39 protein-coding genes and 3 tRNA genes (1 of these 42 running past the window's edge) are annotated in these 57,671 nt (G+C 50.7%); 8 read left to right on the top strand and 34 right to left on the bottom strand.

The window, feature by feature from the left end; translation table 11 throughout:
* Positions 1–241 precede the first annotated feature (241 nt).
* The 3 genes from I6E49_RS04930 to priA form a co-directional block, all read right to left on the bottom strand.
* Complete coding sequence (locus I6E49_RS04930; RefSeq protein WP_235400769.1) at positions 242–1,804, bottom strand: ATP-binding protein; 1,563 nt, start codon at positions 1,802–1,804, stop codon at positions 242–244.
* A 527-nt stretch (positions 1,805–2,331) separates the two neighbouring features.
* A complete protein-coding gene (locus tag I6E49_RS04935) occupies positions 2,332–4,362 on the bottom strand; it encodes a M13 family metallopeptidase (protein WP_235400770.1) in 2,031 nt (676 codons plus the stop codon).
* A gap of 166 nt (positions 4,363–4,528) precedes the next feature.
* A complete protein-coding gene (gene priA, locus I6E49_RS04940) occupies positions 4,529–6,802 on the bottom strand; it encodes a replication restart helicase PriA (RefSeq protein WP_235400771.1) in 2,274 nt (757 codons plus the stop codon).
* A 146-nt stretch (positions 6,803–6,948) separates the two neighbouring features.
* Between priA and I6E49_RS04945 the strand changes: the two genes are divergently transcribed.
* On the top strand, positions 6,949–9,066 hold the full coding sequence (locus I6E49_RS04945) for a prolyl oligopeptidase family serine peptidase (RefSeq protein ID WP_235400772.1): 2,118 nt from the start codon (positions 6,949–6,951) through the stop codon (positions 9,064–9,066).
* A gap of 130 nt (positions 9,067–9,196) precedes the next feature.
* On the opposite strand, the gene asnS is transcribed toward I6E49_RS04945, so the two are convergent.
* From asnS to I6E49_RS05015, 14 genes are all read right to left on the bottom strand, one after another.
* Positions 9,197–10,624 carry an asparagine--tRNA ligase gene (asnS, locus tag I6E49_RS04950; protein WP_235400773.1) on the bottom strand — a complete coding sequence of 476 codons (1,428 nt, stop codon included), beginning with the start codon at positions 10,622–10,624 and terminating at the stop codon, positions 9,197–9,199.
* Between the two features lie 140 nt (positions 10,625–10,764).
* The gene (locus I6E49_RS04955) at positions 10,765–12,258 is read right to left on the bottom strand and encodes a pseudouridine synthase (protein WP_235400774.1); all 1,494 of its coding nucleotides are present in this window, start codon (positions 12,256–12,258) and stop codon (positions 10,765–10,767) included.
* A 194-nt stretch (positions 12,259–12,452) separates the two neighbouring features.
* On the bottom strand, positions 12,453–13,799 hold the full coding sequence (gene purB, locus I6E49_RS04960; RefSeq protein ID WP_235400776.1) for an adenylosuccinate lyase: 1,347 nt from the start codon (positions 13,797–13,799) through the stop codon (positions 12,453–12,455).
* A 172-nt stretch (positions 13,800–13,971) separates the two neighbouring features.
* Positions 13,972–14,046 (bottom strand) — tRNA-Val (locus I6E49_RS04965).
* Positions 14,047–14,327: 281 nt separating this feature from the next.
* On the bottom strand, positions 14,328–14,807 hold the full coding sequence (ispF, locus tag I6E49_RS04970) for a 2-C-methyl-D-erythritol 2,4-cyclodiphosphate synthase (RefSeq protein ID WP_235400778.1): 480 nt from the start codon (positions 14,805–14,807) through the stop codon (positions 14,328–14,330).
* 247 nt (positions 14,808–15,054) lie between these two features.
* Positions 15,055–16,233: a type IX secretion system outer membrane channel protein PorV gene (porV, locus tag I6E49_RS04975; RefSeq protein WP_235400780.1), complete on the bottom strand. Its 1,179-nt coding sequence runs from the start codon at positions 16,231–16,233 to the stop codon at positions 15,055–15,057.
* Positions 16,234–16,285: 52 nt separating this feature from the next.
* Positions 16,286–19,909: a type IX secretion system sortase PorU gene (porU, locus tag I6E49_RS04980; RefSeq protein ID WP_235400782.1), complete on the bottom strand. Its 3,624-nt coding sequence runs from the start codon at positions 19,907–19,909 to the stop codon at positions 16,286–16,288.
* Positions 19,910–19,924: 15 nt separating this feature from the next.
* On the bottom strand, positions 19,925–20,542 hold the full coding sequence (locus I6E49_RS04985; RefSeq protein ID WP_235400784.1) for a fumarylacetoacetate hydrolase family protein: 618 nt from the start codon (positions 20,540–20,542) through the stop codon (positions 19,925–19,927).
* A 130-nt stretch (positions 20,543–20,672) separates the two neighbouring features.
* Positions 20,673–21,668, bottom strand: a complete 996-nt coding sequence (gene tsf / locus I6E49_RS04990; protein ID WP_235400786.1) for a translation elongation factor Ts — start codon at positions 21,666–21,668, stop codon at positions 20,673–20,675.
* Positions 21,669–21,812: 144 nt separating this feature from the next.
* Positions 21,813–22,601 carry a 30S ribosomal protein S2 gene (rpsB, locus tag I6E49_RS04995; RefSeq protein WP_235392073.1) on the bottom strand — a complete coding sequence of 263 codons (789 nt, stop codon included), beginning with the start codon at positions 22,599–22,601 and terminating at the stop codon, positions 21,813–21,815.
* Positions 22,602–22,890: 289 nt separating this feature from the next.
* Complete coding sequence (rpsI, locus tag I6E49_RS05000; RefSeq protein WP_235400788.1) at positions 22,891–23,277, bottom strand: 30S ribosomal protein S9; 387 nt, start codon at positions 23,275–23,277, stop codon at positions 22,891–22,893.
* A gap of 10 nt (positions 23,278–23,287) precedes the next feature.
* The gene (gene rplM / locus I6E49_RS05005) at positions 23,288–23,749 is read right to left on the bottom strand and encodes a 50S ribosomal protein L13 (RefSeq protein WP_235400790.1); all 462 of its coding nucleotides are present in this window, start codon (positions 23,747–23,749) and stop codon (positions 23,288–23,290) included.
* A 474-nt stretch (positions 23,750–24,223) separates the two neighbouring features.
* Positions 24,224–24,850: a YhcH/YjgK/YiaL family protein gene (locus I6E49_RS05010; RefSeq protein ID WP_235400792.1), complete on the bottom strand. Its 627-nt coding sequence runs from the start codon at positions 24,848–24,850 to the stop codon at positions 24,224–24,226.
* Positions 24,851–24,943: 93 nt separating this feature from the next.
* Positions 24,944–25,025: transfer RNA gene (locus I6E49_RS05015), tRNA-Tyr, on the bottom strand.
* A 163-nt stretch (positions 25,026–25,188) separates the two neighbouring features.
* On the opposite strand from I6E49_RS05015, the gene I6E49_RS05020 reads away from it, so the two are divergent.
* Positions 25,189–28,494: a glycoside hydrolase family 2 TIM barrel-domain containing protein gene (locus tag I6E49_RS05020; RefSeq protein ID WP_235400793.1), complete on the top strand. Its 3,306-nt coding sequence runs from the start codon at positions 25,189–25,191 to the stop codon at positions 28,492–28,494.
* 734 nt (positions 28,495–29,228) lie between these two features.
* Here I6E49_RS05020 and I6E49_RS05025 read toward each other — a convergent pair.
* Positions 29,229–29,399, bottom strand: coding sequence for a 4Fe-4S binding protein (locus tag I6E49_RS05025; protein ID WP_007897308.1), 171 nt, complete (start codon positions 29,397–29,399; stop codon positions 29,229–29,231).
* A gap of 202 nt (positions 29,400–29,601) precedes the next feature.
* Here I6E49_RS05025 and I6E49_RS05030 point away from each other — a divergent pair, with 202 nt between their 5' ends.
* Positions 29,602–30,357, top strand: a complete 756-nt coding sequence (locus I6E49_RS05030; protein ID WP_235400794.1) for a porin family protein — start codon at positions 29,602–29,604, stop codon at positions 30,355–30,357.
* A gap of 8 nt (positions 30,358–30,365) precedes the next feature.
* Here the strand turns inward: I6E49_RS05030 and I6E49_RS05035 are convergent, their stop codons facing one another.
* The 9 genes from I6E49_RS05035 to I6E49_RS05075 form a co-directional block, all read right to left on the bottom strand.
* Positions 30,366–30,833 carry a gliding motility lipoprotein GldH gene (locus tag I6E49_RS05035; protein WP_235400795.1) on the bottom strand — a complete coding sequence of 156 codons (468 nt, stop codon included), beginning with the start codon at positions 30,831–30,833 and terminating at the stop codon, positions 30,366–30,368.
* A 148-nt stretch (positions 30,834–30,981) separates the two neighbouring features.
* A complete protein-coding gene (locus I6E49_RS05040) occupies positions 30,982–32,358 on the bottom strand; it encodes a PSP1 domain-containing protein (RefSeq protein WP_235400796.1) in 1,377 nt (458 codons plus the stop codon).
* Entirely contained in the window at positions 32,359–33,456 is a 1,098-nt protein-coding gene (locus tag I6E49_RS05045; RefSeq protein ID WP_235400797.1) for a DNA polymerase III subunit, read from the bottom strand.
* Positions 33,457–33,684: 228 nt separating this feature from the next.
* Positions 33,685–34,641, bottom strand: coding sequence for a methylenetetrahydrofolate reductase [NAD(P)H] (gene metF / locus I6E49_RS05050; RefSeq protein ID WP_235400798.1), 957 nt, complete (start codon positions 34,639–34,641; stop codon positions 33,685–33,687).
* Between the two features lie 49 nt (positions 34,642–34,690).
* On the bottom strand, positions 34,691–35,899 hold the full coding sequence (locus I6E49_RS05055; protein ID WP_235400800.1) for a sugar MFS transporter: 1,209 nt from the start codon (positions 35,897–35,899) through the stop codon (positions 34,691–34,693).
* 325 nt (positions 35,900–36,224) lie between these two features.
* Positions 36,225–38,402 (bottom strand): DNA helicase RecQ, encoded by a 2,178-nt coding sequence (gene recQ, locus I6E49_RS05060; RefSeq protein WP_235400802.1) that lies wholly within the window; start codon positions 38,400–38,402, stop codon positions 36,225–36,227.
* Positions 38,403–38,582: 180 nt separating this feature from the next.
* Positions 38,583–39,809: an ATP-dependent Clp protease ATP-binding subunit ClpX gene (gene clpX / locus I6E49_RS05065; protein WP_235400804.1), complete on the bottom strand. Its 1,227-nt coding sequence runs from the start codon at positions 39,807–39,809 to the stop codon at positions 38,583–38,585.
* A gap of 9 nt (positions 39,810–39,818) precedes the next feature.
* Positions 39,819–40,526: an ATP-dependent Clp endopeptidase proteolytic subunit ClpP gene (gene clpP / locus I6E49_RS05070; RefSeq protein ID WP_235400806.1), complete on the bottom strand. Its 708-nt coding sequence runs from the start codon at positions 40,524–40,526 to the stop codon at positions 39,819–39,821.
* A 309-nt stretch (positions 40,527–40,835) separates the two neighbouring features.
* On the bottom strand, positions 40,836–41,183 hold the full coding sequence (locus I6E49_RS05075; RefSeq protein ID WP_235400807.1) for a MerR family transcriptional regulator: 348 nt from the start codon (positions 41,181–41,183) through the stop codon (positions 40,836–40,838).
* Positions 41,184–41,278: 95 nt separating this feature from the next.
* On the opposite strand from I6E49_RS05075, the gene alaS reads away from it, so the two are divergent.
* Positions 41,279–43,900 (top strand): alanine--tRNA ligase, encoded by a 2,622-nt coding sequence (gene alaS / locus I6E49_RS05080; protein WP_235400809.1) that lies wholly within the window; start codon positions 41,279–41,281, stop codon positions 43,898–43,900.
* 83 nt (positions 43,901–43,983) lie between these two features.
* Here alaS and I6E49_RS05085 read toward each other — a convergent pair whose 3' ends face one another.
* A complete protein-coding gene (locus I6E49_RS05085) occupies positions 43,984–44,955 on the bottom strand; it encodes a hypothetical protein (protein WP_235400811.1) in 972 nt (323 codons plus the stop codon).
* A gap of 639 nt (positions 44,956–45,594) precedes the next feature.
* Between I6E49_RS05085 and I6E49_RS05090 the strand changes: the two genes are divergently transcribed.
* Positions 45,595–45,735, top strand: a complete 141-nt coding sequence (locus I6E49_RS05090) for a hypothetical protein (RefSeq protein WP_235400813.1) — start codon at positions 45,595–45,597, stop codon at positions 45,733–45,735.
* A 311-nt stretch (positions 45,736–46,046) separates the two neighbouring features.
* Here the strand turns inward: I6E49_RS05090 and I6E49_RS05095 are convergent, their stop codons facing one another.
* Both I6E49_RS05095 and I6E49_RS05100 read right to left on the bottom strand, forming a co-directional pair.
* Entirely contained in the window at positions 46,047–47,099 is a 1,053-nt protein-coding gene (locus I6E49_RS05095) for a DUF4831 family protein (RefSeq protein ID WP_235400815.1), read from the bottom strand.
* 48 nt (positions 47,100–47,147) lie between these two features.
* Positions 47,148–48,659 (bottom strand): NAD(P)H-hydrate dehydratase, encoded by a 1,512-nt coding sequence (locus I6E49_RS05100; RefSeq protein WP_235400817.1) that lies wholly within the window; start codon positions 48,657–48,659, stop codon positions 47,148–47,150.
* A gap of 454 nt (positions 48,660–49,113) precedes the next feature.
* Between I6E49_RS05100 and I6E49_RS05105 the strand changes: the two genes are divergently transcribed.
* Positions 49,114–51,159, top strand: a complete 2,046-nt coding sequence (locus I6E49_RS05105) for a tetratricopeptide repeat-containing sensor histidine kinase (protein WP_235400819.1) — start codon at positions 49,114–49,116, stop codon at positions 51,157–51,159.
* A gap of 62 nt (positions 51,160–51,221) precedes the next feature.
* Positions 51,222–52,007, top strand: a complete 786-nt coding sequence (locus tag I6E49_RS05110; protein WP_235400820.1) for a LytR/AlgR family response regulator transcription factor — start codon at positions 51,222–51,224, stop codon at positions 52,005–52,007.
* 57 nt (positions 52,008–52,064) lie between these two features.
* Here the strand turns inward: I6E49_RS05110 and I6E49_RS05115 are convergent, their stop codons facing one another.
* The 4 genes from I6E49_RS05115 to I6E49_RS05130 form a co-directional block, all read right to left on the bottom strand.
* Positions 52,065–52,895 carry a CvfB family protein gene (locus tag I6E49_RS05115; RefSeq protein WP_235400821.1) on the bottom strand — a complete coding sequence of 277 codons (831 nt, stop codon included), beginning with the start codon at positions 52,893–52,895 and terminating at the stop codon, positions 52,065–52,067.
* 347 nt (positions 52,896–53,242) lie between these two features.
* Positions 53,243–53,929 (bottom strand): ABC transporter ATP-binding protein, encoded by a 687-nt coding sequence (locus tag I6E49_RS05120; protein ID WP_235400822.1) that lies wholly within the window; start codon positions 53,927–53,929, stop codon positions 53,243–53,245.
* A gap of 150 nt (positions 53,930–54,079) precedes the next feature.
* A complete protein-coding gene (locus I6E49_RS05125; protein WP_235400823.1) occupies positions 54,080–56,200 on the bottom strand; it encodes a cation:proton antiporter in 2,121 nt (706 codons plus the stop codon).
* Between the two features lie 160 nt (positions 56,201–56,360).
* Positions 56,361–56,435: transfer RNA gene (locus tag I6E49_RS05130), tRNA-Val, on the bottom strand.
* A 350-nt stretch (positions 56,436–56,785) separates the two neighbouring features.
* On the opposite strand from I6E49_RS05130, the gene I6E49_RS05135 reads away from it, so the two are divergent.
* Positions 56,786–57,671 carry the 5' portion of a PorP/SprF family type IX secretion system membrane protein gene (locus tag I6E49_RS05135; protein WP_235400825.1) on the top strand. 62 nt of this gene lie beyond the right edge of the window, so only the first 886 of its 948 coding nucleotides appear in the window; the start codon lies at positions 56,786–56,788; the stop codon falls past the right edge of the window.

A 57,671-nucleotide genomic window follows, 5' to 3' on the forward strand; every position in this document is an offset into this window, starting at 1 on the left:
GTGACATACGGAAATACTCAAAGCCTTTTTTATACAATAAATTCAACCTCAAAGTCTAAATCCGAAACTTGAGAATATAAAAAAAAACAGACAAAAAAATAAATCGCAAGAAAAAAACAGTCTGCCTTTATTTACTGTAGATTGAGAGGGTATAGTATGGATGCTATACCCTCCTATAAATAGTAATATTTCTCATATTTTTGGCTTTTGACTTTACCCTCATCTTACTATAAAAACGACATCACTCCACTCTCCATTCCGTAATGTTTCTTTCATCTTTTATATCAAACCCTATCCCGACTTTAATAATCTTCTTGCCGCTCATGGCGAAAGCGTCGGCATAATGGTTTGCGTTGATTTGGGCAAGAGCCTCATCGGCTGTCTTGCCGAATTTCAGTTCCATGATGTAGACGTGGTCCTCAGTCTCCATTGTTATGTCCGTACGACCCTTAGCCGTTCGCTGCTCCACAAGGATACGATAATCTGTAAGAAGGGCGAATATGATGTAGAGCATCTGCTGATAATGTCCCTCGTATTTGGTGTTCTCGCAATATGGAACAGTAGCAAGGAAGGTCTGAAGCAGATTTAATGCTCCGTCAATATCGCCATTCTTTATCAAAACAGACATTTGGGCTATGGCTACCTTTCCCTTCTGTGAACTTCGCGACAGGTAGTTGGGCAGCAGACTCTTAAACAACCCTATGCGTATTTCCTTGTTAGGAATACCCAATTCATAGAGATTGGTTGCTTTGTCATAGTCCTTGATAGTAATATATCCACTCTGATAAAGCAGAGGTACTATCGATTCCATCGTTTCTGTGGGAGCGTCAAAGTCGGATACGTCAGCCATCTCTCTTTCGCCTATCTCTATTGGAGTAGTGCCAAACTTGCGCATCATCTCTATAAGGAACGTCGGGGTGCCGGAGCCGAACCAGTAGGAACCTATACTCTGCTTTGAGAAACAATTCAGCAGACTGTAAGGATTGAATATGTCGGGCGACGGCCATGTGAAATGATAACCGTCGTAGTTGTATTTCAGCATTTCGATTGTTTTCTCACGAGTCAACTCCAATTTGTCTGCAAGCATATCAATGTCTGCCGACATCTCGCTGAGCAACTCTTCTTCTGTAATTCCACAAATCCCGGCATATTCCTCATCCATGCTTATATTGTTGATGTTGTTCAGCTCGCTGAAGATGCTGAGTTGCGAGAATTTTGTAATACCCGTCATGAACACGAAGCGCAACATCGGCTCACACTGCTTCAACGGACTGTAGAAGTTGCGCATAAGATACCGCAAACCTTCGAGCTTCTCGTCCTGATGAACCACATCAAGCAACGGAGCGTCATACTCGTCGATAAGCACAACCACTTGCTTGCCCGTCTTATTATAGACGGAAGAGATGAGATTTGCAAGGCGCACATTGGCATCCACAGCGTCACACTCGATGCCGAACCTGCGTTCGTTTTCTTTAAGAATATAGTCAAGATACCTGTTCAGCTGGTCTTCTTCTTGATGCTTGCCACCCGAAAGGTCGAAATGAAGCACGGGATATTCCGTCCACTCCTTTTCCAACCCATCCATTGCCAATCCCTTGAAGAGTTCCTTGCGACCCTCAAAATAGCTCTGCAATGTAGAGACAAGAAGCGATTTGCCGAATCTGCGCGGACGACTAAGGAAGAAGAATTTGCCGTCAGAATTCGCCATACGATAAACATAGACAGTCTTGTCTATATAAAGATTGTCATTAGTGCGGATCTCCGAGAAAGTCTGTATGCCTAAAGGATATAATTTTCGTGCCATGCTCGTGATTGTTTTCTATTACGATGCGAATATACAAAAAATATCTGATAATACAAAACGAAGCGAATAAGGCAAACAATATTTGCATTTCTAACCGCTCAAAACTGCGTGCTGAACGCACAAAGAATTCTTTGGCTCGAAATTCTCGAGTTTTGAAGAGGTTTAGTTATATTGCTTATATACAGAGAGTTATGACGACGGACGAGAAAATCAATAAAAATCACAAACGCAAAAAAGCTCCTTTTCGCTGCAAAAGGACAACTTTTGCGCTCTAACTGAACTACATTTACGTTGCAACTGTAGTCCATTTGCCTTCCAACTGTAGTCCATTTGCAATGCAAAGAAGCCCTGAATGGAAAGTGAAGGGTGTAAAACACGGCAAAAAGCATAAAAAAACCGATTCTGAAATCTCCAGAATCGGTTTTTTATTTGTAACACTTTTTTACTACATGTACGATATTTGCATATAAGCCATACCCCCACTCCCTCACCCAAAGGGAGGGGAGTGATATGCTATGCTCCTGCTATTACCAGATCTGTGCACGCTTGTTCTTCGGAACGAAGAGTTTGTCGCTCTTCTTCACGTTGAATGCCTTGTACCAGGCATCAATCTGCGGAAGGGCAGCGTTTACGCGAGCCTCAGCAGGTGAGTGAGGGTCGGTGTTGATCTGACGGTCGATGAATTCAGGACGTGCATTGCCTGCCCAGACGGTAGCCCATGAAAGGAAGAAACGCTGCTCGGGTGTGAATCCGTCAATGGTCTTGGCTGCTGAAGGATTGGCCTTGAACTCATTCTCCATTGCACGGAATGCGATGTTCAGTCCACCGTTGTCACCGATGTTCTCGCCAAGTGTAAGCTTGCCGTTGATGAACTTGCCGGGCAGAGCCTCAACCTTTGAGAAGTAGTCTACCAATACCTTTGTGCGTGCATCGAAGTTCTTCTTGTCGGCTTCGGTCCACCAGTTCTTCTGGTTGCCGTACTTGTCGAACTGTGAGCCCTGGTCGTCAAATCCGTGCGACATCTCATGGCCGATTACGCCACCAATGCCACCATAGTTGACAGCCTCATCGACGTTGGGGTCGAAGAACGGCGGCTGCAGGATGGCTGCCGGGAAGCAGATTTCGTTGGTAGTTGGGTTGTAATAAGCGTTGACAGTCTGCGGAGTCATGTGCCATTCGGTCTTGTCTACCGGCTTGTTCACCTTGCGTGAGATGTAGTCGCGTGTCATAAACTCAGACACGTTCTGCATGTTCTCGAGGAGCGAGAGCGACTCGTCGATGTTCAGGTTGGTGTAATCCTTCCATGTGTCAGGGTAGCCTATCTTCACAATGAAGTTGGCGAGCTTGTCCTGAGCCTGCGCCTTTGTAGCCGGCGACATCCATGTTGCCTCGCTGATGCGCTGCGACAGAGCTGTCTGAAGGTTCTTTACGAGCTTGAGCATCTTCTCCTTGCTCGATGCAGGGAAGTATTTCTCGACATAGAGCTTGCCTATTGCCTCGCCCAGCACACCGCTTACGAGTGATGTGGCACGCTTCCAGCGCGGACGATCCTGCTGAACACCCGACATTACGCGGCTCAACTCGAAGTCGGCCTTGCGGAAATTGTCGTCGAGATAGCCCGAAACGCTTGATATGGCGTGTGCTTCGGCATAAGCCTTGAGGTCGTCGAGCGGCTCGTCGGCAAGTATCTTCTCCACCTCGTGTATCGGTTCAATCTGGCTGACGTCTACGTGCGAGAATGCGGGGAAGCCCTGCATGAGGAATATGTTGCCCCAGTCGATGCCCGGGAATTCCTTCACCATTGCGGCATAGGTCATCTTGTGGTAGTTGCCCAGAACGTCGCGCAGCTCCACTTTGCCCTTGCTTGCCTTGGCTATGCGTGTCTCTATGCGCATAGTTGCGTCGGCCTTGCGCTGGGCATCGGGCTCGGTGTTGCCTGCAAGATAGAGCACCATCTTCAGATAATTGGCATAAGCGGCACGTACGGCTTTAATCTGTGCGTCGTCAGAGAGATAGTAGTCGCGGTCGCCCAAGCCGAGTCCGCCCTGTCCAACACTAACAAGGTTGTTGGCGGCATCCTTCATATCGGCACCTACACCTACTCCGAACATTGTACAACCCACTCCACGCATGTCGAGCTGAGCCGTTACTATCTGATATTCGCGACGGTCCTGAATGCTGTTGATGGTCTTAAGGATTGGCTTAAGAGGCTCGGCAGCCTCACGGTTGCGACGCACGCTGTCCATAGCGAGATTGTAGAGCGAACCGATTTTCTGTCCGAGCGAGCCCTTGGTCTGTGGCTTTGACGAATACTCCTGTATAAGGTCGAAGATGCGTTTCTGGTTCAATTCGTCGAGATCTATGAACGAACCGTTGCGCGCATGTTCTGCATCCAGCGGATGAGCCTTGCGCCAACCGCCGATAGCATACTCATAAAAGTCGTTGCCGGGCTTCACTGACGTGTTCATATAGGCAGGATTGATGCCCTTAGATGTCTGCGCTCCTGCCGACATTGCGGCTGCGAGCGAAGCTGCTAAGATTAATGTTCTTGCTTTCATTTTGTATTTTTATTTAATTGAGTTATTCTTTTTGTGTCACTCATATCACTTAATCGGTGACCCAACTCACTTGTTTAGAGTGCAAAAATAATGAATTTACTACACATTAAGGCACTTTGTTAGGAATAGTTAACCTATTCCGACCGTTGCACAACCTATACGAATGCTACAGCGGATCAACGTCGAAGAACACGCTCATGGCTGCATAGCGCTTGTCCTGAAGCAATGCCGTGCGCGATGCCGACATGCAACGGCGCGCCATAGCGAGGTCGATGCCAAGCTCAAGCTTCACTACTATCTTGCGTATTGACTCAGTCTTGACACGCGCCACAGCGGGTTTGTCGGGGCCGAGCACCCGTTCGCCAAACTGCTGGCGCAATCGTGACGCCATTTCTATAGCTGCCGACTCTACCACCGGTTCGTTGCGAAAGCGCAGATATACATATACAAGATGGTAGAAGGGCGGATAGTGGAACATGCGACGCTCGTCCATCAAGTCGGAGGCGAACGTCTTGAAGTCGCCGCTCACCACCTGTTGTATCACGGGCAGGTCGGGGCTCTTGGTCTGAAGTATAACAAGTCCGCGCTCGCCACGTCGTCCGGCACGTCCGCTCACCTGCGTCAGCATCATATAGGCGTGTTCGTAGGCACGGAAGTCGGGATAGTTGAGCATGGTGTCGGCATTGAGTATGCCCACAACCGTCACGCCCGAGAAGTCGAGTCCTTTCGAAATCATCTGCGTTCCGATGAGTATGTCGGTACGACCCGACGAGAAGTCGCCTATGATACGCTGATAGGCACCTGCCGAACGTGTAGTGTCAAGGTCCATGCGTGCTATGCGTGCATCGGGAAACAGCTCGCGCACGCGGTCTTCTATCTTCTCTGTGCCGTAGCCACGACCAAGAAGTTCGGTGCTCTCGCAGTTGGGACACTGATGAGGCACGGCGTATGTGTAGCCGCAATAGTGGCACGTGAGCACGTTCATGGAGCGGTGATAGGTGAGCGACACGTCACAGTTCTTGCACTTGGGCACCCATCCACACACCTTACACTCAACCATCGGAGCGAAACCGCGGCGGTTCTGGAACAGAATCACTTGCTTGTGCTGCTTCAAGGCGGCACGCATGGCGTCCAAAAGTTCGGGCGAGAAGGGTCCGCGCATCATCTTGCGGCGGTAAAGGTCCTTGATGTCAACCACATGTATGTCGGGCAGAGCCACGTCCTTGTATCGTGTTGTCAGGCTGACGTAGCCATACTTGCCCGTGAGCGCATTGTTGTAGCTCTCCATTGAGGGCGTGGCTGTGCCCAACAGCACCTTGGCTCCATCGTACATGCGTGCCAGCATGATGGCAGCCGAACGTGCATGATAGCGCGGAGCGGGGTCTTGCTGCTTGAAGGATGTCTCGTGTTCCTCGTCGACAATGACCAGTCCGAGACGGCTGAAGGGCAGAAACACAGCCGAACGTGCACCGAGTATCACGTCGTATGGCTCGTCTGATAGTTGCTTCTTCCATATCTCTACACGCTCGGCATCGCTATATCGCGAATGGTAGATGCCCAGTCGCGAACCGAACACACGCTGCAATCGGCGTGTCATCTGTACGGTGAGGGCTATCTCGGGCAAGAGATAGAGCACCTGGCGGCCCCCTTCGATGGCTTTCTGAATGAGATGGATGTATATTTCGGTCTTGCCACTCGACGTGACGCCGTGCAGCAGCACCACATTCTTGCTCATAAACTGAACGCCAATCTTGTTCATGGCGTCCTGCTGTGCCTCACTAAGCGGCTGGATGTTCTCGGGTGAGTATTCTCCCCCACCCCCTATGCGTCCCACCTCACGATGATACACCTCAAGAAAGCGGCGCGACGTGAGCTGGCGCAATATGGCATCGGAGGCGTTGGCGGCATTCTGCAGTTCGTCGCAAGCCACCTCCTGTATGTGCTCAGGAGGCGTTTCGCCGTCAATCTGATCCCAGTGCGACAGTTCAAGATACTTGCAGAAGGTCTGCTGCTGCTTCAGCGCACGGGTCAATGCGGTCATGGCGATGTGCAGCGAATGCTCTGTGCGCAGATTGGCAGGCAACGTGACGCAGCGAACGGTTTTCGGTCGGTATCCGTCTTCGGCCTTTAGTCCGGCTGGCAGCGCTGCCTTGAACACGTCGCCAAGCGCACACATATAATAGGTGGAAATCCATTGCCACAACCGGAGTTGGCGTTCGGGCAGCACGGGACTATCGTCTACCACCTGAAGAATGTCGCGCGTGTCAAATTCGGGTTTGTCATTATGTGTACGAGCAGCCATGGCTGTGTACGTCTTGGAGCGTCCGAGGGGCACGACAACACGCACGCCCATGCGCACCTGTGGCGCAAGCGTGTCGGGTACTGAATATGTGAAGGTGCCATCAAGGGGCAATGGTAATATAACTTCGACGTACAACATGGCGTGATAATACTTTAATTAAAAGTGAATGCAAAAGTAGACAAAAATTCAATAATCTCCCAATAAATCGCTAACTTTGCACAATATGATACAAACGAAACAAGTACATTAACGAATAACTTCTAACAAAACAAAAGCGTAACACTATGAACAGAAAACTGATTTTATCGATTGCAGCTACAGCTATGCTGTCGTCGGTCGACGCAGTGGCGCAAATAGCCTATCCGAAGGCTCATAAGGACAACACTGTTGACGTGTACTTCGGCGAGAAAGTGGCTGACCCCTACCGCTGGCTCGAGGACGACATGAGCGCACAGACTGCCGAATGGGTGGACGCCGAGAATGCCGTGACACGCAAATATCTCGACAACATCCCCATGCGCAAGAACATCCTGAAACGACTTAAGGAAACTGCCAACTACGAGAAGATTGGCATTCCGTTCAAACGCCAAGGCAAATGGTATGTATATCGAAACAACGGACTCCAGAACCAGAGCGTGCTCTACCAGATGGACAGCCCTACTGCCGACGCAAGCAAGCAGCGCGTATGGCTCGACCCCAACGCTCTCAGTACAGACGGAACTGTGGCTCTGAAGGGTATATACTTCTCGCACAACGGCAGATACATGGCTTACGTCATCTCGCGCAGCGGATCGGACTGGGAGGAGATATACGTAAAGGACTGCCAGACGGGTCGCGACATCGACGACCATATCGTTTGGGCTAAGTTCACAGGTGCCACTTGGCTTGGCGACGGATTCTACTACAGTGCCTACGACGCTCCGGAGAAGGGACGAGAGACTTCTGCCAAGAACTCTGTTCAGAAGATTTACTATCACAAGATTGGCACTCCGCAGAGCGAAGACCAGCTGTTCTTCATGAATCCTACGCAACCTCTGCGCTTCTACAACGTCGATATCGACCACGACGAAAAGGTGATGACGCTGAACGAAGGGGGTATGGACAACGGCAACAATCTGTACGTTCGCGACCTGACCAAACCCAACTCGCAGTTTATACAGATGTGTTCTGACACCCGATTCAGATACTCTACCGTGGAGACTGTGGGCAAGAAAATGTACATCCTGACTAATGCCGGTGCGCCTAAGTATCGTCTGATGGTGGCTGACGTTGACCGTCCGGGATACAATGATTGGAAGGAATTGGTGCCGGAGGGCGAAAGCGTGCTCATCGACGTTACGTTTGCTGACGACAGAATGATTCTGCAGTACTCCAAGGACAACTGCAACCAGATGTACACCTACACTACCGACGGCAAACGAATAGGCGAAATCAAGCTGCCGACATTCGGTTCTACTTCAGCAAGCGGAATGCGCGGACAGAAGGAAGTGTTCTACTCGTTCACTTCATACACAATGCCTAACACCGTCTACTCGTACGACTTAAACACCGACAAGAGCACAGTTTGGGCTGCACCCAAAATCAATTTCCGCTCCGACGACTACAAGACCGAGATGATGTTCTACACAAGTAAGGACGGTACTCGTGCTCCGCTCTTCATCACATACAAGAAGGGCATGAAGCTCAACGGACGCAATCCGCTGCTGCTCTACGGCTATGGCGGCTTCAACATAACCTATTCTCCGTTCTTCCTGGCAAATTATATACCGTTCATGGAGCGTGGCGGCATATATGTACACGCCGTATTGCGCGGTGGAGGTGAATATGGCGAGGACTGGCATGTGGCCGGAACAAAGCTGCAGAAGCAAAACGTGTTTGACGACTTCATCGCTGCTGCCGAGTATCTCATCAACAACAAGTACACATCAAGCAACCGTCTGGCCATCCAGGGTGGCAGCAACGGTGGTCTGCTTGTAGGCGCTTGCATGACCCAGCGACCCGACCTCTACCGTGTTTGTCTGCCGGCAGTGGGCGTAATGGATATGTTGCGCTATCATAAATTCACCATCGGATGGAACTGGGCACCCGACTATGGCACGTCAGATGACTCGAAGGAGATGTTTGAATATCTGCGTGCATACTCGCCGCTGCACACTCTGAAGCCTGGCGTTAAGTATCCTGCCACACTCGTAAGCACCGCCGACCACGACGACCGCGTTGTTCCGGCTCACTCATTCAAGTTTGCAGCACGTCTGCAGGAGTGTCAGGCTGGCTCTGCCCCAACTCTTATCAGCATCGGAAAAGATGCTGGACACGGTGGCGGAAAGCCGCTTGCAAAGCGACTTGAAGAACAGGCCGACATCCTGAGCTTCACTCTTTGGAATATGGGAATAAAGAAATAGACTTCAAGAAAAACTCTTCTTGAATAAGAACACAAAAAAACAGCATTGCCATACATATAATTATATGTAGAGCAATGCTGTTTTTTATTTTATTCAAATGAAACTTTCTATTGCATTCAAATGATTATCTTTAGAACTCAGCGCTCTTCGGTGTACGTGGGAAGGGAATCACGTCGCGGATGTTCTGCATACCTGTCACGAAGAGGATGAGACGCTCGAAGCCGAGACCGAAGCCTGCGTGAGGGCATGAACCGTACTTGCGTGTATCGAGATACCATGTCATATCCTTCATCGGGATGTTGCGTTCCTCGATCTCGTTCATCAGTTTATCGTAGCTTTCCTCACGTACCGAGCCACCTATAATCTCACCAATCTGCGGGAAGAGTACGTCAGTGCCCTGAACAGTAGCGCCGCTCTTGCCGCCGAAACCAGACTCCTCGGCATCTATCTTCATGTAGAATGCCTTGATAGCCTTAGGATAATTGGTCATGATAACGGGCTTCTTGAAGTGCTCTTCAACAAGGAAGCGCTCGTGTTCAGACGCAAGATCGTCGCCCCACTCGCATGGGAACTCAAACTTCTTGCCGTTCTTGATGGCCTCCTGCAGAATGCGTATGCCCTCAGTGTAGGGCAAACGAACGAAGTCGGAGTTCAATACGCCATGAAGACGCTCAATGAGTCCCTTGTCAATCATCTTGTTGAGGAACTCGAGGTCGTCCTGACAGTGCTCCAAAGCCCAACGGATGCAGTACTTGATGAAGTCTTCCTCAAGATCCATAAGACCTGCGAGGTCGAGGAAAGCCACCTCAGGCTCAACCATCCAGAACTCAGCCAAGTGGCGCGGAGTGTTGGAATTCTCGGCACGGAAAGTCGGACCGAATGTGTAGATGGCTCCGAGAGCAGTGGCACCAAGCTCGCCTTCGAGCTGACCAGACACAGTCAGCGATGTCTGCTTGCCGAAGAAGTCGTCGCTATAGTCAATCTTGCCATCGTCAGTCTTCTTCAGATTGTAGAGATTCTTGGTAGTTACCTGGAACATCTGGCCCGCACCCTCGCAGTCGCTGGCTGTAATGAGCGGTGTATGGAAGTAGAAGTAGCCGTGTTCGTGGAAGTATGTGTGTATGGCCATAGCCATATTGTGGCGTATACGCATAACGGCACCGAATGTATTGGTGCGCAGACGCAGGTGAGCGTACTGTCGCATGTACTCAAACGACTGGCCCTTCTTCTGCATAGGATAATCGCTGCCGCAGAGTCCGTATATCTCAAGGCTCTCGCACTGTATCTCTGATGTCTGGCCCTTGCCCTGGCTCTCTACGAGAGTACCTACGGCACTGATGCAAGCACCCGTAGTTATCTGCTTGAGCTGCTCTGCATCGAACTTGGCGGGGTCAACAACAATCTGTATGTTCTTGATGGTAGAACCGTCGTTGAGTGCTATGAAGTCGACAGCCTTTGAGCTGCGGTGGGTCCGGACCCATCCCTTCACGTTGACGGTAGCGCCAAAGTCGGTGCGCTGGAGAGCGTCAACAATCTTTGTTCTCTTTATTGTTTCCATTATTTAATTGATTAATATTCAGTGTTTAATGTTTAATCAATAAAGAGTAATGCTTAATGTTGCATTGCCACATATCTATATATGTAGCATTACATATATAGATATGTACAACAAAAACATTAAACATTACTCATCAAACATTATTCGAACGCTCCCATGCGCAGCATCTCCACTTCCTTCTCAGTGAGGAAGCGCCAGTCGCCACGACGGAGATTCTTCTTTGTAAGTCCTGCAAACTGTACGCGGTCGAGCTTCACTACGCGATAGCCGAGGTGCTCGAAGATACGGCGAACGATACGGTTCTTACCGCTGTGGATCTCGATGCCTACCTGGCTCTTGTCTGTATCGCTTGCATACTCGATAGCGTCTGCATGCACCTCGCCGTCCTCAAGCTCTATGCCGTCAGCTATCTGCTGCAGGTCGTGAGCTGTAACGTTCTTGTCGAGGTAAACATGGTAGACCTTCTTCTTGAGGAACTTAGGATGTGTAAGCTTCGAAGCCAGGTCGCCATCGTTGGTGAGCAGGAGCACACCGGTGGTGTTGCGGTCGAGACGTCCTACGGGATAGATGCGCTCGGGGCATACGTTCTTAACCAAATCCATTACGGTCTTGCGCTGCTGAGGGTCATCGCTTGTAGTAACGCAGTCCTTCGGCTTGTTGAGCAGCACGTACACTTTCTTCTCAAGATTTACCGGCTGATCGTGGAATTTGATCTCGTCGGTGCGCTTTATCTTTGTTCCGAGTTCGGTAACTACTTCACCGTTAACCGACACAACGCCTGCCTGGATGAACTCGTCAGCCTCACGGCGCGAGCAAATACCGGCGTTGGCAAGGAACTTGTTGAGACGTATCGGCTCGTTGGGATCGATGTTCTCCTCCTTGTACTCGATACGCTTCTTCATGCTATACTTAGCATTGGGATCGTAATCGGCCGAACGCTGACGATAACCGCCCTGCTGATAGCCGCCACGCTGCTGATAACTGCCGCGCTGCTGGTATCCGCCCTGCTGGTAACCGCCACGCTGCTGGTAGCCGCCCTGGCGCTGATAGCCACCCTGACGAGGCTGATAGCCACGCTGCTGGTAGCCGCCCTGCTGCTTGTCGTCGCCTTCCTGATTGTTGTAGCGTGGACGATAGCCCTGCTGAGGACGCTGCTGATAGCCGCCCTGACGCTGCTGATAGCCGCCCTGGCGCTGCTGATAGCCGCCCTGACGGGGCTGGTATCCGCCCTGACGAGACTGATAACCGCCCTGACGCTGCTGGTATCCGCCCTGCTGCTGGTCGTCACTGTCCTGGTTGTTATAGCGTGGACGATAGCCCTGCTGAGGACGCTGCTGGTAACCACCCTGACGCTGCTGGTAGCCGCTCTGACGTGGCTGATAGCCGCCGTTAGATGAAGAACCACTCTGAAGGTTGCTGCCGAATCCTTCAGGACGGAAACCGCCATCCTCGCCCTGTGCCTGGCTTGTGCGCTCGGCATTGTACGGACGCTGTGTGTGGATGCGCGGACGACGTCCGGTTACACTGCGATACTCTCTCTGATAGTTTCCTGCGGGACGACCGTAGCTCTCGCTATTGCCTGTAGTTTGATCCGCTGTTCTCTGTTCCTGACTCTTTTCCAATTCTGAATCCATAATTCTTTACTTTTTCGCCTCACGGCAAGTGACACCCATTCCCTCCCGTTTGTTGTTCTTTGTTTAGGATTTGGGAAGGATAGATGCACTTCTGTTCTTGAATAAAATTGTTACTTACTATTAATAGTCTATATTTTGAAACCTGTTTTGCCAAGTGCCGCCATGTCGTGCGGCACGCAATACATAGGCCGAAATTAGATGCCTGTATAGTTGTGCGGAGTGATGGCCATAAGCTCAGCCTTTACTGCGTCGCTTACGTTGAGTGTCTGTATGAACTCGTGTATGGTCTCTTCCGACATCTTCTTGTTGGTGCGTGTGAGTGCCTTGAGCGCCTCGTAGGGGTGCGGATAGGCCTCGCGACGCAGGATGGTCTGTATGGCTTCTGCCACGACTGCCCATGTGTTGTTGAGGTCTTCCTCTATCTTCTCGTCGTGGAGGATGAGCTTGCGCAGACCCTTGAGTGTGCTCTGCATGGCTATCATGCCATGACCGAAGGGCACACCGACGTTGCGCAGTACGGTAGAGTCGGTGAGGTCGCGCTGCAAGCGGCTTACCGGCAACTTCATGGCGAGGAACTGCAGCACTGCGTTAGCTATGCCGAGGTTGCCCTCTGAGTTCTCGAAGTCGATAGGATTAACCTTATGCGGCATTGCCGACGAACCTACCTCGCCTGCCTTGATCTTCTGCTTGAAGTAGTCCATTGATATGTACATCCAGAAGTCGCGGTCGAGGTCGATGATGATTGTATTGATGCGACGCATTGCATCGAACACCGAGCCAAGGCAGTCGTAGTTGCTTATCTGTGTGGTATACTGCTCGCGCTCGAGTCCGAGCTTCTCGCTTACGAAGCGATTGCCGAATTCTTTCCAGTCATACTGGGGATATGCCACGTGATGGGCATTGTAGTTGCCCGTAGCGCCACCGAACTTTGCTGTCATGCGGCACTCCTTGAGCTGGCGCAACTGCTCTGTAAGGCGGTATACGTATACCATTATCTCCTTGCCAAGGCGTGTCGGCGATGCCGGCTGTCCGTGTGTCTTGGCGAGCATAGGCACGTCTTTCCACTCGTCGGCATACTGCTGCAGCTGTGCGATAAGTTCCTCTACGAGGGGATAATATGTCTGCTCAAGAGCCTCCTTGATTGAAAGGGGCACGCTGGTGTTGTTGATGTCCTGCGAGGTAAGGCCGAAGTGGATGAACTCCTTGTAAGCGTCGAGACCTCCAATCTTGTCGAATTCCTCCTTGATGAAGTACTCTACAGCCTTCACGTCGTGGTTGGTCACCTTCTCGATGTCCTTCACGCGCTGTGCGTTCTCCTCGTTGAAGTTGAGATAGATGCCGCGCAATGTTTCAAACAAGGCGTGGTCGAAGTCCTTGAGTTGCGGCAATGGCAACTCGCACAATGTAATGAAATATTCGATTTCTACGCGCACTCTGTAACGGATGAGTGCATACTCTGAGAAATAATCGGCAAGCGGCTCTGTCTTGCCTCTGTAACGACCGTCGATTGGTGAAATGGCTGTGAGCAAATCAAGTTTCATATACTGAAGTCTTTATAATATGATTTTTGTGCAAATTTACTAATTTAAATTGACAAGTGAATGCCGTATAGTGTTTTTTTAGACATTATTAAAGACAAAAGGAGCAAATGTGTATAAACAAAAAAAATCCCCGCAGTCTCTCCGAAGAGAAGACCACGAGGAAACACCCCTGTGGGCGTTGACGGATTCGAACCGCCGACCCTCTGCTTGTAAGGCAGATGCTCTAAACCAGCTGAGCTAAACGCCCTATTGCTTTATTCGTTGCTCTTAGCAGTATTGCTTAGTTCTTTAAAGCGAGTGCAAAGTTATGGCTTTTTTCTGTAACCTCCAAATGTTTTGAAAAGAATTTTACGAAAAACATGAAAAAATCTTGTTTTTCTGCGTTTTTTGCCCTGAAACAGCGTGTTTTGACATGAGTGTAAAAAAAATGTAGTCCTTTTGCCTTCCAAAAGGGCTCCTTTTAGTGTGCAAAAGGGCTCCTTTTGGAAGGCAAAAGGACTACATTTGGAATGCAAAAGGACTACATTTTCAGTCCTTCTCTATCAGAACGGTTGCGTAAGCCGATATTCCCTCCATTCTTCCGGTGAAACCAAGGCGCTCGGTAGTGGTTGCCTTTATCGACACATTGTCTATATCTGTGTTCATCACTTCGGCAAGACAGCGCTGCATTTCGGGTATGTGCGGATTGAGTTTGGGGCGTTCGGCGCACACCGTTGCATCGACATTGCCCAGGCGATAGCCCTTTGTGGCTATTAGCTGTATTGTCTTGCGCAGCAGAATCTTGCTGTCTACATTGAGTGTCTCGGCTGATGTGTCGGGGAAGTGATAGCCTATGTCGCGCATATTGGCTGCGCCGAGCAGCGCGTCGCATATTGCGTGTATCAGAACATCGGCATCGCTGTGGCCGAGAAGACCCAGTTCGTAGTCGAGCTTTATTCCTCCGAGCCACAGGTCGCGGCCCTCTACTAATTTGTGGACATCATATCCGAATCCGGTTCTTATCTTCATGAATTTTGAGTTTTGAGTTTTGAATTTTGAATTGTTGCCGTTGGCAATTTTGAGTTTTGAATTTTGAGTTTTGAATTGTTGCCGTTGGCAATTTTGAATTTTGAATTTTGAGTTTTCAAAACACCGAACTCTTTAACGTCAAAGCCGACTGTTCAAAACTCAAAACTAACAATTCAAAACTCAGAACTCTTAACGGCAAAGCCGACAATTCAAAACTCAAAATTCAAAATTCAAAACTCTTCAAGCGTCAGCGACGCTTGAAGAGGTCCTTTATTCCGTCCATATCGAACGCCAGGGTGAAGCGCAGTGTCTGGTCGAGGGGGTTAGACTTGGCTGTAGCTATGACGTAGCCGGCATCGAGCGAGAACACGTTCATCTTGAATCCGGCTCCTACGGTGAAGTATTTGCGGTTGCCCTTGCTCTCCGACTCGTGATGATAGCCGGCGCGAAGGGTGAACTTGTCGTTGTAGGTGTATTCAGCTCCGAGGCTCCACTGCACCTCCTCCAACTCCTCCTTGAATCCGCCGGGGGCGTCGCCGAAGCTCTTGAAGATACCGCTTATTGACGAAACGTCGTAGTAGTCGCGCTGAACGCGGTCGTCATAGTCCTGCGTGTCCTCACCTTCCTTCTGCTTCGGATGGGTTGGCACAAGCAGTTTGTTGGCATCGGCGGCAATGGTGAGACGGTTGTACTCGTCGAGCGGAATCATGAGCGAGGCTCCCAGACGCATGTTGGTAGGTATAAACTCAGCTCGGTCGTCGCCTCCGAAGGTTATCTTCGAACCGATGTTGGATATGTTCAAGCCCAATCCCAACTGGCATTCACGCTGTCCGATGTTGATATAGTTTTGATAATAGGCGGCAAGGTCTACGGCAAATGCCGAACCTGGAGTAGTATCGTCGGTGGGATTGTACGTCAGGTCGGAGTATATCCAGCGTACTGCGGCTGCAATCGAGAACTTTTCGCTGAGCATAAGCGAGTAGGCTACGTCCAAAGACATCTCGTATGGGTTGATGGTCATTTGGTCTTCGCTCTCGTTAGAGCTTGTGAACACCTCGCCCAACGAGAAGTAGCGCAGCGAGCCTGACACTGCCGAGTAGTCGCCTATGCGATAATAGCCTACGAGATAGGCAAGGTCGATGTCGTTGACAAGGCTGCGCAGCCACGGCGTATAGTTCAGAGCCACACCGGCTCGCGATATCGTGAACGGATATTTGGCTGGGTTCCAGTACTGCGACACTACGTCCGGGTCGGTGGCAGCGCCCACATCGCCCATACCGGCGGCTCGTGCGTCGGGCGCAATGGTCTGCGATGTCACCGATGTCTTTACCGGGTTGAACATCTCTTTTTTGTAATCCTGAGCCGAAGCGTATGCCGACAGCAGCACGAAGGCTGCGAGCAGGATGTATCTTGTTCCATGTTTCATTCGTTGAAAGTTTTTATATTGTATATGCTTATTATGCAAACGACTTATTATTTTATTTATTGCCCACTACTATCAGTTTCTTGGCTTTCGACATACGCGACGCTCCGTCGGACGCAAGACGTACACGGTAGAGATAGACTCCGGTGTCGAGCTGTTGGCCGTTGTCGAGTTTCAGATTCCAATCGACGGTATAGGCAGAGGCCGTTGACACTCCGCTCTCGTCGTGACGCCACAACAGTCTGCCGCTCATGTCGAGCACTTCGATGCGCACATCCACATTGCTGCCGGTGCGGTCGTTGGCTATGACGAATGTGGTAGAGGTTGATGCTGGGTTGTTTGTACACGAAATGCTGAACGTAGGTTTCAGTCCTCTTGCCACACGGAAGCGGAGTTCCTGCGTAGTGGGATTGTTTAGTATGTCCCAAGCGGTGAACTTCAGTCGGTGTTCGCCCTCCTCAAGTTGCGGCAGGCAGTAGTATGTAGAGCCTGTGGTGTACGATCCAAAGTCGTACTGGAAGTTGTCGTTGAGCGTATACGTCAATTCCGTCTTGCCGTCGATTACGAGTTGCATGTCGTGTCCCACTCCGGCTCCGGCTGCATTGATGCCGTCGCGGTCGGTTATCTCTGCCACAAAATACGGCGTCGGGTTCACTCTGTCGCCGTTCTGGAACGATGGCGAGTTAAGATAGCAGTACACCGATGGTCCGATGGAGTCGTTGTCGGCAATGTCGCTGCCTCCTACGGTGAAGCTGTTGCAGTAGCCGTTCACCACCTTGGTGTGCGCATCGTCGATGGCAAAGACATTGATGAGTCCCTCCTCGTCCGAATAACTGATGTCCTTTGGAACTGCAAAGGTGAACTCAAACTTCCCGTCAACAACCTTACTTTCGCCATTATACAGCATTGCCTTGCGGTCGTTGAACTCCATGGGTTGGTCGGCTGCATTCTGATTGTTGTAGCATAGCACCGTTTCGTTGCGGTCGCGCACCAAGAGCGTTGCCGTTCCGGCGAATGTCTCCATTCCTTCGATGTGGCCTTTCACCTTTACCAGCGCTCCGGCACGCATCGCTGCCTTGCCTCCCTTGGCTACGTCTACGTCGCCGATGGAGTCGATGACCATTAGCGGCCGGGGATTCCAGAGTCGCATTGCAGGGTCGCCGAGGAGCGAGAACTGGCGCGAATTTTCGGCAAGACGCTTGTATGAGGCGGTGTTCTTGGCTCGGCGCAACGCCTCACCGATAGGCAACGCGCGCCCGTCGTCGTCGTGCGAGAGCAAGAAACGCATCAACGGAGAGTGCAACTCGGCGTTGTATGTAGAATACACGGTGCGCGTCGAGCCGATGAATGCAGCCACTCCACCCTTGTCGTTGAGCACCGCCGTTACTCCGATATTGTCCACCGGGGCGTCGAAGGGCATAAAGTCGCAGCCTACTGTTACCCACAGCGGCATGTTGGTATTCGAAAATTCTCTGAAATCTTTAAGGAACAACACGTTCTCGTGCGAGAACTGGTGTTCCGAACCATGACCGGTGTAGTCCATTATGAGCGCACCCTTGTTCTGCTGGCGCATTATCGCCTTGCTGGCACCGGGATATGTCACTCCCGAAGTCTGAATAACGGCCGGATAAGAGTCCCACATCACCTTGTTGACACGCAACGCCGGATTCTCGGCTATCACCTGTTCGGCTACTACATCGGCATCCTTCATGTGGCGGTTGTCGTCGCCGTCGTCGCCCATGAACATTATTTCGTTGAGCCATGCTGCTCCTCCAGCATTCTTCATGTAGCTCTCTATCTTGTCAACCATTGTCTTGGCATCGGCAGCTGTAGTTACGGGGAATCGGCCAACTGCCACATCCACCTTGTCGACATACAACGGTCGCAGTCCTTCGCCGTCGTCGAGCATGCCGTAAAACGAATCGTCGACATAGCTAAGTCGCTTGTCGAACGACTCCTCGCTTTCGTATGCCAGCAGATAATCGTCGGCTTTCATCTTCCGGCATTCTGATGTAAGCATACGGTTGTCCCACATGCAGCTGCCGAAAAGCACGAGATACTTGGGCTGGTCGGCTGCGGTTGTGGCACGGTCGTACAGCATCTTCAGATAACGGCGGTATGCCGAGGCGTCAGGCGTGCCGCTTGAGAACTCGTTGTACAACTCGTCGGCAGGCACAATGTTTACTCTCATGCCGTCGGTGTTCTCGTGCAGCTGCTTCAGACGACGTGCCTGGGCAAGCAGTTTTTGCGATGTGGGGATGATTATAACCATGTCCGCCTGCGGGTCGGAATGGTGGTCCTGGTTGGTTATGGCGTAAACGTATTCGGGAACGGGCAGAGCGTCGGTGGCAAGATTGCCGAGCTGGTGGGGCGTATTCCACGTTAGCGACACGAAATCGAGTCGCATAGGTTCGCCATTGAGCACATGCAGACTGATGGTCTGGCGCTTTAGCGACTCGTCACACGCTATGTCGTATGTGCCGCTACTCTGAAAACCGTACACATATAACGGTTCGCTCACCGTAGTATTGAGCGTACCGAGTCGACGACCGTTCAATCTTATCTCTACAGATGTGCTTCCTCCCGATGTAACATTAGCCATCAGGCGTCCCGTCAAAGCCTTTTCGGGGGCTTCGAAGGTCAGAACGAGCGAGTCGCCAGACTGCACCTGGCGCGAATCGTACAAGTTCCGGCCGCCATGATGCCAACTGAAACCGTCCACTTCGTACAGGTCGTGATAGTAATCGGCCGACGGATAGAATGTAGAAACAAAATCGGCGGAATCTAATTTTTGCGGTTCGGTGCCGTCGTCGGTCAAGAAATAATAACCATAATCGGAATATGGGTTGCGTGTTCGGCGCATAGCGTCATTGCTACTCCACGAAACCGGACCACGGGCAAACATCATTCGGCGCGAACCGATGGTACATGTCGGCACTTCATGAAGGTCGTCGGTAGCTATAAGATAGTCGGGATCGAGCGTTTCGCTCTGCAAATTGCCTCCATAACCGTATACTTTGACACGGTCGGGATTGCTGAATCCGGCTTTGCGCATTAGTTCGGTGGTGAGCTGATATACTCCAGTTGACGGCACACGTATCTTAACCCATCGTCCGGAGTGCAACACGCTGTGCTGGGCGTAGCGGTCTTGCGGTGCAACAGCATCTGCATGGAGGGCTTCACCCATTCGTGTAATGGAGTTAAGACGGCTTATTCGTTCTGCAACATTGCCCGTTTTGAGGTTGGCAATATTGCCTGTTTCGTTATCTGAAATAATGTTGGCGCTACGCACAGGAGTTGCCGATCGGCGCAACATAAAGCTCACCAGCACCTGCCAACGACCCTCACGCATCACTACGGGACAAAAAGTTGTGAGCAGCGAAGGCCGCTTGCGGTCCATCACAACGCTTGTTTCAAGACGAGGTTGGGCTGCGGGCAAATTGGGTTCAATGCGCTGATAGGCTTCAATGTCGGCACGTGGCATGTCGGCGTATTCTGCGTAGGCTATGCTAAAAGAATAAACCGAGTCGCGAAAATTTACTGGCAGCGACTCGGTATGACTGAATATGGGCAGCACAGAGTCGACCCTCACCTCCTTGGCTGTGAGATTATAGAACTTCTGGGCACTTGCCTGAACAGCGGCAAGAATCAGGGTCAAGACTATGTATATGTTGCGCATATTCGTTTACTATTGTTATTTGCAATTGAATTCGAGCACCTTGCGGTCCTCAATATATCCCTCAAGATGGTCATCGATGTGTACGGGTCCGACTCCGGCAGGCGTTCCTGTATACAGAATGTCACCGGTCTTGAGCGTGAAATACTGTGATATGTAGGCTATCAACTGGTCGACACGATAGAGCATATCGCTCGTGCATCCCTCCTGAACGGTGTTGCCGTTGATGTCGAGATGGAAGTGCAGGGCCTGAATATCACGGAATTTGTCCAGCGAAACCCATTCGCCCAGGGCGGCGCTTCCGTCAAATCCCTTGCACAAATCCCAAGGTTTGCCTCCCGCACGCAGTTTCTTCTGCAGCTCGCGAGCCGTAAAATCGATGCCGACGGTAACGGCATCGTAATAGCGATGGGCAAAACGCTCGGAAATATTCTTGCCCAACTTGCTGATGCGCACTACGATTTCGGTCTCGTAATCGATGCGTCCCATGTGGTCGGGAATAAAGAACGGCTTGTGATCCTTGAGCACTGCCGAGTCGGCCTTGGTGAAAATGACCGGTTCTTCTGGTTTAAATAACGAGCCATGAAGCTCTTTATTGTGTTCAAGGTAGTTCATACCTACGGCAAAAATCTTCATTTTATTTAAGTTGACAAGTTGACGTGCTGACGAAATCTTCGCAACAACGTCGATATTAAACAAAAAGCCGTGAAAGAGTTTTCACTCCTCACGGCTCCTATATAATATATGTGTAATTGAGTTATTTCAATTACTCAGCAGCAAGAGTGAAGCGCTTGTAAGCAACGATCTTCAGCTCCTTGTCCTGCTTCTTGAGGTAGTCAGCAACGCTCTGCTTGTCGCCGTCGCCGAACTGGAACTCCTGACAAACGAGGCAGTTCTCCTTAAGGAACTTGCCAACACGACCCTTAGCGATGTTCTGAATCATGTTCTCGTTGAGATTAGCAGCCTTCTCTGCAGAAACGGTCTCCTTGATCTCGCGGAACTTAGCAACGTCCTCAGCTGTGATCCAGCCCTTGCCCTGGTTAGACTCGATGTGGTCCTCAGAGTCGAAGTGGTTAGGATTGAGGCCAGCCTTCTTAACAGCTACCTCTACAGCCTTCTCGATCTGCTCTTCCTTAGTCTTCTGAACAGCAACCTTGTACTCTTCATCCTTAACTTCCTCAGGTACTGAAGCCTCGTCAAGAGCGATAGGCTTCATAGCAGCAACCTGCATAGCTATCTTGTGACCAGCCTCCTCGTTGTTCTGATTGAGCTGTACCATGGTGCAGAGAGTGTGCTTGCCCATGTGGTCGTAAACCTCAATGTTCTCACCCTCGAGAACGTTGTAGCCGTCAAGCTCCATCTTCTCGCCAGTGATACCTGAGCGCTGTGTAACAGCAGCCTGAACGTCAGCCTCACCGAACTTGAGAGCCTTAACCTCGTCGAGAGTATGAGCCTTAGCGGCGATAGCAGCGTCGAGGATGTCAGAAGTCAGCTGGATGAAGTCAGCACCGTTGGCAACGAAGTCAGTCTCGCACTTCAAAGCGATCATAGCAGCGAATCCGTCAACGTTCTTAACGAGTACACAACCGTTTGAAGTCTCGCGGTCTGAACGCTTTGCAGCGATAGCGAGTCCACGCTCACGGAGCAACTCCTTTGCCTTATCGAAATCACCTTCAGCCTCAGTCAGAGCCTTCTTTACGTCAGCAAGACCAGCACCTGTCATGGCACGAAGTTTCTTGATGTCTTCAATTGAAATAGCCATAGTCATTTATTATTTATTAATTGTTAGTTATTTAATATATGCTTGATTTGGTGTAATCGTCTTTAACCCAAAAATCGGAAATTCTCCATTCTAAAACCTTGGATTTACGAATTAAAGAATTTCCGATCTTTATGTTATGTAAGATTACTCTGCTGCGTTCTCAGCAGGAGTTTCCTCCTTGCGAGCCTTGCGAGGAGCCTTGCCCTCTTTCTGCTCAGCAGCTGCCTTCTCGTCAGCCTTTTCTACCTTACGCTCCTCAAGACCCTCTGCGATAGCACCGCAGCAAGCTGAGAGAACTACGTCGATAGAATCCTTAGCGTCGTCGTTAGCAGGGATGATATAGTCGATGTTGCGTGGGTCAGAGTTGGTATCTACCATGGCGAACACTGGGATGCCGAGGCGGTTAGCCTCCTTAACGGCGATGTTCTCCTTCATCACGTCAACAACGAACAAAGCGCTCGGGAGGCGTGTAAGGTCAGCGATAGAACCGAGGTTCTTCTCCAACTTAGCACGCTGGCGTGTCACCTGCAGAAGCTCGCGCTTAGAGAGCTTTGAGAAAGTTCCGTCGTTCATGAGCTTGTCGATGTTCGCCATTTTCTTAACAGCCTTGCGGATTGTCGGGAAGTTGGTGAGCATACCGCCCGGCCAACGCTCGATAACGTAAGGCATATTCACGCTCGCTGCCTTCTCGGCTACGATGTCCTTAGCTTGTTTTTTAGTAGCGACGAACAGGATCTTCTTGCCTGACTTTGCGATCTGCTTCAAAGCCTCAGCAGCCTCGTCAACCTTAGCTACTGTCTTGTGCAAATCGATGATATGAATGCCGTTGCGCTCCATGAAGATATAAGGAGCCATTGCGGGATTCCACTTACGACGGAGGTGGCCAAAGTGACAGCCTGCCTCTAACAACTGGTCAAAATTAGTTCTTGACATTTCTTTGTTCTTGTTAATTTGTTTACTTTCCTTTGAGTTAAATTGAACCAGCCCACGAGTAACGACATGTCGAGTTTTGAGTTTTGAATTTTGAGTTTTGAATTGATCGGCTTCGCCGATTATGAATTTTGAAGTTTTTGAATTATTCAATTCCTGACTCCTAACTTCTAATTCCTCATTCCAAATTCCTCATTCTCTTCTTCGGTCTTGCGGGTTTGGATGCTAAACTTTGGAGATATGCTAAGCCACACATATATATAAATAAGGTGTCCCAGCCATTCTCCATATTTTAACGCTTGCTGAACTGGAAGCGACGGCGAGCCTTCGGCTGACCCGGCTTCTTACGCTCAACCTCACGAGAATCGCGAGTGAGGAAGCCCTGACCCTTAAGAGTCTTCTTGTCCTCAGCGTCAACCTTTACAAGTGCGCGGGCGATAGCGAGGCGAAGAGCCTGGCTCTGACCGGTGAAACCGCCACCGTCGAGGTTGCACTTGATATCATATTTCTCTTCCACACCGAGCAGGAGCAGCGGCTGCTTAACCACATACTGCAGAATTGCTGATGGGAAGTACTTTGCGAGTTCTACCTTATTGATTGTGATCTTACCGGTGCCCTCTGTGAGATAAACACGAGCTACGGCACTCTTACGGCGACCAATTGCATTTATCATTTCCATCTTCTATTCTTTATTTATACTGGTTAATATCAATTGCCTTAGGCTGCTGTGCCTCGTGCTTGTGCTCTGTACCATCGTAGATGTAGAGGTTGTCAAGCAGACGACGGCCGAGAGGACCCTTGGGGAGCATACCCTTCACAGCGTGACGGATAATCTTGTCCATTCCGTCAGGACGCTTGCGGAGCTCTGCCGGAGTGTTGAAGCGCTGTCCACCAGGATAGCCAGTATAACGTGTGTAAACCTTGTCTGTTTCCTTCTTGCCAGTGAAAACAGCCTTGGCTGCGTTGATGATGATAACGTTGTCACCACAGTCCACGTGGGGAGTGAATGACGGCTTGTACTTTCCGCGGATGAGCTTTGCTACTTTAGAGCAGAGACGACCTACTACCTGGTCTGTGGCATCGATTACCACCCACTCCTTCTTAGCTGTTTCCTTGTTTACGGAAATAGTCTTGTAACTTAAAGTGTTCATTGTTTAATTTAAAAATTACTACTAAAAAACGTTTTATTTTTATTGCACGAGCGATTCACTAACCACGCCGTTTGGCCTTTTCTATAACGAGCGCTATTAACACCCTCATGCAGGGGACTCTAAGTGTATCCCCAAATAATCGGTCCGCAAAATTACTCATTTTTTATTATATAGAGAAATGATGCTTTTAAGCACACTGTATATTTACATTTATTTAACAGAACTGTGTTGTTTTCTGCCTTCTTTCATCGCGTTACCTATATATATAATAAGGTATAGATATGTATACTGATAGACGTATGTATATATATAAAATGACCCATGGAACAGTAGCATTTCAAATGTAGCCCTTTTGGCCTGTAAAAGGATTCGTTTTGCCCTGTAAAAGGAGTCCTTTTGGCTTGCAAAAGGAGTCCTTTTGCAAGCCAAAAGGGCTACATTTGTTTTACGATTGGATTTTTGTTCCCTTGCGGTTTACTTGTCCTTATACTCCACCTTCACCACGACGACGCGGATATTCTGATCGGCCTTGTCGGTCTTTATCTTCGCGATGTGCCAGTCGCCAGGGAAGAATATGAAGAATTTGTCGGGAGTCGAGTCGACGAAGAGGGTCTTGTCCACTTCGTAATCGTAGTTGATGATGTCGGGACGATACGGTGCCTTGGCTCGGCTTGTAACGTGGTCGAGCAGTCCGAAGCGCTCGCTGCCCTTCACGACATACTGGAAGTCGACATACTGACGATGGCTTTCGGTGCCGCGTTTTTCAAGGTCGCCATTCTCGCCGTCCTCCACATTGGCCTTCATTGTAGTTCCGGGGATGGGGTGTTGGCCTGCGGGCAGAGCCATAAGGTCGGTCTTAGCGAGCCATGCGAAGAGAGCTTTCCATTGCGGGTTGCGCTTATATTGTGTGTAGAATTCGGCAGCGTTGACAGTTTCGTGAGGCGAAGCTGCCGTAAATCCGTTGCGCCACTTGTCTGAGTTTTTCCACTTGATAGCCTTCTTCTCGAGTTTCTTGTCCTGGCACGGCTGCGTATACACGCCTTGAGCCATTGCGCTGAGCGACAGCACCAGGGCTGCAATCAATGTCAATAGTCTGATCATAATACTTTGTTTTTAGTTTTTAGAAAATGCTGTACGGATGTGTCTATACGAAAAAAGGTGCGCCATTTAAATGACACACCTTTATGTTCGTAGTGGGTGGTGATGGATTCGAACCACCGAAGGCATAGCCAGCAGATTTACAGTCTGCCCCATTTGGCCACTCTGGTAACCACCCTTGCTTCTTAAAAGCGAGTGCAAAGGTATAAAATAAAATGGATATTACCGCACATTTTATTAAAAAAATGCATTAAAAGTAGTGTTTTTGGTTATTTTGAGCTATCTTTGCAACAAAATAAACAGCATTTTTCATAAACAAACCACATAAAACCTAAGTTCACATGAATAAGAATCTTATTTTCTGTGTCGCAGCAATGTTGGGCTTGATGGCATGGCAGGGAGCCAGTGCGCAGTCAAAGTCACGCAAGGCGGCACGAAAAACAATGGTAGCGAAGACTTACGCCGTGCAGGCGGCAGGCCCTTCAGTGGCGTGGGTCGAGGATGAGACCAAGTTTGAAGACCGCAAAGAGAAGGCGCATGCCACCTTTATGCCCTACTCGTCGACTTCGGAAATGATGAAGGACGAGTATTTCCGATTCCCCTGGCTTACTCCCGACCATGCCGACTGGCTGTCGCTCAACGGTCAGTGGAAATTCCATTACACAGCCGACTGGAAGTCGCAGGGCGTGCCCGAAGAGCAGAACTTCTACGGCGACAACGCCGACGTGAGCGGCTGGGACAACATAGCTGTGCCCCTTAATTGGGAAATGGCAGGCTACGATGTGCCTGTATATAATAATGTGGGATATCCGTTCAAGAACGAACCTCCACGCATTACTGCTTTCGACGACAACTTCGACAAGAACCCTGTAGGTTCTTATCGCCGCAACTTCACTCTGCCTAAGGGTTGGGAGTACGGCAAGCGCGTGTTCCTGCACTTCGACGGAGCGTGCAGCGCAATCATGGTATGGGTGAACGGACGCTATGCCGGCTACTCACAGGGAGCCAACACCGATGCCGAGTTTGACGTTACGGCACTGGTGCGCGGTGGCGAGAACAACGTTTCGGTACGCGTCTACCGCTGGTCGGACGGCTCATATCTTGAGGGTCAGGACATGTGGCACCTCGCAGGCATTCATCGCGACGTGTATCTCGTGGCAACTCCCAAGGCGTTCATCGGCGACCATTACATCACATCAAGCCTCAACGACGGCTACACTTCAGGCTCTATGAACGTTGAGCTGACACTCAACAACGCCCAGCATCAGAAGGGCAAGAAGACTGTCGAGGTGGAACTGCTCGACCAGAATGGTGTGCGTGTGGCAAGCCAAAGCGCTGATCTGGCATTCGCCGCAGCCGATGCAGAGAAGAAACTGAATGTCAAATTCGACAATCTGAGCAACCTGAAGCCGTGGTCGGCCGAACATCCCAACCTCTACACCGTCATTGTACGTCAGAAGACGGACAACGGCCAGGAGGAAATGGTGTTCTCTACACTCTACGGTTTCCGCTCGGTTGAGCAGCGTGGCAATCTTATCTACGTCAACGGCAAGCGCGAATACTTCAAGGGAGTGAACACCCAGGACATCCACCCATTGCTCGGCCACGCCATCGACGTGCCCACAATGCTCAAGGACGTAACGCTTATGAAGCTCGCCAACGTCAATACCGTGCGCACCAGCCACTATCCGCGCCAGCCTAAGATGTATGCAATGTTCGACTACTATGGTCTGTACTGCATGAACGAGGCCGACGTCGAGTGCCACAACAACCACTCTCTGTCTGACAACCCTACATGGCAGGCCGCTTATGTAGACCGTACACGACGCATGGTGCTGCGTGACCGCAACCATCCGAGCGTTGTATTCTGGTCGCTCGGCAACGAGTCGGGAGGCGGACAGAACTTCCAGGCCACCTACGATGAGGTGAAGCGACTCCTCCCCGGACGCGATGCATGGGTGCATTATGAGGGCTACAAGCATGGCGAGAAGTATTCCGACTTCGGTTCGGACATGTATCCCATCATCAACAATGTCATAAAACACCGCGACGGACTCAACGGCAAGCCTTACTTCATTTGCGAATATGCACACGCTATGGGTCAGGCTGTAGGCAACTTGCAGGAATACTGGGACATCATCGAGGGTTCTAACGGCATCATCGGAGGCTGTATATGGGACTGGGTGGACCAGGGTATATACGACACACGCCGCATCAAGGCGCATGAGCCGCTCGTCGACCCGCATACCGGACTCCATTACTACACCTCAGGTTATGATTATACAAAGATGAATCATGGACATCTGGGCTTCCAGGGCGACTTTATGTCTAACGGAATCATCACTCCTGGACGTGAATGGACTGCAAAGCTCACCGAGGTGAAGTACGTTTACCGCTACGTCAACTTCGAGAGCCTTAAGGATCACAACCTTGTGCTCCGCAACAAGTACAACTTCACCGACCTTGCCGACCTGCTCTATCTCTCGTACGAGGTACTCAAGGACGGACGCTCAGTAGAGCATGGCGACCTGCAGTTGCCCAACTGCGCTCCAGGCGAAATCTGCCACGTAAGCATTCCTTATACTACAGAGGTGAAGAACGACGGCGAATACATCATCACATTCAGCCTTCGCATGAAGAACGACTGCCCATGGACCAAGCGCGGATACGCTGTAGTAGAGCAGCAGTTCAAGCTCAACGCCGACGCCAACGCCAGCTGCGTGTCTGTAGCCGACCATACATTCGTACAGCAGCAGCACCGTCAGTTGCCAGCTATTGCCGAGAAGGGCAAGCTGAAGGTAAAGGGCAACTGCGTAACGGGCGAGCGTTTCAAGATAAGCTTTGCCGATGACGGCACAATAGCAGAATGGCTGTACGACGGCAAGAGCCTCGTTGAGCCAGGCAAGGGCCCCGACTTCAACGGATTCCGCCGCATTGCCAACGACAACATTTCGCTTGGAGCTACAGGCGGAGTTGCCGAGAACGACAATAAGGAGGAAGGCGCACTCACAGGCAGCAAGAACCTCGTAAGCGCTCCGAAACGTGTTGGCAAGAATGTGGTTGCACAGACATCGGTAAGCAACGGCAAGGACACTCACAACATACAATATACCATCTATCCCGACGGACGTGTTGACATGCGTATAGCATTCAACAACTCAAGCTCTGAGACACGTCGTGTAGGCGTAACGATGCAGTTTGCTCCGGGACTGGAGAATGTAGAGTATTATGCCAAGGGTCCGTGGTCGAACTATATCGACCGCCAGCGCGGCTCATTGCTCGGCCGTTACACCACAACCGTAGCCGGAATGTTTGAGGAGCAGAGCGCACCGCAGATAATGGGCGACCATCAGGGACTGCGCGACCTTACCCTCTCGGGCGCAGATGTGCAGCTCAACGTGCAGACAGAGGGCCAGGTAGCCTTCTCGCTCTCGCACATTGACGACCGTCAGTTCAACTACGACGTGTTCTACGGAGGCAAGCATCCTTACGATCTCACTCCGAGCCGTCAGATATTCGCACACTTCGACTACTGGCAGCGTGGCATCGGCAACCGCTCATGTGGCGGTGATTCATGCCTGCCGCAGTATCAGACACCTACAGGCGAGCATGTAGTGACATTGCGCTTCACCCCTTCGGTGAAGTAGTCATGCCGTAAAGGAATACCATTTAGCGACAATGTAAACATAAAGGAGGCTATGGCAGTGATGTCATAGCCTCCTGCTTTTTTTACGGGTTGTTTCTTGCGAAAAGCAAAAGGTTAATCCGATATTTCGAATGATAATGTTATAAGTCCAATCCTGTAAGTCAATTGGCAAAGGAAACAATAGGAGGCTATGGCGTCCCCGCCATAGTCTGTGCAGTTTGTCCGTGCATTCTTGTTATTGATAAATTGCACTACCAGCTTGCTCAGGCTACGGCGAGGACGCCATAGCCTCCTACAGTTTGCACTAATCAAAACAATAGTATCACTCCAAAGATCGGATGAGCCAAACAAAATGACTCCTTTTGATGAGTAAAAGGACTCCTTTTGATGAGTAAAAGGACTCCTTTTGGAAGGTAAAAGGACTCCTTTTGAAGAGTAAAAGGATTCCTTTTGAAAGGCAAAATGACCCCTTTTGTAAAACATTAGTTTTTCACTTGCAAAGCTACCGGATTTTTCCATTTCACTTTTCACATTCACCTTCTCACTTTTCCCTTATCCTTTTGTCTCTTTTCACTAATCCCTTTGCCCTTTTCACTTTTCCATTTAAAAACCGTATTTGGCCTCATCCGCTACACAAGCAGAATCTTATAGCTTAGGTAAGCTAAAACGAAAAGGCGGCAAAACGCAAGCACCAGGTGCTGCGATTTGCCGCCTTGATATTTCTGTAGTAAATCCTTACTCGCCGAGACTGATAGCCTCCTGAGGACATACGCTTGCGCATGTGCCACACTCTGTGCAGAGATCAGGGTTGATTGAATACTTTTCGCCTTCAGAGATAGCCTCTACCGGGCACTCACCAATACATGTACCGCATGCGATGCAGTCATCGCCAATTACATAAGCCATAATTAAATTCTATTTAAATGTTATTAATGTTATACTACCTATATTTAGATGATGCAAAGATAGCGTTTTTCTTCGAAATACCTACAAATAGGTAATGACTTTAACTTATTTACACATTTCACGCCGTTTTGCCACTTCTGTATTGCAATTTTTGATGACAAGCCAAAGCAATAACATCCGCCAAACTGCGTTATATATCAATATGAGACTCGCAGCTATACTGTTATTTCTATCGTCCATGCCCTACATGATTGGCGGCATGGCTCACGCACAGATACGTACGGTTCAGAACCGCCCGTATACCGACTTGCGCCCGTTTCACTTCGGTGTCGTTGTGGGCACACACTTGCAGGATATGGAACTGACAAACGTCGGACCGCAGACGTATATAGGTGAAGACGGACAGGAGCATCAGGCGCTTGTCACGGTCGACCAGAGCCGTTGGGACCCTGGCATCAACGTCGGTGTGCTGGGCGAAGCACGCCTTACGGAGCATTTTCAGGTACGTGTGGCACCGATGATGTATTTCGGTTCGCGCCACATAGTGTTCCATGACTTGGGCAAGACCGATGCCGACGGACGTGCCGAGGAATCGCGCCAGGACATCAAGTCGGCTTACATATCGTGTTCGGCGGACGTGATTTTCGCCGCACCGCGCTTCAACAACCATCGACCTTACCTCATGGCGGGAGTGGCTCCGATGATAAATCTCAACACAAAGCGCAGCGACAATCTGCGTCTGAAGCGCTACACCATGGCGGTAGAGGCTGGCGTGGGCTGCGACTTCTATCTGCCTTTCTTCAAGTTGCGCCCCGAACTTAAGTTTGTCTACGCCCTTGGCAATTCGCTCGACACCAAACATGCCGACCAACTGCGCGACAAGAATATGCTCAAGTATGCCAAGGCGGTGAGCAAGGCGAGCACGAAGATGATAGTGCTCAGCTTCTACTTCGAGTAGCTCCTACCCTACTTGCATCGTAGCGAAATGCCTACGTCGCTGATACCCGGCAATATCTCGCGCTTCATATCGTGACGTACACGTATGTGTATTGAGTCGCCGTCCTGCAATTGCAGTTCGGTTACGGGGAAACGGTACTGGTGGAAGTTGACACCAGTGCCCGATGCATTGCCGTGACGGTCGGTAAGCTTGCAGTTCACCGTGTCGTTGACAATGGTATCCTTTGGATAAATATGCTGCTCTACTATCAGCGTTATAGCTGTGAACGGATAGGCTTCGCTGGTGCGCAAGCCGAGCCACATGTCGTATGTGTCTGTTCCGCTGACCGGACGGATGTCGTACGACAGGGTGTCGTTCTTCTCCCATCCCGATATTGGTGTCGATAAGTAGCGGTCGTACACAAGCTTGCGGTTGCAAGCCGACAATACCAACAGCAACATTGCTGCCAATAGTGCAATACATTTGCTATTATTCATTTTACTTCCGAATTATTTTTCAAAGCATGGGTGTGCCCGATATCAACAGATACAAGGCTGTGCTGACTGTACGTTTTGGCTTTCCTACTCGTACAATCAGCACATATTTCATGTTACATAGCCTTTGCTATGCATTTCTGCGATACCGCTATTTCTGAGCGTCAGCATTAGCTTGCGGCTGCTGTTTGGGCTGCTGCTGTGCTTGTTTGGGCTGCTGCTGACCCTGTGGCTTAGGCTGCTGTGGCTGATGCTTGGGCTGTTGCTGCTGTGGTTTGGGCTGCTGCTGACCCTGATGATTAGGCTGCTGGGCCTGCTGCTTGGGCTGCTGCTGTCTGTCGGCAGGAGCCTGTTTGGGGTGTTTTGGTTCGCACTGTTTGTTCTGTTTCGGCTCACGCTGCTGAGGAGCAGGCTGTCGGTTGGGGCGATTCTTTGCCTTCTTCTTTTTCTTAGCCTTGTCAAAACGGCTGATGTCGGCATCTGCCAGAAGGTCAGCGGGACGATTCTGCGTGCTGACAGCGTCACCCTCGTCGAGTGCTTCGGGCTTTTCGCCACGTCGGTTCATCTCTATCACGGCACGCGCACGCTCTGCCGAGATGGTGATAAGATTGGCTGCTATCGACTTATCGGTAGAATATGTCACCAGTCCGGCAAGAATGTCGGTCTTGAAGAGATACCAGTCGCTGTCAATGGTCTGCAATACGATGTCGCGTGCAGGCATTTTGCGTCCTGCTTCAACGTAATCGTCAACCTCATAGTTGAGACAGCACTTCAATTTTGCGCACATTCCGGCAAGCTTCTGCGGATTGAGCGAGATGTCCTGAAGGCGTGCCGCGTTAGTGCTTACGCTCACAAAATTCTTCATCCAGGTTGCGCAGCAAAGCTCACGGCCGCACGGTCCGGTTCCACCTATGCGTCCTGCCTCCTGTCGAGCGCCAATCTGTTTCATCTCAATGCGCACATGGAAGGTGTCAGCCAGAACCTTGATGAGCTGTCGGAAGTCAACGCGCTCGTCGGCGATATAGTAGAATATCGCCTTGTTGCCGTCGCCCTGATACTCCACGTCGCCTATCTTCATCTGCAGTCCGAGGTCCTTTGCTATCTGACGGCTTTGTATCATGGTGCCGTGTTCGCGGCTTTTTGCCTCATAATACTTGTCCATGTCGGTTGGCTTCGCAATGCGATAGACGCGCTTTATTTCGTCGGGTGACTTCAGATTTGCCTTCTTCACCTGCAGTTTTACAAGTCGTCCGGTCAGCGTCACTACTCCGATGTCGTGTCCGGGACTTGCTTCTACAGCCACGGTGTCGCCCTTCTGCAGGTCGAGATGATTGACATTGTGATAGTAACCCTTTCGTGTATTCTTGAACTGCACCTCAACCAGGTCGGTATCCTCCTCGTTTCCGGGCACGTCATACAACCAGTCGTAGGTGTTGAGTTGTCTGTCCTGCCTACCGCAAGCGCAGTGGCAGAGCCCGCGATCGGTGTCGCGGGATATATGGAATTGCATGTCCTTGAATTCTTTCATCTATTTGCGTGTTATATATATTATTGATTGTAGAGCTATATCGAAGAACACCATCTTGGAATTGGCGTTCTGTGTGATATCGCGCAATGCCCGTTCGAACATCTCGCTGAACTCGATGATGTTGCCTTCGTTGATGAACGGTGCGAAGCGCGACGCAAACTGTTCTTCATTTACAGTCATATAGGTGAGTCGAGGGTCGTGGAAGTTGTACATGAAGTTCTCGCGTATCATACGGCTGAAGTACACAAGCAGTCGCTTTTGCTTCTCGCGGCCGAACGCCGCAATGCTTTCGCTCCACTTCTTGAGTTCCTTGACGCGCTTGGCGTATGCCAATCGCATGAGCATTGTAAACAGATCGAAGAACATATTGTTCTCGTTGCCTGCCTGCAGCGCTCCTGTAGCGTCGGTCCACGATCCGCCTGCTATGCGTGCTATGCGATGTGCGAGGTCGGGTTCGATTCCGCATCGTGCCACAAGTGCCTGCTCTATGTCGTCGTCGGCAATACGCTTGAAGTCGAATCGTTGCGTTCGGCTGCGTATGGTTTCGAGCAATCGGCCCGGATCTTCGCTCACAAGGATGAACACAGTTTGCGTTGGCGGCTCCTCAAGCAGCTTGAGCAGCTTGTTGGCACTTGTCTGGTTCATGCGCTCGGGCAGCCATACTATGCATACTTTATATCCGCCCTGGCTCGACTTCAGGCTCAGTTTGCGCGACAAAGCGTCGCTCTCGGCGCCTGTGATTACGGCCTGCTGGTTCTCGGCATCCATCTGTGCCATCCACTGTTCGAGCGTGAAATACGGGCCTTGCATTATCATCTCGCGCCACTGACCGGCAAAGTCGTCGCTCGTGGGCTGGTGTTCTGAGCCCATGCTGGGCTTCTTTATTGTAGGATAACTGAACACGAGGTCGGGGTGGGTCCACTGCTTCAGCAGTCGGCTATGGCCCAGCAGTTCGGATGCGAAAGCCATGGCAAGGGCCATTTTGCCGCAGCCCATCGGACCGCAGAACAGCATTGCATGTGGCACACGACCCTCGTCGATGAGCTGTCGCAACTGCCTTTTGGCCTCATTCTGGCCTATCACTTCGTCAAACTGCATATTTTGAGTTTTGAATTTTGAGTTTTGAGTTTTGAATTGTTGCCGATGGCAATTGTGAGTTTTGAGTTTTGAATTGTGAATTATTGCGACTTCCTTCGCAATGTTGAATTTGGAATTATGAGTTTTCGGTATTGGATTTTGAAAAATTCAACATTGAACAATTCAAAATCGCAGGCGAAGCCGAGAACAATTCAAAACTCAAAATTCACAAATCAAAATTCAAATATCTTACAGCAACCTCTTTGCCACCTCCCTAACCGAGTCGACTGCCGACACGGTGTAGAAGTGTATGTTGTGAACTCCGGCTGCGTAGAGCTGTCGGCATTGCTCAGTGGTCCACTCGATGCCCAACTGCCGGGCGTCATCATCAGTCTTGCACTTGAGCACTTCCTGCGCCAGTTCCTGCGGAAGGTCGCAATGGAAGGTCTTGGGCACTACCGTCAGCTGCGACAACTTGGCAAATGGCTTCAGTCCGGGAATGATTGGCATCGTTATGCCCATTGCACGGGCACGCTCCACAAAGTCAAAATACTTCTGGTTGTCGTAGAACAGCTGCGTAACGGCATAGTCGGCTCCGAGGTCCTGCTTCTGCTTGAGATACTCCATATCCATCTCGATATTGGGTGCCTCTTCATGCTTTTCTGGATAGCACGCCACACCGAAACCGAACTTGCCTGACGGGTTCTTTATGGGAGTTCCGTCGTTGAAGAATCCGTCGTTGAATCTATTCACCTGCTCTATCAGCTCTGTCGTGTGCGAATAGCCGCCCGGTGTAGGCACAAAGCGGCTGTCTTCCTTCGCCTTGTCGCCACGCAACAGCAGCAGGTTTTCGATACCGAGAAACTGAAGGTCGATGAGTTCGTACTCTATGTCGAACGCGCTCGCTCCGCTGCATATCACGTGCGGAATGACGGGAATGCCGAACTTGTTCTGTATGGCGGCTGCTATAGCCACCGTGCCCGGACGCCGGCGCAGGCGCAAACGCTCGTATTGTCCGCCCTCCACTTCACGATATACATACTCGCTGTGGTGGGTTGTGATGTTGATGTACGCCGGATTGAATTCCTTAAACTTCTCTATCGTCGAGAACAGACGTTCTGTTCCGGTGCCCTTCAGCGGTGGCAGCACCTCAAACGAGAAGTGTCTGCTTCCGTCGGCGCTGTTGAGTATCTCCTTGATGTTCATTTTTCGTTGATGTATTGATTATCCTAAAAACCTTGTGTTTTCACCTTTTCTATTTCTTCACCGTGCTCCATGCGTAAGCCATCACAATGGCATAGCCCACGAGCGGAATGAAGAACGGCAGCACGAAGTTGCCTGCGTGGTCGGCAGCGTATCCCATCAGCAGGAATCCGCAGCCGCCTACGGGCGTCATCATGAGTATCGACGAGGCGCTCTTGGTCAATCCTCCGAGTCCGCGCAGGGCGAGTGCGAAGATTGTCGGGAACATGATGGCCTCGAAGAAGTAGTTCATCATCAGCGCCGCCATCGAAATGTTGCGGCCCATATCGAGCAGCAGCACAGCGATACAAGCCACCGTACCCACTGCACAGATGAGCAGATACTTCTCGGCTGGCACATTGCTCATCACGGCAGCGCCTATGAAGCGCGCCAGCATGAACAGTCCCAGACCTACGGTCAGCACCGTAGAGGCAGTGGCAGGCTCCATCCATCCCTGTCCGGTGACATAGTTGATGAAGTAAGAATTGATTGATATCTCTGCCACTTCATAAGCGAGCAGCGCCGATAGTCCGAAAACGAAGCTGCGGTTCTTGAACAGTCGCGAGATGTTGTGGCCGCCCTGCTGTGTCTCCTTGTCATCGGTGTGCTGTATCTCGGGCAGGTTGACGCGCGAGAATACTATGGCTATGAGCAGCACGAGGGCTCCCATGATTGAGTAAGGTATGACGGCGTTGCTGCCGTCGCCTGCCGATTCGCTCTGGAAGAGGAAGCTGCCAACGACGAGTGTGGCAAACATCGAGCCTACTCCGTTGAACGATTGCGAGAAGTTCAGTCGTGCCGTGGCTGTCTCCTTTGGTCCAAGCTCGGTGACGTAGGGGTTGGCTGAGGTCTCAAGGAAGACGAGTCCGCAACCTATTACGAACAGCGCCACCAGATAGGGATAGAACGTTCCAGCCATAGAACACGGTATGAACGCCAGCGACCCTAATCCGAACAGCACCAGTCCGGTCACCACTCCGCGTCGATAGCCCATACGGTTGATGAACAGTCCGGCAGGAATTGCCATGAGGAAATAGCCCATATATGTGGTCACCTGTATCAGCGACGACTGTGTTATGGTGATATCGAGCTCGGTCTGGAAATGCTTGTTGAGCACGTCGAGTATGGCGCGAGCGAAGCCCCACATAAAGAAGAGTGAGGTGATGAGAATGAACGGCACGGCATACTGCTTGCTGCTCAATGATAACTTGTTTTCTTTCATAATGTGCAAAATTAGACAAAAATACTGAATTATAAGAAGTTTGCCTTAAAAATGTAGTCCTTTTGCATTGCAAAAGGGCTACTTTTGGAGTGCAAAAGGACTACATTTGGAATGCAAAAGGACTCCTTTTGGAATGCAAAAGGACTCCTTTTGAAATGCAAGCGGATTTTTCGGGGATTTCAAGGAGAATTTTCGGGGATACACCACTGCTCTAAATCTCTGACTAACATTAAAACAACATAGCCCGGAGCGATGCCCCGGGCTATGCCAAACCTATATATTATATAAGGTGTATTTGTCGTATGATAAACTCAGACAAGCGCTTTTAGTTGGCCTGTTCTGACATAAACTTGATTCTAACGAGTCTGATTTCGTTCTCCTCATAGTCGTCGCCGAGCTCTTCCAGGGCAGCCTTGATGCTGTCGGTGTCCGATTCGCGGAAGTACTCGTATATGTCGTCTATCTGGTCGTCGTCCATCACGTCCTCAAGGAAGTAGTCGATGTTGACCTTTGTACCGCTGTAGACGATGGCGTCGAGGTCGTCGAGCAGGTCGCTGAACTCCAGATTGAGAGCCGAAGCGATGTCGTCGAGCGGCATGCGGCGGTCGAGATAGTGGATTATCTTTATCTTCTTCATCGAGTCCTTGGCAACGGTGCGTACGAACATTTCCTCCGGACGCTCTATCTCATTGTCCGAACAGTACTGGCGTATGAGTTCGCAGAACTCCTTGCCGTAGCGTTTTGCCTTGCCCTGACCTACACCCTGGATGTTGCGCAGTTCTTCGACAGATACGGGATACATCGTTGCCATCTGCTCGAGCGAGATGTCCTGGAATATGACGTAGCCCGGAAGCGACAGCTTGCGTGCCATCTTGCGGCGCAGGTCTTGCAGCATGCTGTAGAGCGTAGGGTCGAGTGCGGCTGCTCCATGGTCGTCAGTCTCTTCGTCGGCATTGTCGGTGAAGTCGGTGTCTTCGACGTATGTGAACGGCTGCGGATTGCGGACGTAGCGCTTTCCGGCTGCCGTCACCTTGAGCAATCCATAGCTTTCGATGTCCTTATGTATGTATCCGGCTATCATTCCCTGCCTTATCACTGGGCTCCACGTCTTCGGCGGCATGTCTTCGCCAGCTCCGAACTCTTCAAGTTGGTCGTGATGATGCGACACAATGTCGTCCGTTGCGCGTCCTTTGATAAAGTCGATGACGTAATCCTGGCGGAATCCCTCCTTAACGGCAAGCAGCGAGCGCAGCACAATGAGCAATGCCTCCTTGCCGTCGCGCTTCACCTTGGGATGCAGACAGTTGTCGCAGTTGCCGCAATTGTCCTTGGTGTAGTCCTCGCCGAAGTAGTGCAGCAGCAGTTTGCGGCGGCATACCGACGACTCGGCATAAGCTGCGGTCTCCTGAAGGAGTTGTCTGCCGATGTCCTGTTCGGCCACTGGCTTGCCTTCCATGAACTTCTCGAGTTTCTGCAGGTCCTTATGCGAGTAGAAAGCGAGGCATATGCCCTCGCCACCGTCGCGTCCGGCGCGTCCAGTTTCCTGATAATAGCCCTCCAGACTCTTCGGTATGTCGTAGTGAATGACAAATCTCACGTCGGGTTTGTCAATGCCCATGCCGAATGCTATGGTAGCCACGATGACGTCGATGCGCTCCATGAGGAAGTCGTCCTGGGTCTGCGAGCGTGTGGCAGAGTCGAGTCCGGCGTGATAGGGTGCTGCCTTGATGTCGTTGGCCTTGAGTACTGCCGCCAGATCTTCTACCTTCTTGCGCGATATGCAGTACACAATGCCGCTCTTGCCCGAATGCTGCTTCACGAACTTTATTATCTGTCGGTCGATGTCGTTGGTCTTCTGCCGCACCTCATAGTATAGGTTCGGTCGATTGAACGACGAACGGAACTCCTGCGCTTCGGTGATGCCGAGGCTCTTCTTTATGTCCATGCGCACCTTGTCGGTGGCCGTAGCGGTGAGTGCTATGACTGGAGCGTTGCCTATTTTCTGTATTGTAGGGCGTATGTTGCGGTATTCGGGACGGAAGTCGTGACCCCATTCCGATATACAGTGTGCCTCGTCAACAGCGTAGAACGAAATCTTGAACGAGCGGAAAAACTCGAGATTGTCCTCCTTATTGAGCGATTCCGGAGCCACATACAGCAGTTTGGTGCGTCCGGCATATATGTCGTTGCGCACCTGATTGATGGCTGCCTTGTTGAGCGATGAGTTGAGATAGTGTGCCACACCCGATTCTTCGCTCAGTCCGTTGATGACATCCACCTGGTTCTTCATCAAGGCAATGAGCGGCGATACGACAATGGCTGTGCCGTCCATGATGAGCGACGGCAACTGGTAGCACAAACTCTTGCCACCTCCAGTAGGCATGAGCACAAAGGTGTCGTTGCCTGCAAGCAGATTGCGTATTATGGCTTCCTGTTCGCCCTTGAACGAGTCGAATCCGAAGTAGTGTTTCAGTTGTTCATTGAGGTTAATTGTCCCAGTCATAGTAGTAATATTTAATATGAGTTTTGAATTTTGAGTTTTGAATTTTGAATTGTCGGCTGCGCCGATTAAGAATTGATGAATTAGGAATTCAACACTCAAAATTCAAGACTCAAAATTGCCGTAGACGACTTATCCAAAACTCAAAATTCAAAGCTCAAAACTTCCTCCAAAGGAGTTTTTCTATTTCAAGTTTGACTTTTCAAGTTGCTTCTTGGCGTAGTCGAGTGTCACGGTGAACTCGTCAACCTTCTTCGACGGCACCTCAAACATTGCGTCCATGACGATGGCTTCGACTATCGAACGCAGTCCGCGGGCTCCAAGCTTGTACTCAACGCCCTTGTCGACGATAAACTCCAGGGTGTCGTCGTTGAAGTGGAGTTTGATGCCGTCCATCTCAAACAGCTTCTCATACTGCTTTATGATGCTGTTCTTGGGCTCTACGAGTATTCGGCGCAGCGCCTCACGATCAAGCGGATTGAGATATGTAAGCACCGGCAGACGACCTATTATTTCCGGTATCAAGCCGAACGACTTGAGGTCTTGCGGCAGGATATACTTCATAAGGTTGCCCTTGTCGATATGGCGCACGTTCTGCACCGAATTGAATCCCACTACGTGAGTGTTCATTCGCTGTGCTATCTTGCGCTCGATGCCGTCGAAGGCGCCGCCGCAGATGAAGAGTATATTGCGTGTATCTACGTGGATATAGTCCTGGTCGGGATGCTTACGGCCTCCCTTCGGGGGCACGTTGACCATTGTTCCCTCAAGCAGCTTGAGCAGTCCCTGCTGCACACCCTCGCCGCTTACGTCGCGTGTGATGCTGGGGTTGTCGGCCTTGCGTGCTATCTTGTCGATCTCGTCGATGAACACTATGCCTCGTTCGGCAGCCGCTACGTCGTAGTCGGCCACCTGCAGCAGACGCGAGAGTATGCTCTCCACGTCCTCACCTACATAGCCTGCCTCGGTGAATACCGTTGCATCTACGATTGTGAATGGCACCTTGAGCAGCTTGGCAATGGTTCGTGCAAGGAGAGTCTTGCCCGTTCCGGTAGAGCCTACCATTATGATGTTGCTCTTTTCTATCTCCACTCCGTTGTCGTCTTGCGGCTGTTGCAGACGCTTGTAGTGGTTGTAGACAGCCACCGAGAGATATTTCTTGGCTTCGTCCTGTCCTATTATATATTGGTCGAGATAGTCCTTGATTTCCATCGGCTTGGGTACGTCGCTCATCGCAACGTCAAATTTCGACTTGCGCTTGCCCTTGCCGCCGGGTCCCAAGCCCGCCTCGCACACTATCTGATATGCTTGCTGCGCACAATTGTCGCAGATGAATCCGTTGAGTCCGGTTATAAGGAAGTTGACATCCTTCTCTGCTCTTCCGCAGAAGCTACATACTTTTCTTGGCATCGCTACTTCCTACTCCTTTCCTGCAATTGGTGTCATTTCGCCGGCAGCATCGAATCCCGGCTTCTTGGTCATTACAAAGTCGATCATTCCGTACTCTTTTGCCTCCTCGGCTGTCATCCAATAGTTGCGGTCGGAGTCGGCCCACACCTTGTCGAATGGTGTGTGCGAGTGGTCGGAGATGATGGTGTACAGCTCCTTCTTGTACTTCTGAATCTCGCGGGCCTCGATTTCGATGTCCGAAGCCTGTCCCTGCACACCGCCAAGGGGCTGGTGTATCATCACGCGGCTGTGCTTCAATGCCGAGCGCTTGCCCTCCTTGCCTGCCACGAGCAGTACGGCTGCCATCGAGGCTGCCATGCCTGTACACATTGTAGAGACATCGCTGGTGACAAATTGCATTGTGTCGTATATGGCGAGGCCTGCCGTAACGCTTCCGCCGGGCGAGTTGATGTATATCGAAATGTCCTTGCCCGGGTCAACCGAGTCGAGATACAGCAGCTGTGCCGACAGGGTGTTGGCTGTGTAGTCGTTGATTTCGGTGCCGAGGAATATGATGCGGTCCATCATAAGGCGCGAGAACACGTCCATCTGAGTGACGTTCAACTGGCGTTCCTCAAGTATGTACGGGTTGAGATACTGCGCCTGGGCTCTCACCACATCGTCGAGCACCATTCCGCTCATACCGCGGCTGGTAGCGAATTTTCTGAAGTCGTTCATATAAGTGTTTACTTTTCTGTCTATATATATAAATAATGTAGAGACCGTTACTTATCGCCCTACATTATACAAAGATACAAAAAATTTCTTGTAATCCGATTTATTATTGCATATATTTTTACGTCTCCATTTTTCAAATGGATTGGCTTGCTTTTCAAAAGGAGTCCTTTTGGGTTTCAAAAGGAGTCCTTTTGGGTTGCAAAAGGGGTCCTTTTTGAGTGCAAAAGGAGTCCTTTTCGGGTGCAAAAGGAGTCCTTTTGCGAAACGGCCTAATTTCTATGGCTCTGCAGGGGTGCAAAGTGCGCTTTTCTACACGAGTGAGTCGAGCCTGCGCTTGAGTTCTTTCAGCTCGTCGCGCACGGATATCAGCGTGGCAAGAATGTCCGAACTCTTGTCCACACCGGCGCGGTTCTTGTTGAGCATCTTGCGTGCCGCCGCCAGCTTGAAGCCGCGCACTTTCACCAGATTGTGTATGGTGCGTATCTGCTCAATGTCCTTCTCGGTGTATTGGCGCACGCTCTGGCCCACCGTCTTGGGCTTGAGGTGGGGAAACTCCGACTCCCAGTAGCGCAACGTCGACTCTCGCACGTCAAACATAGCCGCCACCTCCTTGATGGAGTAGTATAATTTCACATTCTTGTTGGTATTCAGTGCCATATTAGTCTTAATTTATTTGCAAAAATAACCAAAACAGAGTACCTTTGCAAACGTTTTAGGAAGAATTTAATACAAAGTACATAATATTATATAATATGATGACAGCTAACGAAATCCGCGACTCGTTCAAAAAGTTCTTCGAGTCGAAAGGACACACCATCGTACCAAGTGCACCGATGGTAATCAAGGATGACCCAACGTTGATGTTCACCAATGCTGGTATGAACCAGTGGAAAGACATCATTCTCGGTACTCGCGAACCGGAGCCGCGACGCCGTGCCGACACCCAGAAGTGCCTCCGTGTGAGCGGCAAGCACAACGACCTCGAAGAGGTAGGACACGACACTTATCACCACACAATGTTCGAGATGCTCGGCAACTGGTCGTTCGGCGACTACTTCAAGGAGGGCGCCATCGACTACGCATGGGAGTATCTGGTAGACGTATTGAAGCTTGACCCCGCCGATCTTTACGTTACCGTATTCGAAGGAAGCGAAGAAGAAGGACTGAAACGCGACGACGAGGCTGCATCATATTGGGCTAAGCACGTGCCTGCCGACCATATCATCAACGGCAACAAGCACGACAACTTCTGGGAAATGGGCGATACGGGTCCTTGCGGACCATGTTCGGAGATTCACCTCGACTCGCGCACTCCTGAAGAGAAGGCCAAGACTCCAGGTCGCGAACTCGTAAACAAGGACGACCCGCAGGTTATCGAGATATGGAACATCGTGTTCATGCAGTACGAACGCAAGGCCAACGGCTCGCTCGTACCGCTGCCTATGCACGTTATTGATACCGGTATGGGATTCGAGCGTCTTGTACGCGCCATGCAGGGCAAGCACTCCAACTACGACACCGACATCTTCCAGCCTATCATCAAGCAGGAAGAGGCCATCACCGGCATGAAGTACGGCGTCAATGAGGACACTGACGTGGCTATGCGTGTATGTGCCGACCACCTGCGTGCGGTAGCTTTCTCTATCGCCGACGGACAGTTGCCGTCTAACGCCAAGGCCGGATACGTCATCCGCCGCATCCTGCGCCGCGCCGTACGCTACGCCTATACCTTCCTCGGACAGAAGGAAGCGTTCATCTACAAGCTTATCCCCGTGCTCACAAACGAGATGGGCGAGGCTTTCCCCGAACTCAAGGCTCAGCACGACCTCATCATCCACGTCATCAAGGAGGAGGAGGACTCGTTCCTCCGCACACTTGAGAAGGGCATCAACCTCCTCTCTTCGGCTATGGAAGAGCTGAAGAAGCAGGGCAAGACACAGCTCGACGGCGTGCAGGCTTTCCGCCTGTTCGACACCTACGGATTCCCCCTCGACCTCACCGAACTCATCTGCCGTGAGAACGGATTTACTGTAGCTGAGGACGAATTCAACGCCGAGATGCAGAAGCAGAAGGAACGCGCACGCAACGCAGCAGCCGTTGAGAACAGCGACTGGGTGAACCTGCGCGAGGGCGAACAGCAGTTCGTGGGCTACGACTTCACCGAGTACGAGTGCCACATCCTGCGCTATCGCAAGGTGACACAGAAGAAGAACACCTACTACGAACTCGTATTGGACTACACACCGTTCTACGGCGAGATGGGTGGTCAGGTCGGTGACACCGGCGTTCTGGTAAGCGAGAACGAGACAGTGAACATTACTGACACCAAGCGCGAGAACGGCCAGTCGATACATATCGTAAAGGAACTGCCCAAAAACGCTGAAGCTGACTTCATGGCATGCGTCGACGTTGACGCCCGCGAGGCTTCGGCAGCCAACCATACAGCCACACACTTGCTCGACTATGCTCTGAAGCAGGTGCTCGGCGACCACGTTGAGCAGAAGGGCTCGTTCGTTTCGCCCACCACTCTGCGCTTCGACTTCTCTCACTTCTCTAAGGTTTCAGACGAGGAGCTGCGCAAGGTAGAGCGTCTGGTCAACGACCTTATACGTCAGGACTTGCCGCTCGACGAGCATCGCGACACTCCGTTTGAGGAGGCAAAGAAGCTCGGTGCCATCGCACTCTTCGGCGAGAAGTATGGCGACAAGGTACGCGTGGTGCGTTTCGGACCCAGCTGCGAGTTCTGCGGTGGTATCCACGCACAGTCGACTGGCCGCATCGGATTCTTCAAGATTATCTCTGAGAGCAGCGTTGCAGCCGGCATCCGCCGTATCGAGGCAAAGACCGGAAAGGAATGCGAGGAGTTGATGTACAATGTTGAGGACTCTCTGAAGGCTATCCGCACTCTCTTCAACAACGCCAAGGACCTTCAGGCTGTCATAGGCAAGTACATCGAGGAGCACGACGCTATGAAGAAGAGCATCGAACAGTTCCAGGCTCAGGCTGTAGAGCGCACCAAGAGCGAACTCATCGCTAAGGCTCGCGAGGTGAACGGCGTTAAGGTTATCACCGCCGTACTGCCCATGGAGCCGGCAGCCGCTAAGGACTTGATGTTCAAGCTGCGCCAGGCTGTAGCCGAAAACCTGCTCGCTGTCGTCGGCACAGTATCTCACGACAAGCCGATGCTGAACGTTGCAATGAGCGACAATCTCGTTAAGGACCACTCACTCAACGCCGGACAGATGGTACGCGAGGCTGCCAAGCTCATCAAGGGAGGCGGTGGCGGTCAGCCACATTTCGCCCAGGCAGGCGGAAAGGACAAGGACGGACTGTCAGCAGCAGTCGACAAGGTAGTCGAGATGGCTCAGCTGTAAGTTCAATAGAACAATAAATACACACATAAAAAAACTCGTTGCTCATCCGCTTAAGGATGTTCAACGAGTTTTTTTCGTTTTATTTAGAATGTATAGCCAACTGCTATACGCATACAACCCTTGTTCTGCTCATAGTCGAGTCGCTTGGTAGCATAACCCAAAGAGACATCAATGCTGTGGTCGCCCTTGGTTGCTATCGACACACCTACAGCCGGCTGAACGCTGAAAATGGCATCATACAAAGCATCGACACCTGCGTCTACCTGCGCAAAAGGATAAACCCTATCGGCAATGGCAATCTGCTTTGCCTTGTACTTTACACGTGCCATAGCATTTACATAAATGCCCGACTCATCAAAATTTTCTTGAATGCCACTGTGATTGTCAAAAGTATTCTTCTCGGTGTATCTGCCTACGCCCACACTCAAACCTGCATAAAGGTTCTCAACGGGCAGCGGAGCCAATGCCGAGAATCGTGCACCTATCATATTTGTAAACTTCACCTTATTTGTTTCATTCGACTCTTCTGCTGTGACGGTCATCGGTGTATACGTTTCCAGTTCAATGCTGTAGTCCAATGACTTCAAGAACTGTGAGAAACCGCTTCCGTTTGAATTGAAGCTAAGGCCAGCCTTGAATCCAAGCATGTCCATGCCACCGCCGTCCATGATAGTGCGGGTGTAGCCAAAGCCTACGTTGAAGTCAACATTCTTGCTCACAGGCACCTTCACACCGATCGAAGGATTGATACGTCCCCAGCCTGTTCCTTCGCCACTTGTGAAGAAGTCGTAGCCTCCCTGCAGCGAAACATAGGGGGTGATACCCTTCATCGGGAAATCGACCTGGGCACGAACGAATGCCGGAATGCTTACCGAATTGAACTTGTCATCGACATATGCACCTGTACCCACGCCCAAATAGAACTGGTTGGAGAAGTGTTTGCCGAATTCAGGCTGTAAAGAGAAGAAGCCACCTCCACCTCTTTGCAGACCGAAATCATAACCCAAATTGATACCGAACTCTGTTGTTCCCTTCACATCCTTTTGTGCTGACATACCTAAAGCCCAAACTGATGCGATGACAAATAAAAAGATTTTTTTCATTGTAAAGTTTGCTTAATTTAATAAAAGCAGCGTCACAACATTCCGTACATATATATACCACACGTTGCAAACACACGGTATTATTATAATAAGGTATAGCCATATATATAAATAAGGTATAGCCATATATATAATAAGGTATAGGGCATAATGTCCCTACAATACATTAAGTACAGAACGATAACGCTTTATCTAAGTTTTCGTATTTGCGACTTTCTTCAGAAGTCATTTGTATAACTCTCAGTTGTGATGTGTCTATCGTACACGTATTCACTTTTTGTGTTGTAATCTGTTTAGTTCTGTCTGTTTCTTATTACCTAATTTAATGTTTGACAAACCGTTAGCTCTCTCTTTCAATAAGCGAAACGTTCTTCACTCATTGTATATTACGATGCAAATTTAGTAAAAAAGGATGAATAAAAAGGAAAAAACAGGAAAATATACGATTAAAATATTGTGATACTGGAGTAAAACGTAATGTATTGATTAACTGCCCAGGAGGGTAAAGTCAAAAGTCTAAGCAGCACGCCCCGAAGGGGCAGAAGCACATAGCCCAGGGCAACGCCCTGAGGTAAAAAGCCACCAAAAACAATGCGCCCTGTAAGGGCAAAAGCGTTAATTATCAATGCTTTTGCCCTTACGGGGCGTTTTGCTATATTCTATCCGTACACCCAAGGCGCTGCCTTGGGCTATGTGCTTATTGGGCTTTCAGCCCGTATAATTGAGTTTTGACTCACCATCCTCCTACTATTTGCATTGCCTATTCAATCTCAAACTTAACTATTAACATCATCACTCGAAATGTCGGATGAAGCAACATAAATATACCCGGTTTCCAAAAGGAGTCCTTTTGGACTGCAAAAGGGTTCGTTTTGGACTGCAAAAGGAGTCCTTTTACAATGCAAAAGGAGCCCTTTTGGAATGCAAAAGGACTCCTTTTTGCGATGACATGCAGCACAGCTGATGTATCATAAAAAAATATGCGTGATGTATCTACAGCGTATCTACACCTCAACTGAGGCGTAGCCGCCCGACTCTTTATACTATTCCAGCGGCTCGGTCTTCAACTCCACTACCCCACCCGTTGCAGGGTCGAGTATGATGTGCGATGTAAACTTCTTGCCGAACAAGGCTCCATTGAGCATCTCAACTGTGCCGAACTGTGCGGCATCGGTCTCGTAATAGCCCAACGGCTTGCCCTCTGCTGTAGCCAACGTGATGCGGATGTGTCCGGGACGTACCACTCCCAGGTTGAAGTCGTCCTTCATCTTGGCAACTTCGGCAGGTGTTTCGGGCAACGGCTTCGACGACTCTGTGTCCTCAATGTTGGCATATACGGGGTCGCCCGAATAGTCGTCGGCAGCACATAGGCCGAAACTCTTTGAGAAGCGGAACACTACGGGACGCAGATTTTCCTTTGTCGGAATGAAGCTGATGACGGTTGCCGTGGTGTCAACGGTCGTTGTGCCCTGGAACAATTGCATGAGTGCCGCCTCCTGAGTGGCAAGCTGGCTATACATAAGGCGCAACTGCTCGCCGTCCTTCGGCATAAAGTCGGCCTCACCACGCGACAGCTGCGAGCGCGAATCGCGTATATCGTATATCTCCTGTGCCACGAGCTGCGCCATCTTGGGCAAGTTGCCAGCCGAGAGAATGTCCTGGCTCATATAGTCGCGGGGGTTGAGCGGAGCCTTGCGGGGCGACGGCACGAAGGCTGCAGAAGCCTTGGCACGCTGCGCCTTGGTGTTGATGGCAAGCAGCGAACCGTCGGGTGCGCAGTCGACTGAGAGTATACTGTGCTTCTTGTCGATAGCTACTGTGTACCGGCGGTCGGCATCGGCACGTCCCTCCGAGCTGAACGACACGCCGACGATGCGATAAGCAGTCTGCTGGGTGCTTACACCTGCCTTGCCGAAGTACAGCTGCGAGAATCCGGCAAGCTGTCCCGGCTGGGTCACGGTTTTCTCTACAAGCACCTGCATACGCACCGCTGTCTTGGGCAGCGAATACGACAAACCGTCAACGGGCTTGTCGCCACCAGCCATTGCCGACGTTGCGGCTAAGGCTGAGAGTAATATAGTTGATAGTATCTTCATATTTACTTATATCTTGTTAACTCGTATCTTGTCAACTTATGTCTTCTCTTAATACATAGCCTTGAATGCTTCGGGCAGCGCGGCGATAATGTCGCTTGCCACGAGCGACTCCTTGCCCACTCGCTGCGCGGCTATGTCGCCTGCCAATCCGTGCAGATACATGCCCACAATGCAGGCGTTCTTGCGCGAATATCCACGTGCCAGAAGTCCCGTGATGATTCCGGTGAGCACGTCGCCGCTGCCTGCTGTAGCCATACCCGAATTGCCCGTAGTGTTGAACATAACATTGCCGTCGGGCATGCAAAGCGCCGTGTGATGGCCCTTCAGCAATATATAGGCGCGAAGATTCTCTGCCATGTCGCGCGCTACAGCCAGACGCTCGCCGTCGCTGTGGCTTGCCGTGCCCGCCAGACGGTCGAGCTCGCGCGGATGCGGGGTCATAATCATGTTGTCGGGCAGCTGGCTTATCCACATACCGTGCGACCCGAGCATGTTCAAGGCATCGGCATCGAGCACCACCGGACATTGTGTCTGCTGCAACTGCGACATCAATGCGAGCGCCGAACCTTCGTCGCGACCCAGTCCCGGACCTATGCCTACGGCGTTGAACTCTTCGGTTGATATCGCCTCCGAATAATAGTTCTCGCTGTCGGGATGAACTATTGCCTCGGGTACTGACATTTGCATTATCGCGTAGTTGCAACGTGGAGTGAGCGTAGTCACCTTGCCCACACCGCTGCGCAAGCATGCCCGTGTGGCGAGTACGGCGGCTCCAGCCATGCCTTCGCTTCCGGCTATGAGCAGCGCGTTGCCCATCATGCCCTTATGGGCGAAATCGTCGCGGCGCAACATCATCTGTCGCACGAGGTCGGCCTCAACGGTTGAGTAGGCGGAAGGAATGCTCTTGATGTAATCTTTCGACAGACGTATGTCGAGCACACGCACCACTCCGAGGTATTGCTGGCAATCGGCAAACAGCATTGCCAGCTTCTTCATCTGCAGAGTGAGCGTAACGTCGGCGCGTACTATGGCCATTGACGGCACACCGGCATTGTCTTCGGTCATCAGTCCTGACGGAATGTCGATGCTGACAACGCGTGCCGGCGACTGGTTGATGTACTTCACAAGCGAGACGAAGCCGCCCTCCAATGGCTTGTTGAGTCCCGAACCGAACAATCCGTCTACTATCAGCGTCTGTTCGGTGAGTTTTGGCGGGTCAAAATTGGTAGACACCTCTGTGAAACGGTGTATCAAGCCCTCGCTAACGAGTCGGTCACGGTTCTTGGCACATTCATCCGAGAGATGACCGTGTACGTTGAACAGATAAGCATCAACGCTATAGCCCTTCTCAGCAAGCATGCGCGACACCGCCAATGCGTCGCCGCCATTGTTGCCAGGACCTGCAAACACCACAACCGGTGTGCCTTGAGGCCACTGCTGTTGAATGGCTGCGGTGATGGCACGCGCTGCACGCTCCATCAAATCTATCGATGCTATCGGCTCATGTTCGATTGTATACTTGTCGAGCTCGCGTATCTGCGCTCCTGTTAGTATCTTCATAATTCTATAAGGTATTTTTATGGATTTTGCACTTCTGTCGTCTTCCACGCCATACGAGTGTGGTCGAAATGACTGTGCGACTGTGCAAAAATACAAAAATAAAAGGAAATAGTAGCCCTAACTACCGTAAAAAGGGCTTAAAATGATATATTATGAAACGTATGGGCACAAAAAAAGGGGCTCCGCTGAGTCCCAACCTTTGTTAACCTTAAATCTAATACCATGAAAAACATTGCAAAGATACGCTCATTTTAAGATACGGCAAAATTTTGATTACAATTTTTTGTTAACGAGCACAATTTCAAAGTATTTTATTGATTTGTATCAACAGGTTTGCAATATTTGTTGTATATTTGCAGCAGATAAACTGCATCCTGGCTATTGAAGCCTTTTTCATTACGCTTTGCTGCAATATCAATGTACTAAAAAAGAGGAAACGTGTACAATGAACAATATGAACACGACAACAAAGCAACTGCTTAAAGCTACAATAATAGCATGTATAGCGGTCGTAACCATAACCTTACTGGTATGCAATCCAAAGCAAAGCAATAACGATATGGCGCAAAACGGCAACATGCGGTGGCTCGACGACTCGATTGCAGCACTCGCCCCATCGGCTCTGCAAGCCATAGAGCGTGGCATGAACGAGGCCGATGACAGCACGACTTACTACGAGTACATGCTGCGGAAGGCTCTCTTCTACAGTCTGACTGAGCACCCCGAGCGTGCCGACACGCTCATCGACAGCGTCAAGACATTCGTAACACAGCAGGACGACGGCTATTACGCCACCAACGGAACGTACCTCTCGCCACGGCTCAACTCGCTTATGGCTGGCGCAAAGGCTTGCCAGGCGGCTCGATACATGAGCAATCACCGCGACCCGCGACGCATTGTAGCCCTCAATAAAGAAACTTACAATCTGCTGCTCAACAGCAACAGCAAGCACAATCTGCCCAAGACGTGCGCCAATATGGCTGACGCCTACCTGTTGTGCAACGACCTTCCCAACGCAGCCAAGTGGTATAGGCGTGCACTTTTTCTCGTCGACTCGCTCAATTTGCCCCAAAAGGAGAACATAACGCTATACATGGGACTGGCACAGATTTACGTTATGCTGCGCAACTACGACAAAGCCAAGCTCTACTACGACCAGACCGAACCTCACGTCAAGGAAATGTCACCCTCGATGCAGGCTTATTATATCAACAATCTGGGCAACTACTACTACTACCAAGACGACTATAAGAATGCGCTACAGAGCTTCTTGCGCATGAAGAAACTACTCGAACAGCACGGCATGATGCGCACGTTCGACATGTACTTGTGCAAGATCAATCTGGCTGACGTGTACCTTAACCTCGGCAAACTGAACGATGCTACTGCCATGCTGGATGATGTAGAACCTTACTTCAGAGCGCAAGGCGACAACACATCCATTTATTATTGCAACACAATACGCTTCGGTATTGCCGTGAGAGCAGGCAGAATGCAGGAAGCCGGACGCATTATGGCTGACAAGACCGATGACTCGCTCATACCATACACGCTTGTAAACATACGCAACAAATACAAACGCAGATACTACGAACTCACCGGCGACTACGACAAGGCATACGCTTTGCTCAACAAGTCGATAGCCTACAACGACTCTATCGAACACAACCTCTCCAACATGCGAACCGCCGAGATAATGTCGCGTTTCACTACCGACACGCTGCAGTTGCACCACGACCTCGCCATTGAGCACAAGAACGCCGAGATACAGAGCATAAAGTTCACCAGCACATTGGCCATTTCAATCGCCGTTACATCCATTCTGCTGCTCATACTGTGGGTTCTGTATCTTCGCAAACGCCGTTTCAAGGTGCAGCTGAACATGATGAACCTCAAGCTCGACAACGTTCGCAATCGCATATCACCCCACTTCATGTTCAATGTGCTAAACAACAGAATCATAAAGTCGGACGCCAAGGAGACCAACGAGCTTACCGAGCTGGCACAACTGATTCGTGCCAACCTCGATATGTCGAGCACTTTGGGCGTAGAACTGCAAAAGGAGCTGGAATTCGTACAGCAATACGTACGCGTGGAAAGCTATCTGATGGGCGACGACTTCAACTTCAGCATCGACATTGCGCCCGATGTGGATGCCAGCAGCGTCAGGATTCCGTCGATGTTCATACAGATTATGACCGAGAACTCTATCAAACACGCCCTCCGAAACAAGGAAGGCATCAAGCTATTGAGCATTACCGTAAGACACGAACACAACAATACGGTGATAAGAGTGACCGACAACGGACCGGGATTCAATCCAGTCACGCTACGCCGCAAGACCGGTATGAACATCATTTCGCAAACCATAGCTGTGATAAATTTGCACAACAAGGACAAAATAAGGTTTGACATACACAACATCTACAGCTCTGACGGAAAGCAAATCAAGGGGTGCGAGGCTATGCTGAAAGTGCCCGACGGAGTGAAAATAGAGTGAAACAAACAAAGCTACTGAGTGAAACAAACAATAAAAAACCAACAATATAAACAAACTAGGATATGAACATCATCATTATTGACGACGACCGGAAGGCTGCTGAGACCCTTAAGAGCAAACTGACAGAATACGATGAAATAGAAATCATCGGTATGGCGCACAACGGAATGGACGGACTAAGGCTGTATAACGACAGCAAACCCGATCTGATGTTTCTCGATGTGAACATGCCCGACATCTCTGGTATTGAATTTCTTGAGCGCATTGACATGAATGCGAGCCACCATTGCCGCGTCGTTATGTACACTGCACACAGCCGATACATGCTGTCGGCATTCCGCAACAAGGCTTTCGACTATCTTCTGAAACCCATAAACGATGCCGAACTGCGCACCATCATACGCCGGGTGTGCATCGACATGAGCACCGAACAGCCACGCACGCCGTCCACTCCAGCCACTCCTGCAGCCCCGACAATCATCGGCGACGGCATAGCAAGGCGCAACGACGGCAAATATATCGTCTATACCAATGCCGTCGACTTCCGTCTGGTAGACATCAACGACATCGGACTCTTCGCATACAACAGCGATTTGCGTGTATGGGAGGTGACTCTGGCAGGCGAGAAACACCCTATCCGACTGAAACGAAACATAAACAGCGATATGCTTCTGGCTCTCAACGACACACTTGTGCGTGTAAGTCAGAAGCATATCATAAACATCATATATCTGATGGAAGTGGCTGACAACACCTGTCATTTCTATCCTCCATTCGATACGTTGCAAGAAGTGAAGGTAGGACGGCTGTTCCGCAAGAAACTAATCGACCGTTTCAGCAGCTTCTAATCCCACCTTATTAATATATAATGGCATTACCGAAATCGGCAATGCCCTTCTTTTTTATTATACAAGAGCTATACCGTTGTCGGTGATGTTGATCAGTCGGCGGCGGTACAGGTCGCCAATGGCACGCTTATACACCTTTTTGCTCACCTGGAAGCGTCGCTTTATGTCTTCAGCATCGCTGCGGTCGCCCAGGTCGCACACTCCTCCGTTGTCCTTAAGATACTGCAGCAGCGTCTCCGAGAAGTCGAGTGTCTGCTGACGTCCGGTAGGCTGGAGCGTCACATCAATCTTGCCGTCGGGGCGAACCGTATTGATATAACCCTTCACACGGTCGCCGGTGTGCAGATAGCGGAACACCTGGTCCTCGTAGACAAGTCCCGGATAGCAGTTGTCTATTATCACCTTGAATCCCATTTCGGTCTTCTGCCACACCAGCAGGTCCACCTCCTGTCCGTGATTGTAGAAAGGATGGCGCTCGGCAAAGTAGCGTTCCACCTTGGCAGAAGCCACGATGCGATAGCTCTCCTCGTCGATATGCACGTGCACAATATAGCTTTCGCCCTTCTGCATACGCTTCTTCTGCTCGCGGAAGGGGCAGAAGAGGTCCTTCATCAGTCCCCAGTTGAGGAATGCTCCGTACTCGTTGACCCACGAGACTTCCAAATAAGCGAAGTCGCCGACCTTACAAAGCGGATGCTCAGTAGTAGCGACGGGACGCTCTTCCTGGTCGAGGTATACGAACACTTCAAGTTCGTCGCCTGGTTTTGTACCCTCCGGTACATAACGTTTGGGCAATAATATCTCGCCCTCATCACCGCCGTCGAGGTACAATCCGAAGTCTACCTCCTTCACAACGGTCATCTTATTGTAATCGCCAAGTTTTATCATAAAGTTCTATTTGTAAACAGTTAAACAATTAATTAGCTATAGGACAGCAACAATACAACATGTTGAAAGCCCTAATAGTTTATAGACCGAAATGCAATAGCTCAACAAATGCGGGCTGAAAGCCCAATAATCACATAGCCCAGGGCAACGCCCTGGGTAAGAGAACAAGCACAATCTTGCGCCCTGCAAGGGCATAAGCTCTTATCATCAATGCTTTTGCCCTTACAGGGCGCATTGTTATTTGGAATTAATCTCCCCAGGGCGCTGCCCTGGGCTATGTACTTCTGCCCCTTCGGGGCGTACTGCTTGCGTTCCAATTGTCTTATCCTTGTTAAACTATTCTATTATTACACTATATCGTTCTTCACTTCACTTTCCTCTGCATCCTTTATCTGTCCGTCCTCGATATGTATTGTGCGGTCGGTGATGCTTGCCAGATGCTCGTCGTGAGTGACAATGACGAAGGTCTGGCCGAAGCGGTCGCGCAGGTCGAAGAAGAGTTGGTGGAGTTCGGCCTTGTTCTTTGAATCGAGCGAACCCGACGGTTCGTCGGCGAAGACTACTGCCGGATTGTTGACAAGTGCACGTGCTACGGCAACGCGTTGTTTCTCTCCACCCGACAGTTCGGCAGGCTTATGCGATGCACGTTCAGCCAGTCCCATGAACTCAAGGAGTTCCATGGCGCGCTTCTTGGCTTCAGCCTGGCTCTTGCCGCCTATGAATGCCGGTATCATAACATTCTCGAGGGCTGTGAATTCGGGCAGAAGCTGATGAAACTGGAACACGAATCCTATATGACGGTTGCGGAAATCGCTCAACTTCTTTGTCGAAAGGCTGCGCACATCTACCCCATCGACAACGATTTCGCCGCTGTCCGGACTGTCGAGTGTGCCCATTATCTGCAACAATGTTGTCTTGCCGGCGCCGCTCGGACCGACAATGCTCACCACCTCACCCTTGTTGATGTGGAGGTCGATGCCCTTGAGCACCTGAAGCGAGCCGAAACTCTTTGTTATTCCTTTAATGTCAATCATATTGAATTTTGAATTTTGAGTTTTGAATTTTGAATTGTTCTCGGCTACGCCTGCGATTATGAATTATCCAATTTTGAATTTTGAGTTTTGAATTTTGAGTTGTTCTCGGCTACGCCTGCGATTTTGAGTTATTCATTTTTGAATTTTCAATTACAGCTTCTTCTTTATCCACTTGCCGATAGCCTCGTATGCACTGTGTTCCTCGGTATGTTGCGGCTGTGCGAAGGTCATTTCGTCCATAGCATCGCCGTGCTGGTCGGGGAATATTATCATGATGTTGGAGCCCGAGAAGTGGCGTGTTATCTCGTCGGGCAGGAACTCCAGCGCGTTCTTATACGACACTGTGCCCTTGCGCGCGGTCACTACTACAAACAGATTGTCGGCTGATATGGATGCAGCCAGGCTTGGCATCTCTGCCCAGTGCGCCATCTTGGTGTACGACACGCGCATGTCGTGATGGCGGCTGAGCACATAGTTCTCTATCAGCGGCAGCACATCCTCGCGACCGAAGAACTCCGTGTGGCACTCCAGATTGCTGCCCAACCGGCACAAGCGTTCAAGCCATCGGTAGAATCCCGGTTCAAACTGCCCCCTTGAAGGTACAGCTACCTGTATGCGGCGTATTGTGGCGAGCGGCTGGGTGAGTCGTGCCATGATGATCTGGCTGTTGAGTCCGTTGAACAGACTTTGATGAAACTCGCCCCAGAACTTCTGCGACACCTCGGGATGCATGTGCATACCGATGAGTATTTCTGTTGCGCGGAACTCCTTATAGGCATGGCGTATGCCGTTGGCGATATTCGCCGCCACGCGCACTTGGGTCTGCATGTGTATGTCGGCAGCCGCTGCATATTGCGTCATGCGCTCCAGCAGGCGCTGACCCTGCTCCTGCTTGCGCGGCATGTCATCGTCGTCGTACACCACATTGAGTCCCACCATCTGCGTAGTGTTCTTTGGACTGCGCATCATCATAGCCAGATTGACCAGTCGCTGGGCATATTCGGGATAGCGCATGGGTATGAGCACCTTCTCCTCGCTTTCGTTTGCCGTAGTGTCTTCGGGCATTTCCTTGTCACGCAAGGTTATCTGCTGCGCCGCGCGTTCGGTCACTATGGTGGAGATGATGCACGTGAAGAGTATCATTATTACCACTCCGTTGAGCATATCGTCGGTGACGAGCGGCACGCCCGGCTCCACCTCCATCTTCATGCCCACCATCACCATGGCAATGGCGCCCGCAGCGTGTGCCGACGTGAGTCCGAACATCATATTGCCCGACGATACGGGCAGGCGGAACAGCCTACCGGCGAGATAGGCAGCCACTGCCTTGCCCACCGTTCCGAACACTACTATCATTATCACTACGCCCACTATGCCGCCTCCGGCAAACAGCAGTCGCAGATTGATGAGCATGCCCACACCTATAAGAAAATAAGGTATGAATAGCGCATTGCCTATGAACTCGATGCGGTTCATCAGCGGCGAGACGTGCGGAATGAAGCGGTTGAGGATGAGTCCTGCCACGAAGGCTCCGAAGATGCCCTCCAGTCCGACGGCTTCACTTAGCGCAGCGCTCATGAACAGCATCGACATCACGAAGATAAACTGCATCACGGCATCGCTGTAACGGCGCAGAAACCATCGTGCCAGGCGCGGTATGAGCACCACCATGAGCACGCAGTAGCCCACAAACTTGCCCACAAACCACAGCCAGAACATCACTCCCGTGTTGCCGCCGTATGCCGCCACTATTGCAGCCAACGACACCAGCGCCATAAGCAGCGATATCATCGACGAGCCTACCGACAGCGTGACGCTGGGCTTGCGCTGCAGTCCGTATCTGCCCACAATGGGATAGGCTATCAACGTGTTTGAAGCCATGATGCAACCCAGCAGCAGCGAGGCGAGCGCCGAATAGTGCAGCACCGTTATGCATGCCACGTATGTCATGATGAAGGGCACGGCGAAGGTGAGCAGTCCGAACACTCCGAAGCGCCCCTTGTTGCGCCTTACGCCCTCGATGTCCATCTCGAGCGAGGCAAGAAACATGATATAGTAGAGTCCTACCTTGCCAAACAGCTCGAAAGAGTCGTCGCGCACCAGTATGTTCAGACCATACCGACCCACTGCCACACCTGCCAGCACCATTCCGATGATGTGCGGAATGCGCAGCTTGCCCATCACTATCGGGGCAAACAGAATGATGAGCATCACCACGAAGAAGATGAGTGTGGGGTCGGTTATTGGAAAACAACTGGCTATATCGGTCATGTCGGCTTGAGTTTGGGTTCTACATCGTGGGGTGCTGGATTATCATAACTCTTGCAAAGTTACAGAAATTCCGTTTAAAACACTCATAAAGCCTATTAAACTTGACATAAGGGCACAAAAAAAAGCGGACAAGTCTTGAAAACCTGTCCGCTTATCGGAGTGGGCGTTGACGGATTCGAACCGCCGACCCTCTGCTTGTAAGGCAGATGCTCTAAACCAGCTGAGCTAAACGCCCGATTGCTTCAATCATTGCTCTTAGCAGTATTGCTTAGTTCTTTAAAGCGAGTGCAAAGGTATAGCTTTTTTCTGTAACCTCCAAATGTTTTTCCGTCTTTTTTCAAGAAAAATCAAAAAAACTTTTCAAAAGGACTCCTTTTGCCCTCCAAAAGGGCTCCTTTTACCTTCCAAAAGGACTCCTTTTGCTCATCAAAAGGACTCGTTTTGCACTCCAAAAGGACTCCTTTTTTTTAGTGTTTAATTTTTAATGATTAATGTTTAATTTTTGATTGCTATTTATAGTTGTAATAGGTGCAAACTTTTCGTTCAAATTCCACAATAATTATATAAAAGAGGCGTTATACGAATGTGTTTAAACGCATATACATATATATAATAGCCACTCTGACGCTTACGCTTGTCTCCCTACGGAGCCATGCGCAATACGACGTGGCATTCAGCCATTACTTCGACATGGAGCCGTCGTTCAATGCCGCATCCGTGGGCAAGGAGTCGAAGCTCAACGTTTCGGCGGCTTACGCAATGGACTTTGCCGGATTCAAGCACAACCCTCGCACCATGTACGTCGGGGCGGATATGCCGCTGTATTTCCTTAAGTCGTATCACGGAGTGGGCTTGCAGTTCATGAACGACAAGATCGGACTGTTCACCCATCAGCGTCTCGCCCTACAGTATGCCTTGCGCCTTAAGATGTTCGGCGGGCAACTGGCGGCAGGCGTATCTGCCGGTCTGCTAAGCGAAACGTTCGACGGAACCCAGCTCGACCTTGAAGACACGAGCGACCCGGCTTTCGCTTCGTCGAAGCTCGACGGCAACTCTGTCGACCTGGGCGCTGCCCTATACTATACCCACCGCAACTGGTATGCCGGACTGTCGGTGCAGCACCTCAACTCGCCGCTCATCAATCTGGGCGACAAAAATGAATTGCAGGTTGACGCCACCTATTATCTCACGGGCGGATGCAACATACGATTGCGCAACCCTTTCGTTACGATTAAGCCCTCGCTGCTCTTTCGTACCGACGCAACGGCATGGCGCGCCGACATAACAGGGCGCGTTGTCTATACCAACGACCGCAAGATGATGTACGGCGGCGTGAGCTACTCGCCTACCAACTCGGTGACGTTTCTCGTAGGCGGACGTGTCCACGGAGTACTGCTGGGCTACTCTTACGAGATGTACACGTCGGGCGTAAATCCCGGCAACGGCAGTCACGAACTGTACGTGGGCTATC

Source organism: Leyella stercorea, from assembly GCF_021531655.1.

Excerpts from the sequence above, each read along its gene's own strand:
- I6E49_RS04930 (WP_235400769.1), bottom strand. The coding sequence starts at position 1,804 with ATGGCACGAAAATTATATCCTTTAGGCATACAGACTTTCTCGGAGATC.
- I6E49_RS04935 (WP_235400770.1), bottom strand. The coding sequence starts at position 4,362 with ATGAAAGCAAGAACATTAATCTTAGCAGCTTCGCTCGCAGCCGCAATG.
- priA (WP_235400771.1), bottom strand. The coding sequence starts at position 6,802 with ATGTTGTACGTCGAAGTTATATTACCATTGCCCCTTGATGGCACCTTC.
- I6E49_RS04945 (WP_235400772.1), top strand. The coding sequence starts at position 6,949 with ATGAACAGAAAACTGATTTTATCGATTGCAGCTACAGCTATGCTGTCG.
- asnS (WP_235400773.1), bottom strand. The coding sequence starts at position 10,624 with ATGGAAACAATAAAGAGAACAAAGATTGTTGACGCTCTCCAGCGCACC.
- I6E49_RS04955 (WP_235400774.1), bottom strand. The coding sequence starts at position 12,258 with ATGGATTCAGAATTGGAAAAGAGTCAGGAACAGAGAACAGCGGATCAA.
- purB (WP_235400776.1), bottom strand. The coding sequence starts at position 13,799 with ATGAAACTTGATTTGCTCACAGCCATTTCACCAATCGACGGTCGTTAC.
- ispF (WP_235400778.1), bottom strand. The coding sequence starts at position 14,807 with ATGAAGATAAGAACCGGATTCGGATATGATGTCCACAAATTAGTAGAG.
- porV (WP_235400780.1), bottom strand. The coding sequence starts at position 16,233 with ATGAAACATGGAACAAGATACATCCTGCTCGCAGCCTTCGTGCTGCTG.
- porU (WP_235400782.1), bottom strand. The coding sequence starts at position 19,909 with ATGCGCAACATATACATAGTCTTGACCCTGATTCTTGCCGCTGTTCAG.
- I6E49_RS04985 (WP_235400784.1), bottom strand. The coding sequence starts at position 20,542 with ATGAAGATTTTTGCCGTAGGTATGAACTACCTTGAACACAATAAAGAG.
- tsf (WP_235400786.1), bottom strand. The coding sequence starts at position 21,668 with ATGGCTATTTCAATTGAAGACATCAAGAAACTTCGTGCCATGACAGGT.
- rpsB (WP_235392073.1), bottom strand. The coding sequence starts at position 22,601 with ATGTCAAGAACTAATTTTGACCAGTTGTTAGAGGCAGGCTGTCACTTT.
- rpsI (WP_235400788.1), bottom strand. The coding sequence starts at position 23,277 with ATGGAAATGATAAATGCAATTGGTCGCCGTAAGAGTGCCGTAGCTCGT.
- rplM (WP_235400790.1), bottom strand. The coding sequence starts at position 23,749 with ATGAACACTTTAAGTTACAAGACTATTTCCGTAAACAAGGAAACAGCT.
- I6E49_RS05010 (WP_235400792.1), bottom strand. The coding sequence starts at position 24,850 with ATGATCAGACTATTGACATTGATTGCAGCCCTGGTGCTGTCGCTCAGC.
- I6E49_RS05020 (WP_235400793.1), top strand. The coding sequence starts at position 25,189 with ATGAATAAGAATCTTATTTTCTGTGTCGCAGCAATGTTGGGCTTGATG.
- I6E49_RS05025 (WP_007897308.1), bottom strand. The coding sequence starts at position 29,399 with ATGGCTTATGTAATTGGCGATGACTGCATCGCATGCGGTACATGTATT.
- I6E49_RS05030 (WP_235400794.1), top strand. The coding sequence starts at position 29,602 with ATGAGACTCGCAGCTATACTGTTATTTCTATCGTCCATGCCCTACATG.
- I6E49_RS05035 (WP_235400795.1), bottom strand. The coding sequence starts at position 30,833 with ATGAATAATAGCAAATGTATTGCACTATTGGCAGCAATGTTGCTGTTG.
- I6E49_RS05040 (WP_235400796.1), bottom strand. The coding sequence starts at position 32,358 with ATGAAAGAATTCAAGGACATGCAATTCCATATATCCCGCGACACCGAT.
- I6E49_RS05045 (WP_235400797.1), bottom strand. The coding sequence starts at position 33,456 with ATGCAGTTTGACGAAGTGATAGGCCAGAATGAGGCCAAAAGGCAGTTG.
- metF (WP_235400798.1), bottom strand. The coding sequence starts at position 34,641 with ATGAACATCAAGGAGATACTCAACAGCGCCGACGGAAGCAGACACTTC.
- I6E49_RS05055 (WP_235400800.1), bottom strand. The coding sequence starts at position 35,899 with ATGAAAGAAAACAAGTTATCATTGAGCAGCAAGCAGTATGCCGTGCCG.
- recQ (WP_235400802.1), bottom strand. The coding sequence starts at position 38,402 with ATGACTGGGACAATTAACCTCAATGAACAACTGAAACACTACTTCGGA.
- clpX (WP_235400804.1), bottom strand. The coding sequence starts at position 39,809 with ATGCCAAGAAAAGTATGTAGCTTCTGCGGAAGAGCAGAGAAGGATGTC.
- clpP (WP_235400806.1), bottom strand. The coding sequence starts at position 40,526 with ATGAACGACTTCAGAAAATTCGCTACCAGCCGCGGTATGAGCGGAATG.
- I6E49_RS05075 (WP_235400807.1), bottom strand. The coding sequence starts at position 41,183 with ATGGCACTGAATACCAACAAGAATGTGAAATTATACTACTCCATCAAG.
- alaS (WP_235400809.1), top strand. The coding sequence starts at position 41,279 with ATGATGACAGCTAACGAAATCCGCGACTCGTTCAAAAAGTTCTTCGAG.
- I6E49_RS05085 (WP_235400811.1), bottom strand. The coding sequence starts at position 44,955 with ATGTCAGCACAAAAGGATGTGAAGGGAACAACAGAGTTCGGTATCAAT.
- I6E49_RS05090 (WP_235400813.1), top strand. The coding sequence starts at position 45,595 with ATGCGCCCTGTAAGGGCAAAAGCGTTAATTATCAATGCTTTTGCCCTT.
- I6E49_RS05095 (WP_235400815.1), bottom strand. The coding sequence starts at position 47,099 with ATGAAGATACTATCAACTATATTACTCTCAGCCTTAGCCGCAACGTCG.
- I6E49_RS05100 (WP_235400817.1), bottom strand. The coding sequence starts at position 48,659 with ATGAAGATACTAACAGGAGCGCAGATACGCGAGCTCGACAAGTATACA.
- I6E49_RS05105 (WP_235400819.1), top strand. The coding sequence starts at position 49,114 with ATGAACACGACAACAAAGCAACTGCTTAAAGCTACAATAATAGCATGT.
- I6E49_RS05110 (WP_235400820.1), top strand. The coding sequence starts at position 51,222 with ATGAACATCATCATTATTGACGACGACCGGAAGGCTGCTGAGACCCTT.
- I6E49_RS05115 (WP_235400821.1), bottom strand. The coding sequence starts at position 52,895 with ATGATAAAACTTGGCGATTACAATAAGATGACCGTTGTGAAGGAGGTA.
- I6E49_RS05120 (WP_235400822.1), bottom strand. The coding sequence starts at position 53,929 with ATGATTGACATTAAAGGAATAACAAAGAGTTTCGGCTCGCTTCAGGTG.
- I6E49_RS05125 (WP_235400823.1), bottom strand. The coding sequence starts at position 56,200 with ATGACCGATATAGCCAGTTGTTTTCCAATAACCGACCCCACACTCATC.